This is a genomic window from Clostridium weizhouense, assembly GCF_019431045.1.
Taxonomy (GTDB): domain Bacteria; phylum Bacillota; class Clostridia; order Clostridiales; family Clostridiaceae; genus Clostridium; species Clostridium weizhouense.
Genome location: NZ_JAHXPT010000019.1, coordinates 1 through 40,409, shown reverse-complemented (window position 1 = coordinate 40,409; position 40,409 = coordinate 1). Strand labels below are relative to the sequence as shown.

Annotated in this window: 41 protein-coding genes and 1 tRNA gene; 13 read left to right on the top strand and 29 right to left on the bottom strand. The window is 26.6% G+C overall.

Going from position 1 to position 40,409, the window contains the following annotated elements:
* Position 1: 1 nt before the first annotated feature.
* Both KYD98_RS17100 and KYD98_RS17095 read right to left on the bottom strand, forming a co-directional pair.
* Positions 2-76, bottom strand: a tRNA-Glu gene (locus tag KYD98_RS17100).
* A 102-nt stretch (positions 77-178) separates the two neighbouring features.
* Positions 179-763, bottom strand: coding sequence for a hypothetical protein (locus KYD98_RS17095; protein ID WP_219781264.1), 585 nt, complete (start codon positions 761-763; stop codon positions 179-181).
* A gap of 330 nt (positions 764-1,093) precedes the next feature.
* Here KYD98_RS17095 and KYD98_RS17090 point away from each other — a divergent pair, with 330 nt between their 5' ends.
* On the top strand, positions 1,094-2,353 hold the full coding sequence (locus tag KYD98_RS17090; protein ID WP_219781263.1) for a BaiN/RdsA family NAD(P)/FAD-dependent oxidoreductase: 1,260 nt from the start codon (positions 1,094-1,096) through the stop codon (positions 2,351-2,353).
* 6 nt (positions 2,354-2,359) lie between these two features.
* Here KYD98_RS17090 and KYD98_RS17085 read toward each other — a convergent pair whose 3' ends face one another.
* The 3 genes from KYD98_RS17085 to KYD98_RS17075 all read right to left on the bottom strand — a co-directional run bounded on the left by KYD98_RS17085 (position 2,360) and on the right by KYD98_RS17075 (position 4,972).
* A complete protein-coding gene (locus KYD98_RS17085; protein ID WP_219781262.1) occupies positions 2,360-3,124 on the bottom strand; it encodes an acyl-[acyl-carrier-protein] thioesterase in 765 nt (254 codons plus the stop codon).
* A 274-nt stretch (positions 3,125-3,398) separates the two neighbouring features.
* Positions 3,399-3,581 carry a DUF1858 domain-containing protein gene (locus tag KYD98_RS17080; protein ID WP_219781261.1) on the bottom strand — a complete coding sequence of 61 codons (183 nt, stop codon included), beginning with the start codon at positions 3,579-3,581 and terminating at the stop codon, positions 3,399-3,401.
* A gap of 104 nt (positions 3,582-3,685) precedes the next feature.
* A complete protein-coding gene (locus tag KYD98_RS17075) occupies positions 3,686-4,972 on the bottom strand; it encodes an adenylosuccinate synthase (protein ID WP_219781260.1) in 1,287 nt (428 codons plus the stop codon).
* A gap of 312 nt (positions 4,973-5,284) precedes the next feature.
* Here KYD98_RS17075 and KYD98_RS17070 point away from each other — a divergent pair, with 312 nt between their 5' ends.
* Positions 5,285-6,457: an NAD(P)-dependent malic enzyme gene (locus KYD98_RS17070; RefSeq protein ID WP_219781259.1), complete on the top strand. Its 1,173-nt coding sequence runs from the start codon at positions 5,285-5,287 to the stop codon at positions 6,455-6,457.
* 313 nt (positions 6,458-6,770) lie between these two features.
* Here the strand turns inward: KYD98_RS17070 and proC are convergent, their stop codons facing one another.
* Positions 6,771-7,571 carry a pyrroline-5-carboxylate reductase gene (gene proC, locus KYD98_RS17065; RefSeq protein ID WP_219781258.1) on the bottom strand — a complete coding sequence of 267 codons (801 nt, stop codon included), beginning with the start codon at positions 7,569-7,571 and terminating at the stop codon, positions 6,771-6,773.
* Between the two features lie 118 nt (positions 7,572-7,689).
* On the opposite strand from proC, the gene KYD98_RS17060 reads away from it, so the two are divergent.
* Complete coding sequence (locus tag KYD98_RS17060; RefSeq protein WP_219781257.1) at positions 7,690-8,031, top strand: protein phosphatase; 342 nt, start codon at positions 7,690-7,692, stop codon at positions 8,029-8,031.
* Between the two features lie 147 nt (positions 8,032-8,178).
* Here the strand turns inward: KYD98_RS17060 and KYD98_RS17055 are convergent, their stop codons facing one another.
* From KYD98_RS17055 to KYD98_RS17005, 11 genes are all read right to left on the bottom strand, one after another.
* Positions 8,179-9,501: a replicative DNA helicase gene (locus KYD98_RS17055; protein WP_373368744.1), complete on the bottom strand. Its 1,323-nt coding sequence runs from the start codon at positions 9,499-9,501 to the stop codon at positions 8,179-8,181.
* A 174-nt stretch (positions 9,502-9,675) separates the two neighbouring features.
* Positions 9,676-11,571 (bottom strand): Lon family ATP-dependent protease, encoded by a 1,896-nt coding sequence (gene lonC, locus KYD98_RS17050; RefSeq protein WP_219781255.1) that lies wholly within the window; start codon positions 11,569-11,571, stop codon positions 9,676-9,678.
* Positions 11,572-11,583: 12 nt separating this feature from the next.
* Entirely contained in the window at positions 11,584-12,030 is a 447-nt protein-coding gene (rplI, locus tag KYD98_RS17045) for a 50S ribosomal protein L9 (protein WP_219781254.1), read from the bottom strand.
* 1 nt (position 12,031) lies between these two features.
* Entirely contained in the window at positions 12,032-13,969 is a 1,938-nt protein-coding gene (locus tag KYD98_RS17040; RefSeq protein ID WP_219781253.1) for a DHH family phosphoesterase, read from the bottom strand.
* Positions 13,970-13,990: 21 nt separating this feature from the next.
* Positions 13,991-14,311, bottom strand: a complete 321-nt coding sequence (locus KYD98_RS17035; protein WP_219781252.1) for a MazG-like family protein — start codon at positions 14,309-14,311, stop codon at positions 13,991-13,993.
* Between the two features lie 155 nt (positions 14,312-14,466).
* Positions 14,467-14,718, bottom strand: coding sequence for a 30S ribosomal protein S18 (rpsR, locus tag KYD98_RS17030; protein WP_219781251.1), 252 nt, complete (start codon positions 14,716-14,718; stop codon positions 14,467-14,469).
* Between the two features lie 24 nt (positions 14,719-14,742).
* On the bottom strand, positions 14,743-15,189 hold the full coding sequence (locus KYD98_RS17025; protein ID WP_219781250.1) for a single-stranded DNA-binding protein: 447 nt from the start codon (positions 15,187-15,189) through the stop codon (positions 14,743-14,745).
* Between the two features lie 13 nt (positions 15,190-15,202).
* Positions 15,203-15,490, bottom strand: a complete 288-nt coding sequence (rpsF, locus tag KYD98_RS17020) for a 30S ribosomal protein S6 (RefSeq protein WP_219781267.1) — start codon at positions 15,488-15,490, stop codon at positions 15,203-15,205.
* A 107-nt stretch (positions 15,491-15,597) separates the two neighbouring features.
* On the bottom strand, positions 15,598-15,789 hold the full coding sequence (locus KYD98_RS17015; RefSeq protein WP_219781249.1) for a DUF951 domain-containing protein: 192 nt from the start codon (positions 15,787-15,789) through the stop codon (positions 15,598-15,600).
* Positions 15,789-16,634 carry a mechanosensitive ion channel family protein gene (locus KYD98_RS17010; protein ID WP_308462470.1) on the bottom strand — a complete coding sequence of 282 codons (846 nt, stop codon included), beginning with the start codon at positions 16,632-16,634 and terminating at the stop codon, positions 15,789-15,791. Before KYD98_RS17010 ends, KYD98_RS17015 begins: the two co-directional genes overlap by 1 nt.
* Before the next feature lie 78 nt (positions 16,635-16,712).
* The gene (locus tag KYD98_RS17005; RefSeq protein ID WP_219781248.1) at positions 16,713-16,949 is read right to left on the bottom strand and encodes a putative Se/S carrier protein; all 237 of its coding nucleotides are present in this window, start codon (positions 16,947-16,949) and stop codon (positions 16,713-16,715) included.
* 139 nt (positions 16,950-17,088) lie between these two features.
* On the opposite strand from KYD98_RS17005, the gene KYD98_RS17000 reads away from it, so the two are divergent.
* From KYD98_RS17000 to yyaC, 3 genes are all read left to right on the top strand, one after another.
* Positions 17,089-17,754 (top strand): LysE family transporter, encoded by a 666-nt coding sequence (locus KYD98_RS17000; protein ID WP_219781247.1) that lies wholly within the window; start codon positions 17,089-17,091, stop codon positions 17,752-17,754.
* Positions 17,755-17,766: 12 nt separating this feature from the next.
* Positions 17,767-18,927 carry an aminotransferase class V-fold PLP-dependent enzyme gene (locus KYD98_RS16995; protein ID WP_219781246.1) on the top strand — a complete coding sequence of 387 codons (1,161 nt, stop codon included), beginning with the start codon at positions 17,767-17,769 and terminating at the stop codon, positions 18,925-18,927.
* Between the two features lie 179 nt (positions 18,928-19,106).
* A complete protein-coding gene (gene yyaC, locus KYD98_RS16990) occupies positions 19,107-19,703 on the top strand; it encodes a spore protease YyaC (RefSeq protein ID WP_219781245.1) in 597 nt (198 codons plus the stop codon).
* Positions 19,704-19,831: 128 nt separating this feature from the next.
* Here yyaC and KYD98_RS16985 read toward each other — a convergent pair whose 3' ends face one another.
* The 12 genes from KYD98_RS16985 to rpmH all read right to left on the bottom strand — a co-directional run bounded on the left by KYD98_RS16985 (position 19,832) and on the right by rpmH (position 30,369).
* Positions 19,832-20,359, bottom strand: a complete 528-nt coding sequence (locus tag KYD98_RS16985; RefSeq protein ID WP_219781244.1) for a DUF4446 family protein — start codon at positions 20,357-20,359, stop codon at positions 19,832-19,834.
* Between the two features lie 33 nt (positions 20,360-20,392).
* Complete coding sequence (locus KYD98_RS16980; protein WP_219781243.1) at positions 20,393-21,247, bottom strand: ParB/RepB/Spo0J family partition protein; 855 nt, start codon at positions 21,245-21,247, stop codon at positions 20,393-20,395.
* Positions 21,248-21,258: 11 nt separating this feature from the next.
* Positions 21,259-22,023, bottom strand: a complete 765-nt coding sequence (locus KYD98_RS16975; protein WP_258049897.1) for a ParA family protein — start codon at positions 22,021-22,023, stop codon at positions 21,259-21,261.
* Positions 22,024-22,477: 454 nt separating this feature from the next.
* A complete protein-coding gene (gene noc / locus KYD98_RS16970) occupies positions 22,478-23,263 on the bottom strand; it encodes a nucleoid occlusion protein (RefSeq protein ID WP_219781242.1) in 786 nt (261 codons plus the stop codon).
* A 163-nt stretch (positions 23,264-23,426) separates the two neighbouring features.
* Entirely contained in the window at positions 23,427-24,146 is a 720-nt protein-coding gene (gene rsmG, locus KYD98_RS16965; RefSeq protein WP_219781241.1) for a 16S rRNA (guanine(527)-N(7))-methyltransferase RsmG, read from the bottom strand.
* Positions 24,147-24,367: 221 nt separating this feature from the next.
* Complete coding sequence (gene mnmG, locus KYD98_RS16960; RefSeq protein WP_219781240.1) at positions 24,368-26,257, bottom strand: tRNA uridine-5-carboxymethylaminomethyl(34) synthesis enzyme MnmG; 1,890 nt, start codon at positions 26,255-26,257, stop codon at positions 24,368-24,370.
* Between the two features lie 12 nt (positions 26,258-26,269).
* Entirely contained in the window at positions 26,270-27,640 is a 1,371-nt protein-coding gene (gene mnmE / locus KYD98_RS16955; RefSeq protein WP_219781239.1) for a tRNA uridine-5-carboxymethylaminomethyl(34) synthesis GTPase MnmE, read from the bottom strand.
* 320 nt (positions 27,641-27,960) lie between these two features.
* Positions 27,961-28,587, bottom strand: coding sequence for an RNA-binding cell elongation regulator Jag/EloR (gene jag / locus KYD98_RS16950; protein ID WP_219781238.1), 627 nt, complete (start codon positions 28,585-28,587; stop codon positions 27,961-27,963).
* Positions 28,588-28,821: 234 nt separating this feature from the next.
* Positions 28,822-29,592 (bottom strand): membrane protein insertase YidC, encoded by a 771-nt coding sequence (gene yidC, locus KYD98_RS16945; RefSeq protein ID WP_219781237.1) that lies wholly within the window; start codon positions 29,590-29,592, stop codon positions 28,822-28,824.
* Between the two features lie 23 nt (positions 29,593-29,615).
* Positions 29,616-29,825 carry a membrane protein insertion efficiency factor YidD gene (gene yidD / locus KYD98_RS16940; RefSeq protein WP_219781236.1) on the bottom strand — a complete coding sequence of 70 codons (210 nt, stop codon included), beginning with the start codon at positions 29,823-29,825 and terminating at the stop codon, positions 29,616-29,618.
* Positions 29,797-30,174 (bottom strand): ribonuclease P protein component, encoded by a 378-nt coding sequence (gene rnpA, locus KYD98_RS16935; RefSeq protein WP_219781235.1) that lies wholly within the window; start codon positions 30,172-30,174, stop codon positions 29,797-29,799. The genes yidD and rnpA overlap by 29 nt, the downstream gene beginning before the upstream one ends.
* Before the next feature lie 60 nt (positions 30,175-30,234).
* Entirely contained in the window at positions 30,235-30,369 is a 135-nt protein-coding gene (gene rpmH / locus KYD98_RS16930) for a 50S ribosomal protein L34 (RefSeq protein WP_017210025.1), read from the bottom strand.
* Between the two features lie 538 nt (positions 30,370-30,907).
* Between rpmH and dnaA the strand changes: the two genes are divergently transcribed.
* From dnaA to gyrA, 7 genes are all read left to right on the top strand, one after another.
* Positions 30,908-32,281, top strand: coding sequence for a chromosomal replication initiator protein DnaA (gene dnaA, locus KYD98_RS16925; RefSeq protein ID WP_219781234.1), 1,374 nt, complete (start codon positions 30,908-30,910; stop codon positions 32,279-32,281).
* Positions 32,282-32,543: 262 nt separating this feature from the next.
* The gene (gene dnaN, locus KYD98_RS16920) at positions 32,544-33,644 is read left to right on the top strand and encodes a DNA polymerase III subunit beta (protein ID WP_219781233.1); all 1,101 of its coding nucleotides are present in this window, start codon (positions 32,544-32,546) and stop codon (positions 33,642-33,644) included.
* 38 nt (positions 33,645-33,682) lie between these two features.
* Positions 33,683-33,889 carry an RNA-binding S4 domain-containing protein gene (locus tag KYD98_RS16915; protein WP_219781232.1) on the top strand — a complete coding sequence of 69 codons (207 nt, stop codon included), beginning with the start codon at positions 33,683-33,685 and terminating at the stop codon, positions 33,887-33,889.
* A 68-nt stretch (positions 33,890-33,957) separates the two neighbouring features.
* Positions 33,958-35,043 (top strand): DNA replication/repair protein RecF, encoded by a 1,086-nt coding sequence (gene recF / locus KYD98_RS16910; RefSeq protein ID WP_219781231.1) that lies wholly within the window; start codon positions 33,958-33,960, stop codon positions 35,041-35,043.
* Positions 35,044-35,057: 14 nt separating this feature from the next.
* Positions 35,058-35,318, top strand: coding sequence for an extracellular matrix regulator RemB (gene remB / locus KYD98_RS16905; protein ID WP_219781230.1), 261 nt, complete (start codon positions 35,058-35,060; stop codon positions 35,316-35,318).
* A 48-nt stretch (positions 35,319-35,366) separates the two neighbouring features.
* Complete coding sequence (gyrB, locus tag KYD98_RS16900; RefSeq protein WP_219781229.1) at positions 35,367-37,274, top strand: DNA topoisomerase (ATP-hydrolyzing) subunit B; 1,908 nt, start codon at positions 35,367-35,369, stop codon at positions 37,272-37,274.
* Positions 37,275-37,296: 22 nt separating this feature from the next.
* Complete coding sequence (gene gyrA / locus KYD98_RS16895) at positions 37,297-39,834, top strand: DNA gyrase subunit A (protein WP_219781228.1); 2,538 nt, start codon at positions 37,297-37,299, stop codon at positions 39,832-39,834.
* The last annotated feature ends 575 nt before the right edge of the window (positions 39,835-40,409 follow it).

Sequence of the window (40,409 nt, the reverse complement as noted above, 5' to 3'; positions counted from 1 at the left end):
ATGGTGACTCCTAGGGGAATCGAACCCCTGTTACCACCGTGAAAGGGTGGTGTCTTAACCGCTTGACCAAGGAGCCATGCTTTTCTATTTTCGCGGCCGTGTTCCTGACCACATAGACTATAATACATAACTTTAGATTATGTGTCAACACATTTTTTCATTTTTTTTATTTTTTTTTCTAAATTAATAGTTTATTATCACATTTATAATTACCCTTTATTGACTGTATAGCCTCTCCAAAGTTAGATAGCATCTTATTTTTAGTTTGAATTTCTTTCTCTATATTAGATATTTCATTATAACAAATATTTAAAAAATCTTGTTCAGATATTCTATTTAATATTATATTATAACCTTGAGTTTTAAAGTTTTGTCCTGACGAATTTATTTCTAAAGCAAATTTATCATTAACAAATAATATTAATTCTTTACTCCATATTCCTTTTTTATTTATTTTATATTTATCTCTTAAAACATTTAATTTAATAATTTTTTCATCTACTTCTTCTTCTAGTGATTCTAATAAAGCATCATAAAAAAATACAGATATTCCTTTAGTTAACTTTATTTTTAAAAATTCTCTATTGTTAATTAAAAACTCATCAATTTTATTTTCTGCTATTAATTCTAAATCTTCTAATATAAAGACTTTTAAACCATCTCCTGTTGGATAGTTTATCACCGCTTGGTCAAAATTCATTCTTCTAACTCCAAATATTTTATCATAATCTTCTAAATCTTTATTTATTATTTTTGCCTTCATAAATATCCCACCTCATAAATTTTATATAAAATTCAAAATAGCACACAATTTATTTATATATAAGTTTATTATTCCTTGCTTTTAAGATTTATATTACTGTGATAAAATTTATTTAAATATTACTTAATATTTTAATTTAGGTATAATAAAAAAATAATAAATCTATTTTCTATTATACTGCGTCATCAGATTTGTCTAATGAAAAATAATCATAGCATTTTAGAGCTGTTATTTTCTTAATATGACTAAATATAGATAAATTGTATAAAAATCATATATATACTAACTTTAATATATGATTTAATCTAATTATAAGGAGATTTAGTAATTATGATTCATCATGATTTAATAATCGTTGGTGCTGGTGCCTCTGGTTTAATGGCAGGTATCATAGCCAAAGATTTAGGAATAGATGTTGCTTTAATAGAAGGAACAGATAGAATTGGTAAAAAAATTCTTACAACTGGTAATGGCAGGTGTAATATTACAAATTCTAAAATTTCATATCCATATATAAATTTTCATAGTAAAAATAATAATTTTTTAAATGAAATTTTAAATAATTTTACAATAGAAGATACAAAAAGTATGTTTTTATCTTTAGGGCTTCCATTAATTGAACTTGAAAATGGTAAAATGTATCCTAAATCACTTCAGGCATCTTCAGTAATAGATATTTTTAGAATGGCTTTAGAAGATAAAAATATTCCTATATATACTAATAGTAAAATAACTGATATAAAGAAATCAAAAAAATTTATACTTTATACTAAAAATGAAGATTTTAAAGAATTTTCTTGTAATAGACTTATTTTAAGTTGTGGTGGTAAATCTGCTCCAAAAACAGGTTCTGACGGTTCTGGATATAAACTTAGTAGATCATTAGGACATAAAATAATTGAACCACTTCCTGGAATTGTACAATTAAGATTAGATTATCCCTATTTAAAAGCGTTATCTGGTATTAAATTTGATGGAGAAGCTAGTATTATAATAGATGGTGTAGTTGTTCGTAAAGAACAAGGGGAAATATTATTTACTGATTACGGTATATCTGGTCCTCCTATACTTCAATTATCTTCACATGCTTCTGATGCTTTATACAAAGGAAAAAATGTGACAATAAGTGTTGATATGTTTCCAAATCAAAGCAAAGAGGAAATAGAAGATTTTATTTATACACATCTTTCTATTTTTAATTATAGAGAAATATCATCTAGCTTGATTGGAGTAATTAATAAAAAGCTAATTTCAACTATATTAAAAGATGTAGGTATAACAAATATACATATATCATGTGATGAAGTAGATTGGAAATATAAAAAGGCTTTGATTGATAGATTTAAAAGATGGGATTTTAAATGTATTGGTACAAATGGTTTCTCTAATGCCCAAGTTACGTTAGGCGGAATTGATGTTAATGAAATATGTCCTACAACATTAGAATCTAAAAAAGTTAAGAATCTTTATTTCTGTGGGGAAATATTAGATGTCCATGGAGACTGTGGTGGATTTAATCTTCAATTCGCTTGGAGTTCAGGATATTTAGCTGGTAAATCAGCAGCTCTAAATAAAACAAAAAAGGCTTAATTTTTACTAAGCCTTTTTTGTTTCTACCTTTTTCCACTCTGCTTCTAAAATAGTTAATTCTATACCTTCATTATTTCTTATTTTATGATAAGATTTTAAACTATTTTCATCAACTTGTTCAACTGTTGCTGTTGCTGATATTTTATCTCCATAAGTAGTTTCTTTCTCAAAAATAACTTTAATTCTACTTAACTCATAATCTTTTACAACTTCAAGTGGCACTGCTTCCATTGCCCATTCAATATATTTTACATTATTTACATGCTTATTTGAGTCAATATCACTATATCTTGTTTGAAATTCCCTATGAAATTGCTCTTCATCTACTTTCTCAATACCATCCATTTTAACATTATGTTCCATGTCTCTATCTACACCATAAAAATCATATTGTTCTTTTTGTATTCTCATAGGTCTTCTTTTTTCAATATTTATTAAGAAAAACAATGCTAAGGCTTCACCTATCAAAATTCCCTCTGAATCTCTAATAAAGTATTTTCTTAATCCATAAAATCTTTTAAATCCAACTGCTTGTGTTGTTAAATTGATAGTTTCTGCGTACTTAGGATATCTATACATCTTTATATCATACTTATAAAAAACCCAAGCACAATTATTATTAAGACAATATTCCATACCACCACCAACAGACTCTGACTGATGAGTTCCAACATCACATATAAAGTCTATTATAGAAGATAATTTACATCTTAATTTATAATCTACTTCATAATAATGTATTTCATAATCTTTTGAAAAACTTTTTCCCATATTAAACCTCCCATAGTATCTTAAAATATAATATACAAGTTTCAATAAGACTTGTTCATTAATATAAACCTTAGAATATTTATAAATAGTATTACTTACCTTGTATAGTGAGGATCTTATATAAAAACTATTATAACTATAACTTTAATTTATTTTAAAAACTTTTCTTATAAATTAAATTATACTACAATATAAAAAGTTTTTTTAATATAACTAAAAATAAATAATATAATAAAAAGAGACTTTCTTAATAAAAGAAAATCTCTTTTTTATATTATTTATTTAATGCTTCTAATAATTTTTCTAAATCTATTCCATGTACCATAGCAGCTTCTTCTATAGTTTCTGCTTGAGCTGATGGACATCCAACACATCCCATTCCAAAAGTCATTAATACTTCTGCTTTAGATGAATCATTTTTAACAACTTCACCAATTGTCATGTCCTTTGTTATCATACATTTCACCTTCTTTTTTTATAAAATAAATTCTTACAAATATTATCTACAAAGAATTATATTTTATACTAAAAGTAAAGTCAAGGAAATAGAACCATAAATTATTATATAGTATCTATTCTCATAGTTTGATCTCTCTTAGGACCAACTCCAACTATTGAAATTTTAGTTTCTGTAAATTCTGCTATTCTCTTTAAGTATTTCTTTGCATTATCAGGTAATTCCTCATAGCTTCTAACATCTGCTACAGTATCATCCCAACCATCAAATTCTTCATATACTGGTTCACATTTAGCTAAATCTTCTAAACTTGCTGGGAAGTAATCAATAACTTTACCATCAAATTTGTATCCAACACATACTTTAATTTTTTCTAAACCAGCTAATGTATCAATTTTAGTAATAGCTAATGAAGTTAAGCCACTTACTCTTGCAGCAGTCTTAACTATAACTAAATCCAACCATCCACATCTTCTTGATCTTCCTGTAGTTACACCATATTCATGGCCTTTTTCTCTTATCCAATCACCAGTTTCATCAAGTAACTCAGTTGGGAATGGACCTTTACCAACTCTTGTAGTATATGCTTTTGTTATTCCTACAGCATTAGTTATCATGTTAGGGCCTATTCCTATGCCACTACATACTCCTCCTGCTGTTGTATTAGATGATGTTACATAAGGGTATGTTCCATAATCAATATCTAAAAGCATACCTTGTGCACCTTCAAATAACACTGTCTTATCTTCTTTAATTTTATTAAATACACTAACAGAAGTATCTTGAACAAATGGTCTTAACTTTTTACCAAATTCTAAATATTCCTTTAATATTTCATCAAAGTTTAGAGGTTCTCCTCCTAATACTTTAGTTATATAATCATTTTTCATATCTATATTTTCTCTTAATTTTTCAATAAATACATCTTCATGCATAAGGTCACAGACTCTAATTCCACATCTTTCATATTTATCTGTATAACATGGGCCTATACCTTTTCCTGTAGTTCCTATGTCATTTTTACCTCTTGCTTTTTCTTTTAACACATCTAGTACTTTATGATATGGCATTATAAGTTGTGCTCTATCACTTACTATTAATTTTTCTGGTGTAACACTAACTCCTACACCTTCTAAATAATTTATTTCTTCAAATAGAGCTTTAGGATCTACAACTACTCCATTTCCTATTACATTTAGTTTGTCATCATATAAAATTCCTGATGGAATTAAGTGAAGTTTATATTGCTTATCGCCAACTTCTACAGTATGACCAGCATTGTTTCCTCCTTGAAATCTAACTACTACATCTGCCTCTTCTGCTAGATAGTCTGTCATCTTTCCTTTTCCTTCATCTCCCCATTGGGCTCCTAAAACAATAAATGCTGACATGTGTTTGCCTCCTTAAATAATAAGCTTTTAGCTTTAATTTAAATTATTCTTTAGAGATTTATACATTTATTTTAGATATAAGTAAAAAATAAATTTATAACTATACTTATATACAAAAAATAAATTCTCCTTCTAAATAGTAGCAAAGTAGTTTCTTATGGTCAACCATATATCGAATATTTTTTTGATTTTTTTCATAATAATTCGTATAATTAGATTATATTGGTCAATTAATTATAATTTAATTTATACAATAACAGTTTTTCAGATGTAATATATCTAACTTTTATTAAAAATTTAAGGGGTGTTTTTGTGAACATTTATGAAGAATCTTTAAAATTCCATGAAGAAAAAAGAGGTAAAATAGAAATTAAATCAACATGTAAAGTTGAAAATGCTAATGATTTAAGTCTTGCATATACTCCAGGTGTTGCAGAGCCTTGTCGTGAAATACATAAAGATCCTAACAAAGCATATATCTATACTCGAAAGTGGAACTCAGTAGCTGTCATTTCTGATGGTACTGCCGTTTTAGGGCTTGGAGATATTGGGCCACTTGCTTCATTACCAGTTATGGAAGGTAAAAGTGTTCTATTTAAAGAATTCGGGAATGTAGATGCATTTCCTATAGTTTTAGATACTAAAAATATAGATGAAATTGTTAAAACTATTTGCAATATATCTCCAACTTTAGGTGGCATAAATTTAGAAGATATTGCTGCTCCTAGATGTTTTGAAATAGAAAAAAGGTTAAAAGAAAAATTAGATATACCTGTATTTCATGATGACCAACACGGAACTGCTATTGTTGTTTTAGCTGGTTTAATAAATGCATTAAAAATAGTAAATAAAAATTTGAAAGATATAAAAGTAGTGATAAATGGTTCAGGTGCAGCTGGAACTGCTATATGCAAATTACTCCTTTCATCTGGTGTAAAAAATATTATAATGTGTGATATAAATGGAGTAATCACAAAAAATAAATCATCAAATAATCCTTATATGGAAGAGTTAGCTCAATTAACTAATCCAAATAATGAAGATGGTTTATTAAAGAATGCAATTAAAAATGCAGATGTATTTATTGGTGTTTCCGCTCCTAACATAGTTTCAAAAGAAATGGTTAAAACTATGAATAAAGACGGAATAATATTTGCTATGGCAAATCCAACACCTGAAATATTCCCTAATGATGCAAAAGAAGCTGGAATTAAGATTATGGGTACAGGTCGTTCCGATTATCCTAATCAAATAAATAATGTTTTAGCTTTCCCTGGAGTTTTTAGAGGTGCATTAGATGTTAGAGCATCAGAAATTAATGAAGATATGAAAGTTGCTGCTGCTTACGCTATAGCAAATTCTGTAGATAAAAAAGATTTAAATCCTGATTGTATAATTCCAAAAGCTTTCGATTTAAATGTTCAAACTCTTGTTGCAGAAGCAGTTAAAAAGGCTGCAGTTGAAAGTGGAGTTGCTCGTATATAAATATAATTTGTAAATTTAAAAGCACTGTGATATCTATAAATTAAATCACGGTGCTTTTTACATAAATTATTAAATTTATTCACAATAACTTTTAAAAAAGAATTATCCACATGAAAAAAATTAAATTTATCCACAAGATTTTTTCTTTAAATTTTATCCACAAATTTATATATTAAAAATTATCCCCAAATAAAATTTAAACTTTTATTCACAAAACTGATGAATATTAGAATGTTATTTTTTAATGATCAAAATAAAAATTTTATCTAACTATATATATCTATCTACTAAAAATATTCTCTTCTACTCAGCATTACATACTCTTAGATCTTTCTGCACATTTAACCATTGCTTCTATAACTGAATTCCTAAAACCTTGTTTTTCTAATTCAGCAACTGCATCTATTGTAGTTCCTCCAGGAGAACATACCATATCTTTTAATATTCCTGGATGTTTGCCTGTATCTAAAACCATTTTTGCAGATCCAAGTAAAGATTGAGCGGCCATTTTATATGCATTATCTCTACTTATACCAAGTTTAACTGCTCCATCCGCCATTGCTTCTATAAACATAAAAATATATGCTGGTGAAGAACCACATAAAGCAATAAATCCATGAAAATCCTTTTCCTCAAGTGTTACACATTCTCCAAAACTTTTAAATATTTTTATGCAATATTCCATATCTTCTTTTGTAATATTTTTATTTGGACAAACAGCTGACATTGCTTGACCTACTAATGCTGGTGTATTAGGCATACTTCTTATTATCTTATACTCATTACCTATTAACTCTTCCATATCTTTAATACTAATTCCAGCAGCTATACTAATCATTATTTGGTCTTCTCTTAAATTCTCTTTAATCTCTCCAATAACATCTTTAAACATATATGGTTTTACAGCTAAAATTAATATATCAGAATTTTTAGCAACATAATTATTATCTAAAGTTGCTAATATTTTAAAATCGTCTTCTAATTTTTTAGCTGAAACTTCAGTTTTAGTAGAAACAATTATTTGATCATTCTTTGCAAATCCTGATGCAATTAATCCACCTACAATCGAACTTCCCATATTTCCACAACCTATAAATCCAATTCTTCTATTCATAATTTTCCCCCAATTTTTTATTATAAATTCTAATTTTAAGTTTTCCTCCACTATAATCATAGTATAGCTAGTCTTCTATTTCATAAAATATATTTAAGTTAGAAGGGAGGTTATATCTATGAACAAAACTTCTATAATTCACTCTAACTCTTTAATAAATAAAGAAGAGTTTATTGATTTATTTTTAGATGAAACTATTGTAAAATCAAAAGCTCCTTCTATTAATATAGAAGAAACATCTAAAGCTTATTATATTGATATTTATTTCTTTTCCTACAAAGATAATTTTTTAAAAATATATTATAAAAATAATTTTTTGGTTTTTGAAATTAATAAAATTACTCAAGATTTAAATTGTTCTGTAAAAAGAATGTTTTATTTAAAAGATATTAATTTAGATAAAAGTTTCCTTTATCATTACAAGGATAAGGTTAAACTTATTATACCTAAAATTTTATAAAAACATATTAGTTATAATAGGATTTGTTTATTAATATAAATCCTAAAATATTTATAAATGATATAACTTACTAGTAATAGTGATGAACGTATATATTAAATAATTAGATATAAATTAGTATAACTATTATCATACTAATTTATATCTTTACTCTTTATGGATTACATCTAAATTACCAAATTTACTATATTGACCAAGCCATGCTAATTTAGCTGTTCCTACTGGACCATTTCTTTGTTTTGCTATTATACATTCTGCCATGTTTCTATCTTCTGTTTCTTTATTGTAATATTCATCTCTATATAAAAACATAACAACATCGGCATCTTGTTCAATAGATCCTGATTCTCTTAAGTCTGATAACATAGGTCTATGATCTGCTCTTTGTTCAGGTGCACGCGACAACTGAGATAATGCTATTACGGGACATTCCATTTCTTTAGCTAATGCTTTAATCGATCTAGATATTTCCGATACCTCTTGTTGTCTATTATCACTCCCAGAACTTCCAGACATAAGTTGCAAATAGTCTATAACAATTAAATCTATTCCATACTCCATTTTTAATCTTCTACATTTAGATCTCATTTCCATGACAGATACTCCAGCAGTATCATCAATATATACCTTAGCCTTAGATAATGGACCTGTTGCTTTAGCAATATTTTCCCAATCTTTATCATCTAGTTCCCCAGTTCTTAATCTTAACATATCAACATTAGCCTCAGAACAAAGCAACTTATAAGCTAATTGCTCTTTAGACATTTCTAGTGAAAAAATAACGACACTTTTTCCTTCTCTTAATGCTGCATGTTCTGCTATATTAAGTGCAAATGTTGTTTTTCCCATAGAAGGTCTAGCAGCTATAAGAACCATATCACCCTTTTGAAAGCCAGATGTTTTAGCATCTAAATCACTAAATCCAGATCCTACCCCTGTAATTTCTCCTCTATTATTAAAAAGTCTTTCAATTTCAAGAAATCCTCTTTCCAAAACATCACTTAAAGGTTCAAAGTCCTTTGAAGTTTTCTTTTCCGCTATATCAAATATCTTTTTCTCTGCTATATCCAATACATCTTCTACTTCACCTTGCTTATTATAACTCTCTTCAATTATTGATGTTGAAGCTTTTATAAGTTTTCTTAAAATAGATTTTTCCTCTACTATTTTTATGTATGAAGTTAAATTAGCTGTAGTAGGCACTGATGAACTTATTTCACTTATATAAGTTACTCCACCAGCTCTTTCAAGCATATCTATACTCTTTAAATGTTCTAATAAAGTTACTAGATCTATCGCTATATCTTTTTTAAACATATCTAATATAGCTCTAAATATTATTTTATGTCCATCTCTATAAAAATCTTCTTCTTCTAAATGTTCTAAAGTTTTAGCAATGGCTGTTTTATCTATTATCATAGAACCTATTACCGATTGTTCTGCTTCTATACTCTGAGGTAAACTCCTCATAATCTGATTTTCCAAACGCTACTCCTCCTTCCTTAAAAATTAAAAACTTTTATTTGAAATCAAATTAAACTTAATTTAATTTTACTCTATCTTCTACATACATTAAAGAAAATAATAATTTATAAATATACTTTAATAATTTAAAATAAGCTTCCTTACAAGGAAGCCTATTTATTATTTAAATACAATATCAATAACTTCTTCTATAGTGCTTACTGAAATAACTTCAATATCATTAAGGCCTAAAGGGACTTCTTTTTCATTATCTTTTGGAACTAAAACTCTCTTTATGCCCTTTCTTCTAGCACCATATATTTTTTCAAATATTCCACCTACAGGTTTTATCTTACCTCTTAAAGATATCTCACCTGTTATAGCTATATCTTGTTTTATAGGCTTTTTAAGTAATGAACTTATTATACATAAGGTAATAGCTGTTCCTGCTGATGGACCATCTATCTTCCCTCCACCTATAACATTGACATGAATATCATAATCTTTTATATCTTTATCAGTTATTGCTCTTATTACTGAGGCTGCATTAAATACAGAATCCTTTGCCATAGAACCAGCAGTTTCATTGAATCTAACTACACCGCTACCTTTCTTTTTAGCTTCAAAAACACTAGCCTCAATTTCAAGGGTAGATCCTAAGAATCCACTTACGCCTAATCCATAAATATGACCTATTTCATGTTCCTGAGTATTTTCAAATCTTTCAAAAGGAGTATATCTTCCTACTGAAAGTACTTCATTTAAATGTTCTAATTTTATTTCTATACTATCTGTAAGTTCTTTTTGCATATATAAAGCATATCCATATGCATCCGTTAAGATATTTACAGCTTTTCTACCTTCAAATGTATAATTGCTAATCTTATTAGCAACTCCATCCTCTAATGTAACTTTTAATTTTTGAGCTGCCTTTTCTACTATTAGTTTTACATCATCTGATGATAATGGCTCAAAATATACTTCTGTAGCTCTTGATCTTAAAGCTGGATTAATTTCACTAGGACTCTTTGTTGTAGCACCAATTAAAACAAAATCAGCTGGTGCTCCATTATCAAAAAGATATTTTATATATTTAGGAGTCATTTCATCATCTGGATCATAGTATGATGATGAAAATTCAACTCTCTTATCTTCTAATACTTTTAAAAGTTTATTTTGAAGTATATGATCTAATTCTCCTATTTCATCAATAAATAACACACCACCATGTGCTTCAGTAACTAAACCTGGTTTAGGCTCTGGTATGCCTGATTCTGATAAATATCTCTTACTTCCTTGATATATTGGATCATGCACAGATCCTAATAACGGATTAGTTATTTCTCTTGGATCCCATCTTAAAGTTGTACCATCAACTTCAACAAACTTTGATTTGTCATCAAACGGTGTAAAATCCAATTTCTTTGCTTCTTTAAGTGCAAGTCTTGCTGCTGTAGTTTTACCTACACCTGGTGGTCCATATAGAATTATATGTTGTGGATATGGTGAAGAAAGTTTTGAAATTAACGATTTAATAGCTCTTTCTTGACCCACAACTTCTTCAAAACTCTCTGGTCTTAAAAAGCTCATTATATTTTTACTTGTTACCTTATTATCTAAATCAACTAAATGTTCTAGTTTATTTAAAGTCTTTTTATTTTCAATGCCTTTTTCCTTTTTAATAATTGAAAGCTTTACTTCATCAATATATTTTTCTTGCTTCTCTATAATTGCCTGTTCAACTTTCATTTCTATTTTACTTTGAACATATTTTCTAGCAATTTCATCCACAACTAAATTTATTGTATCTTTAACAGCTTGCTCTAATTCCTCTTCTTTAGGAATTTTCTTTAACCCTTCTCCTTCAGATAAAATTGTATTTAAAGCAAATATTCTTTCGCAATTATTAGTAGAATTTATATACTTATCTAACTTAAATCTAATTGTTCTAGATTTTAATGCACCTTTATCTAAAATATTTTTAGATATATTAAATAAAGCATCTATTTGAGATTCTAAAGATAAATTACCATTCATTATATCTTTTAATAAATTTGTCTCTTCATTTGAATTCAAAACAAGTCCTCCTTATTGCTGTGGAACTATTATTACTTTCATTTTTGTACTAACCTCTGGATATAGTTTAACTTCTATTTCATAATTTCCTGCTAATTTTATTGCATCCATAACTATTTTCTTTTTATCTATTTCAACCTTATATTCACTTTTTATTAACTCTGAAATATCTTTACTTGTTATAGCTCCAAATAATTTTCCGCTTTCCCCAGTTTTAGTTTTTATTGTTATCTCTTTTCCTTTTAATTCTCCAGCTAATTTTTGTGCTGCTTCAAGTTCAGCTAATTTTTGTTTTCTTTCATTTTCTTTTTTATTATTTAATATATGCATATTAGCTTCTGTAGCTTCTTGTGCTAATTTCCTAGGAAATAAAAAGTTTCTTACATACCCATCTGATGCTTCAATAACATCACCTTTTTTACCTAATTTTTTAACATCTTGTAATAAAATAACCTTCATATTAGTCTCCCACCTTTAAATATTTTTTTATTGTTTCTTTTAAATCATAAATAACATCATCTATTTGTGCATTTGATACTTTTGCGCCAGCTATATTCATATGGCCTCCACCACCTAAAGCTTCTAATACAACTTGAACATTAATTTCTCCTGTTGATCTTCCACTAATATATATATCTTCATTAACCTGTGCTAAAACGAATGATACATTTATACCAGATAAATTTAAAAGTTCATCTGCTGATTTTGCTACAATTACAGTATCTACGTTTTTAGGACATATTGCAATAGCTATATTCTTATTTACTTCTGCTGATTTTATTGTTTCTGCAATAAGAATATAATTTTCTAAATTATCACTAAACATTTTTTTAATTTCAATAGTATCTGCTCCTGCTTTTCTTAAAAATGATGCTGCTTCAAATGTTCTTACACCTGTTTTAAATGAAAAACCTTTTGTATCCATAAATATCCCTGCTAATAATCCTTCTGCTTCTATTTCTGTTAATTTAGGTTTATCAACCATATATTGAATAATTTCAGTTACCATTTCTGACGTTGAAGAAGCATATACCTCTATATAATTTAATATATCCCCTTCAATCATATCTGCTGATCTTCTATGATGATCTATTATTACTTTTCTTTTTGCTTTATTAATTAATTCTAAATCCAATACATAGCTTTTATTATGAACATCTAGTACTATTATTAAAGTTTCATCATCTAAATCTACTTTAGCTTTCTCTGCTGATATAAATAAATCATTATATTTAGGATCATTCATAAGATTATCTAAGTAATATTCTATAGCACTTATATCATTTTGCAAAACTATTCTACATGATTTACCAATTTGCTTGATAACACTAGATAGTCCTATAGCTGCTCCAAAGCAATCCATATCAGGATTCTTATGTCCTATTATATATACTTTACTACTTACATATACTAACTCAGTCAATGCATGTGCTACTACTCTTGCTCTAACTCTAGTTCTTTTTTCTATTTCTTTAGTATTTCCGCCAAAAAATTTTATTTCATCCTTATTTTTAACTACAGCCTGATCTCCACCTCTACCTAAGGCTAGTTCTTTGGCTGTATTAGCATATTTATAATTTTCTAATGGAGATACTCCGCCTCTTCCAACTCCAATACTTAAAGTGACCTCTAGTTTATTCCCCTTATCTATATTGGAGATATCATCTAACAATTTAAATTTTTCATCAATCTGTTTTTTTATATAATTGTCTTGAATCGATAATACATACTTATTAGTATCATATTTTTTAATCATTGCCTTTAAATTATTAGCATATGCATTTATAGCTCTTTCTATTTCGGCTACTAATAATGGTCTATTTTCTTCTTCGGTAGTATCTAAAGCCTCACTAAAATTATCTACTTCAATTAACATAATGCTCTCTTTTGTGGTTTCATACCCTATAAGCTCTGTTATATCATTAAAATATACTAAAAATAAATCTTCTTTATCTTTAAGTTTTATTTTAGTTGCATACGTATCATATAGTTTCCCCTTTATCTTTAATCTCTGATGCTTACTTTCATCACTAAAAATACGTTCTAAATTTAAACCTCTAGCAATACTTAAAATATTTCTATCATAAGAGTCTTCATTGGATCTTATATTATTAAAAATATTATTACTCCACATAATATTTCCATTTTTCCTTACTAAAGCTAATGGATATACAAATTGAAATATATTATTTTCTATTCCTTTATTTAAACTTCCTATAAATTCATTAATATTTTTTTCTCTATTCCAATAATAGTTTAACTGATAAAAATTATCTAATAAGTAAATTAAAAAAATTATAAATGCTATTCCTTTATAATTATAATAACATAAAATTAATGAACTCATAATCAATATAATAGGCTTAAGTAACCTTTTTATAATCGTTACTCCTTTCATAATAAGCCTCCTACTTTATTATTAATCTCTTCTATTGTCAATATATAATTTTAATCTACTTAAACTCCTACCATCTTTTTCAACTTCATCTTCTGCACGTATTCCTAATTCTAATTTTTTTTTCATAGTATGATCAACTTCTGCGAAAGAATACCCTAATTTTTCTGCAAGAACATATAATATACTTATTGCACCTGAGATACAATCTAATATGGAATTATGAGCTATATTGTTTCCCTTTGTTAACAATCTAAAAAATTCTCCAACAATGCAAAGTAATTGTGCTTTTAAATTTTCTATTATTTTAACACTAGTCATTATATTTAATTCTTCTTTTTTCATCTATATCACCTCTTATCTCAGCCCTTGTATACTTATTTTAAATTTTTTTAACTAGTAATGCAAGGCATTATAGTATTTATTTGTATTTATTTTCCATTTAAATATAATTTTTGGTATAAAAAAACCCCTGATTTCTCAGGGGAGTGATTATTATCCTATTCAGTTGTGAATGGTAATAATGCGATATTTCTTGCTCTTTTAATTGAGTCTGTTAATTGTCTTTGGTGCTTAGCACAAGTTCCAGAAATTCTTCTTGGTAAAATCTTACCTCTTTCTGTAACATACTTTCTAAGCTTATTTATATCTTTATAATCTATAGATTCTGATTTATCTGCACAAAAAGCACAAACTTTCTTTCTAGATCTTCTAGCTCTTCCGCCAGCTCTTCTATTATCTTCTCTGCTCATTTTATTCCCTCCTTACCTTAAAAATTAGAACGGCATATCTCCATCATCTACTGGAGTTATATCCTCTTCAAAATTCATACTATCAAACGGATTGCTTGATGGTGCTGAATATTCATTGCTGTTACCATAACTAGTTCCAGCATTTCCTGAAGCATTCCCTTTACTTAAAAATTGAACTTCTGTAGCAACTACTTCTGTTACATATCTTTTAGTTCCGTCTTTTGCCTCATAATTTCTGGTTTGAATTCTACCACTAATAGCCATTTGACTACCCTTACTCATGTAATTTGCGGTACTTTCTGCTTGTTTGCCCCATACTACTACAGGTACAAAGTCTGCTTCTCTTTGACCAGATTTAGCATTATACTTATCAACTGCTAATGTTAAAGTTGTTACTGCTGTTCCATTTCCTGGAGTAAATCTTAGTTCTGGATCTTTAGTTAATCTTCCGATTAGAACTACTTTATTCATTTACAACACCACCTTAAACTTCTTCCTTAACAATGATATGTCTTATAATACCATCAGTGATTCTGAATATTCTATCTAATTCTCTTGGTAATTCAGGATTTGCAGTAAAGTTAACTAGAGTGTAGTAACCATCACTAACCTTTGAGATTTCGTAAGCAAGCTTTCTCTTACCCCAAAAATCAACGTTTTCTACTGTTCCTCCACCATTTTCTATAACACCTTTAAACTTTTCAATGTTTGCCTTTACAGTTTCTTCATCGAATGATGGGTGTTGTATAAATATAGTTTCGTATTTTCTCATCATTTTCACCTCCTTTGGACTAACGGCTGTGTTTTTCACAGCAGGGATTACAATTTATAATTATATCAGCTTAAAATAAGCAATTCAAGTTTTTTTTACTCTTTATACTAATTTTCAGTTTTTACTACTTTTTTTGCCGATTTTTGAAACTTACTTCTGGGAATCATAATAATTCTCCCACATCCTGTACACTTTATTTTTATATCTGCTCCTACCCTTATTATTTCAAATTCATAAGAACCACATGGATGTTTTTTTTTCATTTGCACTATTTCACCAAGTTCAAATGTATCTATCATTAAATTCTCTCCTTTTCTAAATTAAGATTAATCAATTGAGTTTTAGGATATGGTATTTCTATACCATCTTCATCTAATTTTATTTTTATTAATTTTCTTAATTCTCTTTCTGTTTCCCATTGCTTAAGTGGTTTTGCTTTACCTATTACTCTTATTGTAACGCTAGAAGCATTTAAAGCGTTTACTCCTAATACTTGTATAGGCTCTCTTATATCTTCGTTTTGTTCTTCAAATTTTTCACATGTTTTCTTAATCACATTTATGGCATTATCTATATTTTCTTCATAAGCAATATCTACATCTACTATAAATCTTATATTATCTCTTGAATGATTAGTAACTTGAATTATAGAACCATTTGGTATTGAATGAACATCTCCTGAAAAATCTTTAATTACTATTGTCCTAATACCAATACTCTCTACAATTCCACTAAATTCACCTATAGTTATGTAATCACCAACTCCAAATTGATCTTCAAATAAAATAAAAAATCCATTTATTAAATCTTTAACTAAACTTTGTGCTCCAAACCCAACTGCAACTCCTCCAATGCTTGCAAATGTAAAAGACATTCCATTAAACAAATTAGATAAAATTGATCCTATACCTAAAAAATATACTAAATATTTTAATACACTTTTTAAAACTTCTCCAAGTGTTTTTGCTCTTTGTGAGTCTAATGATAACATAGCATTGCTCTTGATTTGTCTGTCTACAAATTTTTTAATCAAATGATTTCCCAACTTTATTGATATATACATTAAAATAATTGTAAGTATAATCATAAAAGCTTTATTAACTAAAATCTCTATATTTGGTACTGATTTTAATGCACTTTTTATTTTATTAAATGTTTCACCTATTTCAGATTCTATTAAATAATTAAACTTTAAAATACTTATCACTCTCCAATTAACTCACTAAATTAAAGAATATCCATTTTGATCTTTTAAATATATTTCTTTATATTCAAAAGTTTCTTCTTTAATTATTTTATCTACATCTGTTTTATTATCTATTCTTACGCATATACCACAACTTTTAGTTATTGATGTTGGGGTTGGCATTATTCTAAATTTATAATTAGATTTTTCTAATATCTTTTCTGCTGCCATTGCATCATAAGTATTTTTAAACACTATAATATAATAACTCATCTTACACCTACCTTATAATAAATATTACTTATATATTATTATATCTGTTTTTTACTATTTTTAAATAATAATTATAATGAATAATTATTTATATTACATTATAATTATATATGACTACAATTATAGGGAGTATTATATTATGTTATCTTTGTTCTTTATTTTTAGGCCTATATTAATAGGTTTTTTTACTGGCTTTTTTGCTTCAATTCCATTAGGACCTTCTGGAATTGAATCAATAAATAGATCTATCTCTGATGGATTTAGAGAAGGTTATAAAGTATCATTTGGAGCAGTATCTGCTGATCTTTTATATATAATAATTATAAACTTAGGATTATTTAAAATACTAAACGATAATCAAAGATTTGAAGGTCTATTTTGGATAGTATCTGGATTTGTACTTATATTATTTAATATAATTTCTAGAAAATCATCTAATTTAAATAAAACTACAAATAAATTAAATATTAAGTCATCTACTAATAGCTTTTTAAACGGTCATAGTTTTCTTACTGGATTTTTTATAACATTTTTTAATCCGACTACTCCATCATTATGGATTGCACTAAGTGGTACAATATTAAGTGTTTGGAGACTTAAAGGAGATATATATTTTACTCTAGCTTTATCTTCTATGTTTTTAGGTAGTCTAAGTTGGTTTTTTGTTCTTAATTTATTAGCAATTAAAGGTTTTAAAATGTTAAAAGGTGATTTTTCTAATACTATATCAAAATTATTAGATTATTTTCTTTTTATACTTGGAATAATATTTATTATTTGGGGATTTATTAAATTTATTTTTTAGAGGTGTATTAATATGGATGTTTATTTAGATAATTCATCAACAACTTTTCCAAAACCAAAAGAAGTTATTGATGCAATGTATAATTATATGCTTAATGTTGGTGGCAATGCTAATAGAGGAAATTATAGTAACTCTATGCAAAGTAATAGAATATTATATGATGCTAGAGATACCATTTCAAATTTTTTTGGATTTGATATTCCTAAAAATGTTATTTTTACAAATAATGTTACCACTTCATTAAATATTTTGATTAAAGGTATATTAAAACCTGGAGATCACGTTATTACTTCTTCAATGGAACATAATTCTGTAATTAGACCTCTGTTTCATATGAAAGAAAATAATGATATAAGTGTAGATATAATAAAGTGTAATTCATTAGGATTTATTAATCCAAAAGATTTAGAATTTAAAATAAATTCTAAAACTAAACTTGTAATTCTTACACAAGCATCTAATATTACAGGTTCTATTCAAGATATACAAAAAATTGGTAATTTATGTAATAAAAATAATATATTTTTTATTGTTGATTCATCTCAAGGAGCAGGAGTTCTTAATCTTGATATGAAAAAAATTAATGCTAGTGCAATAGCTTTTACAGGTCATAAAAGTTTGTTAGGTCCTCAAGGAATAGGTGGATTTATATTAACTGATGAATTTAATGAATCATGTGATACCTTATTTCAAGGTGGTACTGGTAGTTCTTCACATTCACTATATCAACCAGATTTTTTACCAGATAAATTTGAATGTGGAACCTTAAATATCCCTGGAATTGTTGGATTATCTGAAGGAATTAAGTATATTAATAAAATAGGTTTAAATACAATATATGAACATAATAATTATTTATTAAAGTCCTTAATAGATGGTTTATTAAATATAAAAAGATTAACTGTTTATGGAGATTTATCTGCAAAAAAATCAACAACTTGTGTATCTATAAATATTGATGGTTTTGAGCCTTCAGAAGTTGGATATTATTTAGAGCATAATAATATAAAAACTAGAACTGGTTTGCATTGTTCTCCTTTAGCTCATAAAACTATTGGAACTTTCCCTAATGGCACTATTAGATTAAGTATTAGCTATTTTACATCTATAAATGATATTAACTATACTTTAAATATATTAAATAAAATTTCCGAAAATAAAATAATTTTCTAAGTAAATTTATCAAAAATAGTATACAAAATACCTATATTTAAAAATATTATTTATATTTACTTAAAATAAAAACTGAAAAATCATTATAAAATTAATTTAATTTATAGTTATAATGATTTAGTATGTGAATAAAATCTCCTTTATTGGGAAATAATTTCTTAATAAAGGAGATTTATTTTATGAGTAAAAAATTATGTATTGATTCAACAAACTCCAGTTCATATATAAAGATATGTGACTATTTAATTTCAGAATTAAAACCTATTTTAAATTCTGGTAAAAATATCGTTTTCCTTTGCATAGGTACTGATAGATCAACTGGTGATTCTCTAGGTCCATTAGTAGGGTATAAATTACGTTTTTTATCTACTAATAATATTCACATATTGGGAACATTACAAAATCCTATTCATTCTAAAAATCTAAATAATAAATTAGATGAAATAAATAATAAATTTAAAAATCCTTATATTGTTGCTATAGATGCTTGTTTAGGTAATATACATAATATAGGCAAGGTATTCGTAGAAAAAAAGTCTATTTTGCCTGGTGCAGCTCTAAATAAAAATCTTCCTGCAGTAGGTCAAATGTCTATAACTGGTATAGTTAATGTTTCTAGTAGTTTCGATTTTTTGGTTTTGCAGAATACTAGATTAAATACAGTTATGATGTTATCTGATATAATATCTAGAGGCATATATCATTTTATATTAAAATCAACAAATATTAATCTTTATCATAATAATAGTAATATTATATCTCTTGCTAATGAATAATTTTTCATATTAAAAATATGTATGTTGAAATAATAATCATTCAATAAATCAAATAACTACATACTTTTTGTTGAATGTTTAAATTTGTAATATATAATACTAAAAAAAATAAGCAAGTACTGAAGTACTTACTTATTTTTTTTAGTATTATATTTATTTGATGCTTCACTTAATACATAAAGTTCTTCCTCAGATAGATCATATCTTGATATACCTTTATCAATTGGTTTTGCATATGTAGTACTTTCTTGACGTCCATAAATCCCTGTTAATATTATACCATCATTATTATCATCTAGCATAGCAATTGAAAAGCTTAAGTCACTTCCAACATCCTCAAAAGCTTTATATCTCATTATAGCAACTTTTTGTACGCATTCTTTTATTTTAATTTCTAATTTTCCACATTCTTCTATAGCTTTTTCAGATATATTCTTTGCTTCTTCGATATTATTTAGCTTTTCATTCAACATTTGTTCTAAATTTTTACTATTTGTACCTCTCATTAATTTTCTATATTTAGTTTCTAATTTATTTATTGATTTCATTAAAACTATAATTAATACAAATAGTAAAATAATTATTACAGCCATTCCTATTATTAGATATGGTGCCATCTCATTAATAGTATTAAGTAGTGTGTTCAATTTCGTCATTCCTTTCCTTAATGTTTCACGTGAAACATCTTGTTAGATATCTATAATATCTAATATTCTTTGTAAATCTTCTTCTGAATAATATTCTATTTCAATTTTTCCTTTATTTTTTTTATTTTGTATATTTACTTTTGTTCCAAAATAATTTTGAAGTTGGTTTTTTATATCTTGGTAATATGGATTTAATTCTTTATCTTTACTATCATTTTGTTTTTTCTCATTTATATTTTTAATTAATTTCTCTAATTCTCTAACAGATAGTTTATTATCAATTACTTGTTGAGCGAGTTCATATTGTAAGTCATTATTATCAACACTAAGAAGTGTTCTTCCATGCCCCTCTGTAATAATACCCTCAATTAAATATTGTTGTACTCTCTTATCTAAGTTAATTAATCTCATTGTATTTGTAATCGCTACTCTAGATTTTCCAATTCTATTACTTAACTCTAATTGAGTAATTTTAAAATCATCTATCAATTTTTTATATGCTAAAGCTTCTTCAATTGGATTTAAATCTTCTCTTTGAATATTCTCTATTAATGATATTTCCAAAATTTCTTTATTATTTAAGTCCATAATTATACATGGTAATTCTTTCAATCCTGATAACTTTGCAGCTCTCCATCTTCGTTCTCCTGCAACAATAATATAATGATCCTCTCCTTTTTGTCTAACTATTAATGGTTGAATTACTCCATGAAGTTTAATTGATTGAGATAACTCAATAATTTTTTCAGAATCAAAATTCTTTCTCGGTTGTTCAACATCACTTTTAATATTATTTATAGGTATAAGTATATTGTTACTTTTTTCCTTAACTTTTTCTTCAATTTCATCCGGTATAAGTGCTCCTAATCCTTTTCCTAACCCAAACTTTTTTCCCATAATATTCTCTCCTATTCCTGTCTGCTTAAAAATTCTTTACTTAAATTAATATATGCCTCTGCGCCTTTACATTTATCATCATATAACATGATTGGCAATCCAAAGCTCGGTGCTTCTGCTAATCTTATATTTCTTGGAATAGTTGTTTTATAGACCTTACTTTTAAAATACTTTTTAACTTCCTTAAATACCTCATTACTAAGATTGGTTCTATAATCAAACATAGTCATTACTACGCCTTCAATTTCTAATTTCTTATTTAAAGACTTTTTAACTAATTGAATTGTATTAACTAATTGACTAACTCCTTCTAATGCATAGAATTCACATTGTATTGGAATTAATACTGAATCTGCGCATGTTAGTGCATTTATAGTTAATACTCCTAAAGAAGGTGGACAATCTATAAATACATAATCATATTCGCCTTCAATTTCTTTTAATTTTCTTTTTATAATATTTTCCCTATCTTCTCTTCCTATTACTTCAACTTCTGCTCCAGCTAATTCCATAGTTGAAGGTGATATAAATAAATTTTCTACTAAATCAGTTCTTAAGATTGAGTCCTTAATTGATATATCTGTTGTCAAAACATCATACATTGAGACCTCTAAACTTCTCTTATCTAAACCAAGTCCACTTGTAGTATTCCCTTGAGGATCAATATCTATTGTCAGCACTTTATATCCTGCCATAGCTAAATATCCTGATAAATTTATATTAGTAGTAGTTTTACCTACTCCACCCTTTTGATTAAAAATACAAACTGTCTTCATAATTAAGCCCTATAAGAGCCTACACCCCCTCTCCCATATTAACATTATATATATATTCAATACATATTAAAAGATTAATGTAAGAAAAATGAAAAAAAATAGTATATAAATTTATTAAAAAATAATTTTCAATAAATTTATATACTATTTTGTCCTTTTTTTAATAAACTATAATTAAAATATGTAAATACCATTAAAATTTATTCATTAATATAAACTAAAAAATATTTATAGAATTTATGCTACTACTCACTATAGTAAGAAAGTTACATAGAAAATTTATCATATATATACTTATAACTAGATATTCCTAATCTTTTATAAAAAATTATAAATATATTAAATTAATTATATTATATATTAAATTTAATACTTATTTTAAGTATACTCAAAAAAATAATAGATCAGTATACTATCTATTTGATCTATTATTTTATTTCATGTTCCTTATAATTTAATTTTTATTTTTAGGAATTTTTACAGTTACTTCAATAAATTCATCATCATCTTTACAATTATATTCAGCAGGTATATTAAATTTTTGAAGTACTTGTTTTATTGTATTCATATATAATTTTGCAGGTAATGCTGCTTTTATATTGTTTTTTGATTTCTTATCATTTAATTGTTTGCCTGCTATTTTTAGTAATTCTTTATTAATTAATTCTTCAGTATTTTTTACATTTAATCCATTCTTTATTACTTTTTGTACAATTTTTATTTGGAGCTGTGGAGTAGGAATGCTAAGGAGAGCTCTTGCATGCCTTTCTGTTAAACTATTTTCAAGACATAATAGTCTAACTTTAGGATCTAGCTTTAATAATCTTAACTTATTAGCAATTGTTGATTGTTTTTTTCCCATTCTCTTTGCTAAATCTTCTTGTGTAAAATTATGGTCATTAAGAAGATTATTATAAGCTTCAGCTTCTTCAATATAATTTAAATCTTCTCTTTGAAGATTTTCTAATAATGCTATTTCTGCTGATTCATAATCAGTTATATTTACTATATTACATGGAACTGAATCAAAATTAGCTAATTTTGCAGCTCTAAGTCTTCTTTCACCCGCTACTAGCTCATAGATTTCTCCCATTTTTCTTACTGTAAGTGGTTGTATAATTCCATGTTCCTTTATTGATTGTGATAATTCTCCAAGTGCTTCTTCATTAAAATATTTACGTGGTTGATAAAGATTTGGAACTATCTTATCTATATCTATTTTAATTATTTCATTATTCATTTATCTCAACCCATCCCTCATTAATTACTTTAATCACATAAAAAGCCTATAATTTCTATTATTCTATAATAATAATATTTTTCCTTTAATTATAAAATTATTTTATAAAACAAATTAGTATAATTTTGTTAATATTTCTACAAATATAAAAATAATAATGTATTTATTTTATAGGATTTTTAGTAACATTACCTGCTTTTCTTGGATAAGTTTTAGGACATTCATTAATCTTTTTAACTATAACCAAGTTATGTTTTAATTCAGTATCTTCAATTTGAACCTCACATATATCAATTAGAGTCCCTCCTAATGTAGCTATTGCCTTTTTACTGTCTTTTATTTCTTGATCTACAGATGGACCCTTTAATGCAATAAAATGTCCTCCTACCTTAACGTAAGGTAAACAAAATTCTGATAATACACTCATATTAGCAACAGCTCTAGATGTAGCTATGTCAAAACTTTCTCTAAGATTTTTTTGCCTAGCTCCATCTTCAGCTCTACTATGAATAGTTGTAACATTTTTAAGATTTAGTTCATTTATAACTGTATTTAAAAAGTTAACTCTTTTATTTAGTGAATCTAATAAAATAACTTTAATTTCACTTCTCATAATAGCTATTGGAATTCCAGGAAACCCTGCACCTGTTCCAACATCTATTAGAGTATTAGCTTTTTTAAACTCTTCTCTTTTAAATGCTTTAATAGAATCTATAAAATGTTTTTTTATTATTTCTTCATCTTCAGTTATAGCTGTTAAATTTATTTTTTCATTCCACTCTTTAAGAAGATCTTTATATATTATGAATTTCTCATATTGAGATTCTGATAACTTTAATCCTACATCCTCAGCAGCCTTAGCCATTAAATTATAAAATTCCATAATTACCTCCAAGAAAATTAATATTATTTATCCGCTAGCTAACATTTATAACAGTCTTATTTTAGCTATGATATCTTTTATCATAATTAACAATGAATATTAAGTAATTTCTGATAAATTAACATTTATTTATTGTTAATTAGGTTAAATAGTAGTGACTCTTATCTAAATAACTTATAACCAACATTGATTTATAAATTAAGATTAGACTATATATGATACTAAGAATTCTGTTTGTTATAATAATGTTCAAGATAAATAAGTAATACAGAAATATCTGCTGGAGATACACCTGAAATACGAGACGCTTGCCCAATGCTTATAGGTTTAATACTATTTAATTTTTGTTCTGCTTCAGTTCTTAATCCCTTTACATTACTATAATCAATATCTTTAGGTAATAATTTTTTTTCAAATTTTTTAAATTGTGAAACTTGTTCAAGTTGATTAGTTATATATCCTTCATATTTTGCAATTATATTTATTTGTTCACCAACATCACTAGGTATATCTTCTCTTTCAGGATCTAATCCAATTAAATTAAAATAATCAACTTCTGGTCTCTTTATTAATTCATAAAAACTAATAGGTTTTTTTAATTCTGATGAACCTAACGATATTAAAAATTCATTCACTTGTCTTTTATTAGTTATTTTTAAATTTTTTAATCTTTCAAGCTCAGATTCAATATTATTTTTTCTTCTTAAAAATGTTTCATATCTCTCTTCTGTAACTAAACCAACTTCATGTCCTATTTCAGTTAATCTAAAATCTGCATTATCTTGTCTTAGTAATAATCTATATTCAGCTCTTGATGTCATCATTCTATAAGGTTCATTGGTACCTTTTGTAACTAAATCATCAATTAAAACCCCAATATATGCATCTGAACGGGTTAATATCATAGGGTTTCTATCTTTTATTTTTAATGCAGCATTTATACCTGCTACTAACCCCTGTGCAGCTGCTTCTTCATATCCTGAACTACCATTAAATTGCCCTGCACCATATAGCCCATTAATAGTTTTAAACTCTAGAGTTGGTTTAAGTTGGGTAGGATCAACTGAATCATATTCAATTGCATATGCAGTTCTCATCATTTCTACATTTTCTAAGCCAGGTAATGTTCTAAGCATTTTAATTTGAACTTCTTCTGGTAGAGATGAAGACATACCACCTACATACATTTCTAATGTATCGGTACCTTCTGGTTCAACAAATATTTGATGTTGTAGCTTATCTGGAAATCTCATAACTTTATCTTCAATAGATGGACAATATCTTGGACCTACACCTTTAATAGTTCCATTATATATCGGAGATCTTCCTATATTTTCCTTTATTATATTATGTGTATTTTGATTAGTATACGTTAAATAACATGATATCTGTTCTTTATTAATCTCTTCACTCATAAATGAAAATGGTACTATATTATCATCACCTTTTTGCTCAATCATCTTAGAGAAATCTACAGATCTTCTATTGATTCTTGCTGGTGTCCCTGTCTTAAATCTTCTTAAGTTAATTCCTAAATCTAATAATGATTGTGATAAATCATTTGCCGGAAATAATCCGTTTGGACCTCCAAAATAACTTACCTCTCCAATTATAATCTTTCCTTTTAAATATGTACCTGTTGCTAAGATTACAGCTTTACAATTAAAAACTGCACCATTCTTGGTTACTACTCCAGTAATATTTCCCTCATCAACTATGATCTCTGTAACCTCTATTTGTTTCATTTGAAGATTTTCTTGTTCTTCTAATACTTTTTTCATTCTAGATTGATAATCTTTTTTATCAGCCTGTGCTCTTAATGAATGAACTGCTGGCCCTTTAGATGTATTTAACATTCTTGATTGGATAAATGTATTATCTATATTTATTCCCATTTCTCCACCTAAAGCATCAATCTCCCTAACTAAATGACCTTTTGCTGTTCCTCCAATATTGGGATTACAAGGCATCATAGCTATTGAATCTAAATTTATTGTACAAATTAATGTATTTAAACCTAATCTAGCTGAAGCTAATGCAGCCTCGCATCCTGCATGACCAGCTCCAACAACTACTACATCAAATGTTCCTGCATCATAAGTTACTTGCATTTACTATCCCCCCTATTTTCCTACACAAAATTCGCTAAAAATCTTATTTAATACATCTTCTTCTAATTCATCACCTGTTATCTCTCCTAATGATCTCATTGCAGATGTTACATAGATTGAAATCAGATCAAGATATTCATCAGTATTAATTCTATTTAAAGCTTCCTCACAATTTTCTAATGCTCTATAAAGTGCTTGTTTATGTCTTACATTAGATACAATTAGACTCTCACTATTTATTGTTCCATTAAAAAATAAAGTTTTTATCTTATCTTTTAATTCATTAATCCCCTCACCAGTTTTTGCTGATATTAAGATTTTGTTATCTAAATCAATACTAGATATTTTCTTATCTAGGTCTATTTTATTTAATAATACTATATGATTTTTATTTCTTATAGTATTAATTATTTCCTTATCTTCATCTTCTAATTCTCTAGAAGAGTCTAGAATTAACACTACTAAATCAGCTTCTTCAATTTTCTCTCTTGATCTTTCAACACCAATTTTTTCTACTGTATCTTCAGTTTCTCTAATCCCTGCTGTATCAGTTATCTTTATAGGTATTCCATCTATATTCAAATATTCTTCAATTATATCTCTTGTAGTTCCAGGTATATCTGTTACAATTGCTCGTTTTTCTTTTAATAACATATTAAGTAGTGATGATTTCCCAACATTAGGTTTACCTACAATAACCATATTAAGTCCATCTCTAATTATTTTTCCTTCATCAGCATTTTTTAATAGATCTTTTATCTTTAATATAGTCTGAGCTATTCCTTCTTTTGCTTTTATAATTAAACTATCATCTATTTCTTCATCATCTTCAGTAAAATCTATACCATATTCTATTAATGCTAAAACATCTAATAAATACTTTCTTAATTCTGTTATTTGCTTTGAAAGTGCACCACTACTTTGCATAATAGCTGACTTCATAGATAGATCTGTTTTAGCTCTTATGATATCAATAACAGCTTCAGCCTGACTTAAATCAATTCTACCATTTAAAAATGCTCTTTTAGTAAACTCTCCTGGTTCAGCCACTCTTGCTCCAGCTTTAATAACTTGATCCATTACACTATTAGTTGATATAACTCCACCATGACAATTGATTTCTATTATATCTTCTGTTGTATAACTATGTGGCCCCTTCATATAGCTTATAATAACTTCATCAATTATATCTTTGCTTTCTAAATCAATTATATTACCATATTTCATGGTATAAGTCTTCATATTTTTTATATCAAATTTATTTTTACTAATAAAAATTTTACTAATTATATCTAAAGTTTTATTACCTGAAATTCTAATAATAGAGATTCCACCTTCTCCAATAGGTGTTGCTATGCCACAAATGGTATCAAAATCTTTCATAATATAAATTCTCCTTATGCAATTAATCTTGTAATTTATTTTTAATATTATAGCCAATCAAATTAAATATCAAAACAATTATAAATAAAAATCTAATTTATTAATTTATAAATTGCTGTTAATTAATAGAGTATTACTCAATTATAACTATTTACTTAATATCTACATTATAAATTTATATAAATGGTACTAAATAATTTTTAAAATTACTACTTAATATATAACCTTGAAATAAATTTTACATAACAAAATTAAATTAGTCAAAATACTTATTTTCTTAGTAAAATTAATAAAAGAAAGCCTTTAAGGGCTTTCTTTTATTAATTTCTTTTTAATTCCACTACTACTTTCCTAAAAGGTTCATTTCCCTCACTATAAGTATAAACAAAATCATTATATTGAAGAGAAGAATGAATAATTCTTCTCTCATAAGGATTCATTGGTTCTAACTTAAACGTCTTACCTGTTCTTTTTACTTTTGCTGCAGTTTTTTCCGCAACTCTTTTAAGGGTTTCTTCTCTTTTATTTCTATAATTTTCTATATCTAAAATAACTCTTTTGTAAGGAATATCATTATTTTTATTTACCATTAATGATATTAAACATTGTAATGAATCTAAAGTCTCTCCTCTATATCCAATAATTGCTCCTACTTTTTTACCTGATAAGTTAACTTTAATAATATTATTATCTTCTTTTATATCTACTTCAGCTTCTATATCCATAGTCTTAAGAACTACATTTAAAAAATTATTTATTTCTTCAATATAGTTGCGTTTAATAGTTACTCTAATTTTTGCTGGTTTAGAGCCTATAAAACTAAATAATCCTTTTGAACCCTCTTCTAAAACTTCAACTTCAACCATATTTTTTGTTGTATTTAGCTCAATTAAAGCTTTTTTTAAGGCTTCTTCAACAGTTTTTCCCTCTAACTCTATTGACTTCATCTCTTAATTCACCACCTTAATCCAAAGCAAATATATAAGTTCTAATAAAGCTTTTTTATTAATATAAATTTAAAATATTTATAAATTATATTGAATACTATATTAAGAAACTTATATAGGAAATTTATGATATATATGCTTCTAACTGAATATTATTATTATAATTTCTTATAAAACTTATATAAAAAATTATAAATATAATAATTTAATTAAAAAATACATTAAATTATAAATTTATTTTTTCTTTTTTTTCTTTGTACTAGCTAAATTACTAGGTGCTTCAACATCCATAACAAAATTACTATTTTCAAATTGGACGCTACTATTTCCTTCTGCATTCTTTAATTTTCTCTTTGCAGGTCTATAATTTAAGAAATATGTTTGTATAGTCTGAATGATATTTCCTATTATCCAATATAAAACCAATATTGATTTAAAATTCAATGACATAAATCCCATCATAAATGCCATAACTAAACTCATAGTTCCCATATTCATAGGCGAATTATCTGAAGGCGTAGATTTTGCCATCAAATAAGAAGGTAAATATGTTGATAAAGCAGCTAATATAGGCAATATAAACTTAGTATCTTTACTAGCTAAATCATTAATCCATAAAAATGATGCTCCATTTAATCCATCTATTCTAAAAAATACATAGTATAAAGCCATCAATATAGGTAATGGTAGTAATGAAGGAAGACATCCCCCTGTTACACTAACATTTCTTTCTTTATAAAGCTTCATAGTTTCTGCGTTTAATTTTTCAGGATTGCCTTTATATTTTTCCTGAAGCTTTTTAACTTCTGGCTGAATTTCTTGCATTTTTTGTGTTGACTTTGCTGCTTTAATGTTAAGTGGCAATATAAGCAGTCTAATAATCAACGTAAATACAAGTACAGCTAATACATATGATAATCCTACATCTTTTACTCCAATACTAACAATGAAATCATGTAGATAATTAAATATATTAGCCATAAATTGAATTATCTTTTCAAACATTAAAATCTGTACCTCCTAATATGTTACTTTACGGGATCATAACCACCTTTACAAAAAGGATTACACCTTAGAATTCTATAAAGTGCCATTAAGCTCCCCTTAACAGCACCATATTTTTCTATAGCATCTAAGGCATACTGTGAGCAAGTTGGCGTAAATCTACAGCATGGGTTTTTTCTAGGTGAAATATATACCCTATAGAATTTAATTAGATTTATTAATAACTTCTTCATCTAAATATAATCCTGCCTTTTTAAGTAAATTCTTCATCGCCTTTTCGGTCTCAAAATAATTTTTATCTTTCATAGGATTTCGTGCTATAAAAACATAATCATATCCTTTTATTATATTGTCATAATTTAATCTAAAACTTTCACTTATTAATCTCTTACATCTACTTCTAACAACACTGTTTCCAACTTTCTTGCTTACAGAAATCCCTACTTTACTATATAATACGCCATTTTTATCTTTATTTCTTTTATTTTTTAAAGCATACATAACTAAGTTATGATTAGCAAATGACTTTCCTCTTTTATATACAATTATAAACTCTATATTTTTTTTTAATCTATAAATCATAGGTATTTCTATACTCCTTTTTTCCTGCATTTGCAGAAAAAAGGCCACTTAATGCGGCCCTTATGCTGTTAATTTTTTTCTTCCTTTTTGTCTTCTATTCTTAAGAATGTTTCTTCCTGATTGAGTGCTCATTCTTTTTCTGAAGCCATGCTCCTTTTTTCTTTGTCTCTTTTTTGGTTGATAAGTCATGAACATTATAAATGCACCCCCTTAAATTTATTATTTATAGTAATAACTATACTTTCTGTGATTTTAAATTTTACCTTTCTATTATATATATAACCTAATTTTCTGTCAAGATAATACTAATTGTTGATAATTATATTTTTATGGATATATTTTTGTGGATAACTTATTGAATATGCACAATTACTTATGTTATTATAAATATTATAACTGTGAATAACTTATTTTCAATAAAACTTATCCACAGCTGTTGATAAATATGTGCATAACTTGTTTATTTTTTAGTTTAACCTAATTAATGTTATAATATATTTTCTTATTATATCCCAAATTATTTACTTTTAATAATGTTTTTATACTTAAAATTTGTTATTGTTGATAACTTTTTATATAATATATTTTTTAGATAAATTATCAACATGTGTATAACTTTATACTCTTAGTCAACAATTAAAATATATTCTGTATTATTTTGTTGATATCTTGTTAATAATTTATATTTTAAATAAAAAAAATTTTTTCTTAAAATAATATTGGAGGATTAAAAATGGATGCTGACCTTAAACAATTATGGGAAAAAACCCTAAATATTATAAAAGGCGAAATGAGCGAAGTCAGCTTTAATACTTGGATAAAGAGCTGTGAACCTATTTCTATTTCTGATAAAAGTATAAAAATAAGCGTTCCTAACTCTTTTACTAAAGATATTCTAGATAAAAGATATAAAAGTTTAGTTGCTAATTCTATAGAAGCAGTTTGCTCAAAGTTATACGAAATTGAATTTCTTATAGCTTCTGATCTTGAAAGCGAAGATAACTATACCGATGATGAAACAAAAGTTAATAATAAAATGAAATCAAACTCTAAAAAAACTATTATCGTTAATGATGAAATGTCTTCAACTTTAAATCCTAAATATACTTTTAATTCATTTGTAATAGGTAATAGTAATAGATTTGCTCATGCTGCGTCTTTAGCTGTTGCTGAATCACCAGCTAAAGCTTATAATCCTCTATTCATATATGGGGGAGTAGGACTTGGTAAAACTCACTTAATGCATGCAATTGGTCATTATATATTACAAAATAATACTAATGCAAAAGTAGTTTACGTATCTTCTGAAAAGTTTACAAATGAGCTAATTAATGCAATTAAAGATGATAAAAATGAAGAATTTAGAAATAAATATAGAAATGTCGATGTATTGCTTATAGATGATATACAATTTATAGCTGGTAAAGAACGTACTCAAGAAGAATTTTTCCATACTTTTAATGCTTTACATGATGCTAATAAGCAAATAATATTATCATCAGATCGTCCACCAAAAGAAATTCCAACATTAGAAGATAGGCTTAGATCTAGATTCGAATGGGGGTTAATTGCTGACATTCAAGTTCCAGATTTCGAAACTAGAATGGCTATTCTTAAAAAGAAAGCTGATGTTGAAAATTTAAATGTAGCTAATGAAGTTATGGGATATATAGCAACAAAAATTAAATCTAATATTAGAGAATTAGAAGGTGCACTTATAAGAATAATCGCATATTCATCCCTTACAAATAGGGAAGTTACAGTCGATTTAGCATCAGAAGCCTTAAAAGATATAATATCTAAAAAACAAGGCAAACATGTAACTATTGGTTCTATTCAAGAAATAGTTGCCAACTATTTTAATTTAAAAATAGACGATTTAAAATCACAAAGAAGAACTAGAAATGTAGCCTATCCTAGACAAATAGCTATGTATTTAACCAGAAAATTAACTGATATGTCTTTACCTAAAATTGGTGAAGAATTTGGAGGAAGAGACCATACAACCGTAATACACGCTTATGAAAAAATTTCTGAAAATCTAAAGAATGATGAGAGCTTACAGCATACAGTTGCTGATATTACCAAAAAAGTTACTCAAAATTAATTAACATATGTACATAATAAGTATTGAATAACTTGTGGATAACAATATTATATTAATCTTCTGTTGAAAACTGTGGATAAGATGAGCTATTTGTTACGGACTTATCCACAATATTTTTGTATAAAAATATGTTGGTAATACTTAATTACAATGTGTTATCAACATATTCACACTCCCTACTACTATTATTACTATATATTTTATATATATCTATTCTAATTATATCTTTACTTACATGTGAATAATAAGGAGGACGTTTATAATGATTTTTATATGTGAAAAACATAAATTACTAGAAGGTATATCAATTGTACAAAAAGCAATTACTGGAAAATCAACAATGCAAATACTAGATGGTATTTATATAAATGCTAAAGATGGTGAATTAACATTAATAGGGTCAGATATGGATCTTAGCATACAAACTACAGTAAAATCAGATGTTATTGAAAATGGTGAAATAGTTATTGATGCTAAAATATTTGGAGAAATAATTAGAAAACTTCCTAATTCTGATATAAAAATAGAAACAATAGAGAATGAATCAATACAAATTACTTGTGAAAAATCAATATTTAACGTTGTATATATGAATGCAAGTGAATATCCTTCACTCCCTAATATAAATGAAAATCTAAAAGTTGAAGTAAGCGAAAGTATACTTAAAAACATGATTAAAGGAACATCTTTTGCAATAGCTCAAGATGAAACAAGACCAATATTACAAGGAATACTATTTGAAGTTAAAAATAAAAATTTAAATTTAGTAGCACTTGATGGATATAGATTAGCTGTAAGAAGTGAATTTTTAGATACAGATATTGATATTGAAGTTGTAATTCCTGGTAAAACATTAATCGAAGTATCTAAAATATTAGAAGACAATGAAAAAACTGTATATATAACATTTACTAATAATCATATATTATTTAATTTAGAAAATACTAAAATTATATCAAGATTATTAGATGGAAAATTTGTAAATTATAACTCATTGTTACCACAAGAACATAAATTACTAGTTAATATTAATAGACAAGAGTTACAAAATGGTATTGAAAGAGCATCTCTTATGGCTAAAGATGGCAATACCAATTTAATAAAGTTAGATATTACAGAAGATACATTGGTAATAACATCTAATTCTCAATTGGGAAAAGTGAGAGAAGAAGTTTCTTTGAAATTGCAAGGAGATGAAATACAAATTGCATTTAATTCAAGATATTTATTAGATGTTCTTAAAAATATGGAAGATGAAGAAGTCATTATGGAAATGACTTCAGGAATTAGTCCATGTGTAATAAAAGAAAAAGACAGTGAAAATTCCAAATATTTAGTACTACCAGTAAGATTAATGAGATAGGGAGGATATAAATATTTATTAATATTTATGCATTAAAAATGAATAAAGTAGAAATAAGCACAGAATTTATAAAATTAGATGCATTTTTGAAATGGAGTGGTATAGCTTCATTAGGATCAGAAGCTAAAATGTATATTCAAGATGGATTAGTAAAAGTTAATAGTGAAGTTTGTTTACAAAGAGGAAAAAAGTTAAAATTAGGTGATATTATAGAATTTGAAAATGAAAAATTTGAAATAGTATAAACATTTAATTTTTAATAAACAAGCACTTGCTTTTTTATTATGATATAATTAATAATAGGTGTATTTTTATGTATATTAAGACAATAATGTTAGCTAATTATAGGAATTATAAACAGCTAGAAATAAATTTAAGTAAAAATGTTAATGTGTTCATAGGTAATAATGCTCAAGGTAAAACTAATATTTTAGAAGCTATTTATTATTGTGCATTTTCTAAATCTCATAGAACTTCAAAAGATAAAGATTTAATAAGATGGGATAATAATGAGGCATATATAAGTTTGCTTATAGGAAAAAATAGATTAGATAAGAAAATAGATATAAAAATATTAAGAGATGGAAAAAAAGCTATAAAAGTAAATTCTATAAAAATAAATAAAATAGCAGAGCTTTTTGGAACATTTAATGTAGTTATGTTTTCTCCAGAAGATTTAAAAATTGTAAAAGAGTCTCCAAAAATAAGAAGAAAATTTTTAGATATGGAATTATCCCAAATAAATAAAAAATATTATTTTAGCTTAGTTCAATATAATAAAATATTGAATGAAAGAAATATAATTTTAAAATCAAAAAATTTCAATAAGGATATTTTAGATATATATGATTTACAATTAGTGGAATATGCTGATTATATTATTAAAAAGAGGTTAGAATATATAGATAAAATAAACTATTATGGATATAAAATACACAATGATATAACTTCTGGGAAAGAAAAAATAGAATTTAAATATGATTCCATAATTAAATATACAAATGATTTTAAAAATATTTTTCTAAAAAAATTAAAAGACAATCTTAAAAAAGATAGGGAAAAGGGTTTAACTTCAATAGGACCACATAGAGATGATTTTCATGTTTTAATAAATGATGTAGATGTAAAAAGCTTTGGATCACAGGGACAACAAAGAACATCTGTTTTAACAATGAAGTTTTCTTCTCTTAAAATTATTAAAGAAATAACTGATGAATACCCTATTTTATTATTAGATGATGTTTTATCTGAACTTGATATAAATAGAAAAAGGTATATATTAAGTACTATTAATGATATACAAACCGTGATAACTTGTACAGGTATTAGTGATCTGGAGGATTATTTAGATAATACATCTAAAATATTCGAGATATATAACGGAGAAATAGTTAATTAAAGGAGGCATGCTTAGTGTTTTTGCATTTAGGAGAAAATGTTGTAGTGCCGATAAAAGATATTATAGGAATATTTAATTTAGAAAATTCAATGTATAGTTCAGATACTATACAATTTTTAAGAATGGCAGAAGAAGATGGTTTTGTAGAAAGAATAACAGAAGAAAAACCTAAATCTTTTGTTATTGCGGAAGTTAATAAAATGAGTAAGATATACCTTTCACCAATATCATCAGCAACATTAACTAAAAGAACTGATATAGAATATAATTATTAAATAATATTATTAGTTTTAAATATTTATTAAATTTAGGAGGAGTCTGTTTTGGAACAAAATAATCAAAGATATGATGAAAATCAGATTCAAGTACTTGAGGGACTAGAGGCTGTTAGAAAAAGACCAGGTATGTACATAGGTAGTACCAGCTCTAGAGGATTGCATCACTTAGTATATGAAATAGTTGATAATAGTATTGATGAGGCTCTAGCTGGATACTGCAAGAATATAGAAGTAAAAATTAATGAGGATAATTCTATTACAGTATGTGATGATGGTAGAGGTATGCCAGTAGGTATGCATCCTAAAATGCATAAATCAACAGTAGAAGTTATAATGACAGTACTTCATGCCGGTGGTAAATTTGGTGGCGGAGGATACAAAGTATCTGGGGGATTACATGGAGTTGGAGCTTCTGTAGTTAACGCTCTTTCAGAAAAATGTATTGTTACAGTAAAAAGAGAAGGTCATATATGGAAACAAGAATATTCAAAGGGTAAGGTTATTTCTGAATTATCTAAAACAGGAGAAACATCAGAAACAGGCACACAAGTATACTTTAAGCCAGATGAAGAAATATTTGATGATGTTGTATATGATTTTGATATACTATCTCAAAGATTAAGAGAATTAGCCTTTTTAAATAAGGGAATTAATATAAAATTAACAGATACAAGATATGATAAAGAAGAAAACTATCATTATGAAGGTGGAATTAAATCTTTTGTTTCATACTTAAATAGAAATAAAGCGCAACTGCATGAGGAACCAATATATGTAGAAGGTATAAAAGATAAAATATCAGTTGAAATTGCTTTACAATATAATGATGGATACACAGAAAATATATTTTCTTTTGCTAATAATATTGACACAATTGAAGGGGGAACCCATTTAGTTGGATTTAAAACAGCATTAACAAGAGTGTTTAATGATTATGTAAGAAGATATGGATTTATTAAAGAAAATGATAAAAATCTATCTGGTGATGATATAAGAGAAGGTCTTACAGCTGTAATATCAGTTAAAATTGAAGAACCGCAATTTGAAGGGCAAACAAAGACTAAACTAGGAAATAGTGAAGTAAAAGGTGTTGTTGATTCAATTGTTAGTGAATCTGTTGGGATATTCTTAGAAGAGAATCCTACAATTAGTAAAATAATTATTGATAAAGCATTAATGGCTGCTAGAGCTAGAGATGCTGCTAGAAAAGCAAGAGAATTAACTAGAAAATCAGTTTTGGAAAGAACAACACTACCAGGAAAATTAGCAGATTGTTCATCAAAAGATCCTAAAGAATGTGAAATATATATAGTCGAAGGGGATTCAGCTGGTGGATCTGCAAAACAAGGAAGGAATAGAAAATTCCAAGCTATTTTACCTTTAAGGGGTAAAATAATGAATGTTGAAAAACAAAGATTAGATAAAATATTAAATTCAGACACTATAAGATCTATGATTACTGCATTTGGTGGAGGAATTGGGAAAGATTTTGACATTGAAAAGCTTAGATATCATAGAATTATAATTATGACAGATGCTGATGTTGATGGAGCTCATATAAGAACTCTATTATTAACGTTTTTCTATAGATATATGAGAGAGCTTGTAGAACAAGGGCATGTATATATTGCTCAACCACCATTATTTAAAGTAAGTAAGAATAAAAAAGAATTCTATGCTTATTCTGATGAAGAACTAGAATCAGTATTAAATGATATTGGTGGAAAAGATAATTCAGTAGACATTCAAAGATACAAAGGTCTTGGAGAAATGAATGCTACTCAATTATGGGATACAACAATGGATCCAGAAAAGAGAATACTATTAAAAGCTACAGTAGATGATGCTATGGCTGCAGATGAAATATTTACAATTCTTATGGGCGAAAAAGTTGAACCAAGAAGAGAATTTATAGAACAAAATGCTAAGAATGTTGTTAATTTAGATATTTAGTACTGAATATGAGGTGAAGTACATGGAATTCAATGAGGGAAAAATTATACCTGTAGATATAAAAAATGAAATGAAAAAATGCTACATAGATTATGCTATGAGTGTAATAGTAGGGCGTGCATTGCCAGATGTTAGAGATGGATTAAAGCCAGTACACAGAAGAATATTATATTCTATGCAAGTTTTAGGTTTATCTCCGGAAAAAGGATATAGAAAATGTGCTAGAATAGTCGGAGACGTTTTAGGTAAATATCATCCACATGGAGATAGTTCTGTTTATGATGCTTTAGTTAGAATGGCACAAGATTTTTCAATGAGATATATGTTAGTAGACGGTCATGGTAACTTTGGATCAGTAGATGGTGATAGCGCTGCTGCCATGAGATATACAGAAGCTAAAATGAATAAGATATCAGTTGAAATGTTAAGAGATATAAATAAAAATACAGTTGACTTTATGCCTAACTTTGATGGTGAGGAAGAAGAACCAACAGTATTACCATCTAGATTCCCTAATCTTCTAGTGAATGGATCATCTGGTATTGCGGTTGGTATGGCTACTAATATACCACCACATAATTTATGTGAAGTAATAGATGGTACTGTAATGCTTATTGATAATCCAGAAGCAACAGTATTAGAACTTATGACGAAAATTAAAGGTCCAGATTTTCCTACTGGAGCTATGATTATGGGAAGTGCTGGTATAAGAGCAGCTTATGAAACTGGAAGAGGAAAAATTGTAGTTAGAGCTAAAACTGAAATAGAAGAAAATAATGGAAGACATAAAATTATAGTTACTGAAATACCTTATCAAGTAAATAAAGCTAAACTTATAGAAAATATTGCTGATTTAGTAAAAGATAAAAAGATTACTGGAATATCTGATTTAAGAGATGAATCTGATAGAGAAGGTATGAGAATAGTAATTGAACTAAAAAAAGATGTTAATCCTAATATAATATTAAACTTATTATATAAGCATACAAAACTTCAAGATACTTTTGGAGTAATTATGTTAGCATTAGTGAATAATGAAACAAAAGTATTAAACTTAAAACAAGTATTAACTCATTATATAGATTTCCAAAAGGAAGTTGTAACAAGAAGAACTGTATTTGAATTAAATAAAGCAGAAGCAAGAGCTCATATATTAGAAGGTTTAAGGATTGCATTAGATAATATAGATAGAGTAATTACCATAATCAGAAGTTCTGCTACAAGTGAAATTGCTAAAAATACATTGATGGAAGAATTTAATCTTACAGAAAAGCAATGTCAGGCAATTTTAGAAATGAGATTAAGAAGATTAACTGGATTAGAAAGAGGAAAAATTGAAGAAGAATATTCCGAATTAATGAAACAAATGGAATACTTAAGATCCATATTGTCTAGTGAAGAAAAGTTATTAGGAGTTATAAAAGACGAACTTTTAGGAATAAGAGCTAAATATGGAGATGAAAGAAGAAGTCAAATTGAAAAAGTTGTTAATGAAATAGACATTGAGGATCTTATACAAGAAGAAGATGTTGTTATTACATTAACTAATTCAGGATATATTAAAAGAATTTCAGCGGATGTCTATTCAGCCCAAAGAAGAGGGGGAAGAGGGATCCAGGCAATGACAACTAAAGAAGATGATCTTGTTGATCATATAATGATAACATCTACTCATTCTGATGTGTTATTCTTTACGAATAAGGGTAGAGTATATAAATTAAGGGCATATGAAATACCTGACGCAGGAAGACAGGCAAAGGGAACTAATATAATTAATTTAATACCTATTGAGCCAGATGAAAGAATACAAACAGTATTAACAGTAACCGATAAACGTAAAGATGGATTCTTATTTATGGGAACAAAACAAGGAATTGTTAAAAAGACACACTTAAGTGAATTTAAAAACTTAAGAAAAAATGGATTAATAGCAATAAATTTAAGAGATGGAGATGAGCTATTAAGAGTTAAAATAACTTATGGTGATGCAAATATGATGGTTGTTACCCAAAATGGATATGCAGTAAGATTTAATGAGAAAGATGTCAGACCTATGGGAAGAAATGCATCAGGTGTTAAAGCAATTAATTTAAAAAATGATGATATAGCAGTATGTATGGATATAGCAGTTGATGGAGAAGATCTATTAGTAATTAGTGAAAATGGATTTGGAAAAAGAACTCCTATTAGTGAATATAAAATCCAAAACCGTGGTGGAGTTGGATTAATAACATACAAAATTAGCGAAAAAACAGGTAAATTAGTCGCAGCAACAATTTGTAAAGAAGATGATGAATTAATGCTTATAAATACAAATGGAGTTGCGATTAGAATTAATGTATCAGATATATCCACAACAAGTAGAGCTGCGATGGGTGTAACATTAATGAGAACTAATGATGAAGAAAAAGTAGTAGCGATAGCAAAAATACTAAGTGATGATAAAGAAGATGATTCTGAAGAAATTATAGAAAATGATATAGAACAAAAAAATCCAGATAATAGTTTAGATGAATTAGTAAATAAAGCTATGGAGGATATGAATAATAAATCAGAATAAGATTAATATATCTATATATGTAAGATAATAAATAATAGAAGAAACCATGAAGACTTTATTAGTACTTCATGGTTTTTTTATAGAGTTTAATGATTAAGTATTTCAAATTTTAGAGGTAATGAATTGATTATGTTGGTATTTTAATAGCGTTTCATACTATTTTCAATGTACTATGAACCTGGAGTATCATTATAAGTATTTAAGAGTATTTTATAGAAATTTGAAGATATTATTATATATATACAATATAACAATATATTTATTATAAGAATGAGTTTTAGATTATGTTAAGATAAAATACGTCGCTGAGGTAATTTTTCAGCAAGCAAGTAAAAGAAAATGTTCAAAATGAAATTTGAAATTTTCAAAAAAACTTGTTGACAAAATAAAAATCAAGTGATATACTAAGGAAGTCGCTTGAGGGTGACAACTTAAAACAAAAGCTGACAACGAAAGTTGAAGCGAAAGAAAATGGTCTTTGAAAATTGAACAGAATATATAAAATACATTTAAGTAAACCAGCAATTCTTTTTGAAAAGTAAGCTAAGATTAAACTTTTTTATGAGAGTTTGATC

Excerpts from the sequence above, each read along its gene's own strand:
- KYD98_RS17085 (WP_219781262.1), bottom strand. The coding sequence starts at position 3,124 with ATGGGAAAAAGTTTTTCAAAAGATTATGAAATACATTATTATGAAGTA.
- KYD98_RS16995 (WP_219781246.1), top strand. The coding sequence starts at position 17,767 with ATGGATGTTTATTTAGATAATTCATCAACAACTTTTCCAAAACCAAAA.
- mnmE (WP_219781239.1), bottom strand. The coding sequence starts at position 27,640 with ATGAAAGATTTTGATACCATTTGTGGCATAGCAACACCTATTGGAGAA.
- yidD (WP_219781236.1), bottom strand. The coding sequence starts at position 29,825 with ATGAAGAAGTTATTAATAAATCTAATTAAATTCTATAGGGTATATATT.
- KYD98_RS17055 (WP_373368744.1), bottom strand. The coding sequence starts at position 9,501 with ATGAGGAGTTTACCTCAGAGTATAGAAGCAGAACAATCGGTAATAGGT.
- rpsF (WP_219781267.1), bottom strand. The coding sequence starts at position 15,490 with ATGAGAAAATACGAAACTATATTTATACAACACCCATCATTCGATGAA.
- mnmG (WP_219781240.1), bottom strand. The coding sequence starts at position 26,257 with ATGCAAGTAACTTATGATGCAGGAACATTTGATGTAGTAGTTGTTGGA.
- proC (WP_219781258.1), bottom strand. The coding sequence starts at position 7,571 with ATGAATAGAAGAATTGGATTTATAGGTTGTGGAAATATGGGAAGTTCG.
- KYD98_RS16975 (WP_258049897.1), bottom strand. The coding sequence starts at position 22,023 with ATGAAGACAGTTTGTATTTTTAATCAAAAGGGTGGAGTAGGTAAAACT.
- KYD98_RS16980 (WP_219781243.1), bottom strand. The coding sequence starts at position 21,247 with ATGGGAAAAAAGTTTGGGTTAGGAAAAGGATTAGGAGCACTTATACCG.
- recF (WP_219781231.1), top strand. The coding sequence starts at position 33,958 with ATGTATATTAAGACAATAATGTTAGCTAATTATAGGAATTATAAACAG.
- yyaC (WP_219781245.1), top strand. The coding sequence starts at position 19,107 with ATGAGTAAAAAATTATGTATTGATTCAACAAACTCCAGTTCATATATA.
- KYD98_RS16985 (WP_219781244.1), bottom strand. The coding sequence starts at position 20,359 with ATGACGAAATTGAACACACTACTTAATACTATTAATGAGATGGCACCA.
- KYD98_RS17005 (WP_219781248.1), bottom strand. The coding sequence starts at position 16,949 with ATGAGTTATTATATTATAGTGTTTAAAAATACTTATGATGCAATGGCA.
- noc (WP_219781242.1), bottom strand. The coding sequence starts at position 23,263 with ATGAATAATGAAATAATTAAAATAGATATAGATAAGATAGTTCCAAAT.
- KYD98_RS17095 (WP_219781264.1), bottom strand. The coding sequence starts at position 763 with ATGAAGGCAAAAATAATAAATAAAGATTTAGAAGATTATGATAAAATA.
- KYD98_RS17080 (WP_219781261.1), bottom strand. The coding sequence starts at position 3,581 with ATGATAACAAAGGACATGACAATTGGTGAAGTTGTTAAAAATGATTCA.
- rpsR (WP_219781251.1), bottom strand. The coding sequence starts at position 14,718 with ATGAGCAGAGAAGATAATAGAAGAGCTGGCGGAAGAGCTAGAAGATCT.
- gyrA (WP_219781228.1), top strand. The coding sequence starts at position 37,297 with ATGGAATTCAATGAGGGAAAAATTATACCTGTAGATATAAAAAATGAA.
- KYD98_RS17035 (WP_219781252.1), bottom strand. The coding sequence starts at position 14,311 with ATGAAAAAAGAAGAATTAAATATAATGACTAGTGTTAAAATAATAGAA.
- KYD98_RS16915 (WP_219781232.1), top strand. The coding sequence starts at position 33,683 with ATGAATAAAGTAGAAATAAGCACAGAATTTATAAAATTAGATGCATTT.
- rpmH (WP_017210025.1), bottom strand. The coding sequence starts at position 30,369 with ATGTTCATGACTTATCAACCAAAAAAGAGACAAAGAAAAAAGGAGCAT.
- KYD98_RS17025 (WP_219781250.1), bottom strand. The coding sequence starts at position 15,189 with ATGAATAAAGTAGTTCTAATCGGAAGATTAACTAAAGATCCAGAACTA.
- KYD98_RS17060 (WP_219781257.1), top strand. The coding sequence starts at position 7,690 with ATGAACAAAACTTCTATAATTCACTCTAACTCTTTAATAAATAAAGAA.
- jag (WP_219781238.1), bottom strand. The coding sequence starts at position 28,587 with ATGAAGTCAATAGAGTTAGAGGGAAAAACTGTTGAAGAAGCCTTAAAA.
- KYD98_RS17090 (WP_219781263.1), top strand. The coding sequence starts at position 1,094 with ATGATTCATCATGATTTAATAATCGTTGGTGCTGGTGCCTCTGGTTTA.
- yidC (WP_219781237.1), bottom strand. The coding sequence starts at position 29,592 with ATGTTTGAAAAGATAATTCAATTTATGGCTAATATATTTAATTATCTA.
- KYD98_RS17075 (WP_219781260.1), bottom strand. The coding sequence starts at position 4,972 with ATGTCAGCATTTATTGTTTTAGGAGCCCAATGGGGAGATGAAGGAAAA.
- dnaA (WP_219781234.1), top strand. The coding sequence starts at position 30,908 with ATGGATGCTGACCTTAAACAATTATGGGAAAAAACCCTAAATATTATA.
- KYD98_RS17040 (WP_219781253.1), bottom strand. The coding sequence starts at position 13,969 with ATGAAAGGAGTAACGATTATAAAAAGGTTACTTAAGCCTATTATATTG.
- KYD98_RS17000 (WP_219781247.1), top strand. The coding sequence starts at position 17,089 with ATGTTATCTTTGTTCTTTATTTTTAGGCCTATATTAATAGGTTTTTTT.
- dnaN (WP_219781233.1), top strand. The coding sequence starts at position 32,544 with ATGATTTTTATATGTGAAAAACATAAATTACTAGAAGGTATATCAATT.
- rnpA (WP_219781235.1), bottom strand. The coding sequence starts at position 30,174 with ATGATTTATAGATTAAAAAAAAATATAGAGTTTATAATTGTATATAAA.
- rplI (WP_219781254.1), bottom strand. The coding sequence starts at position 12,030 with ATGAAGGTTATTTTATTACAAGATGTTAAAAAATTAGGTAAAAAAGGT.
- rsmG (WP_219781241.1), bottom strand. The coding sequence starts at position 24,146 with ATGGAATTTTATAATTTAATGGCTAAGGCTGCTGAGGATGTAGGATTA.
- KYD98_RS17015 (WP_219781249.1), bottom strand. The coding sequence starts at position 15,789 with ATGATAGATACATTTGAACTTGGTGAAATAGTGCAAATGAAAAAAAAA.